The organism is Nostoc sp., assembly GCF_036916735.1.
Lineage (GTDB): Bacteria > Cyanobacteriota > Cyanobacteriia > Cyanobacteriales > Nostocaceae > Nostoc.
In genome coordinates, this window is the sequence record NZ_JBALFV010000114.1 from 1 (window position 1) to 57,671 (window position 57,671).

Annotated in this window: 46 protein-coding genes, 2 pseudogenes and 1 riboswitch (1 of these 49 running past the window's edge); of the genes and pseudogenes, 23 read left to right on the forward strand and 25 right to left on the reverse strand. The window is 40.1% G+C overall.

Annotation, left to right across the window (positions count from 1 at the left end; genetic code table 11):
• Positions 1-137: 137 nt before the first annotated feature.
• Positions 138-1,400 (reverse strand): hypothetical protein, encoded by a 1,263-nt coding sequence (locus V7L20_RS28295; RefSeq protein WP_334747263.1) that lies wholly within the window; start codon positions 1,398-1,400, stop codon positions 138-140.
• A 163-nt stretch (positions 1,401-1,563) separates the two neighbouring features.
• Positions 1,564-1,707: riboswitch (cyclic di-AMP (ydaO/yuaA leader) on the forward strand.
• 276 nt (positions 1,708-1,983) lie between these two features.
• Here V7L20_RS28295 and V7L20_RS28300 point away from each other — a divergent pair.
• Positions 1,984-3,129, forward strand: coding sequence for a hypothetical protein (locus tag V7L20_RS28300; RefSeq protein WP_334747264.1), 1,146 nt, complete (start codon positions 1,984-1,986; stop codon positions 3,127-3,129).
• 306 nt (positions 3,130-3,435) lie between these two features.
• Here V7L20_RS28300 and V7L20_RS28305 read toward each other — a convergent pair whose 3' ends face one another.
• On the reverse strand, positions 3,436-4,731 hold the full coding sequence (locus V7L20_RS28305) for a HEAT repeat domain-containing protein (protein WP_334747265.1): 1,296 nt from the start codon (positions 4,729-4,731) through the stop codon (positions 3,436-3,438).
• Positions 4,732-4,746: 15 nt separating this feature from the next.
• On the reverse strand, positions 4,747-5,160 hold the full coding sequence (locus tag V7L20_RS28310; protein ID WP_334747266.1) for a QcrA and Rieske domain-containing protein: 414 nt from the start codon (positions 5,158-5,160) through the stop codon (positions 4,747-4,749).
• A gap of 497 nt (positions 5,161-5,657) precedes the next feature.
• Here V7L20_RS28310 and V7L20_RS28315 point away from each other — a divergent pair, with 497 nt between their 5' ends.
• Positions 5,658-7,286, forward strand: a complete 1,629-nt coding sequence (locus V7L20_RS28315) for a ferredoxin--nitrite reductase (protein WP_334747267.1) — start codon at positions 5,658-5,660, stop codon at positions 7,284-7,286.
• Here V7L20_RS28315 and V7L20_RS28320 read toward each other — a convergent pair.
• Positions 7,276-7,695, reverse strand: a complete 420-nt coding sequence (locus V7L20_RS28320; RefSeq protein WP_334747268.1) for a coiled-coil domain-containing protein — start codon at positions 7,693-7,695, stop codon at positions 7,276-7,278. The two genes, V7L20_RS28315 and V7L20_RS28320, sit on opposite strands and share 11 nt — an antisense overlap.
• Positions 7,696-7,737: 42 nt before the next feature.
• On the opposite strand from V7L20_RS28320, the gene V7L20_RS28325 reads away from it, so the two are divergent.
• The 8 genes from V7L20_RS28325 to V7L20_RS28360 all read left to right on the forward strand — a co-directional run bounded on the left by V7L20_RS28325 (position 7,738) and on the right by V7L20_RS28360 (position 20,429).
• A complete protein-coding gene (locus tag V7L20_RS28325) occupies positions 7,738-9,240 on the forward strand; it encodes a NarK family nitrate/nitrite MFS transporter (RefSeq protein ID WP_334747269.1) in 1,503 nt (500 codons plus the stop codon).
• A 275-nt stretch (positions 9,241-9,515) separates the two neighbouring features.
• On the forward strand, positions 9,516-11,729 hold the full coding sequence (locus V7L20_RS28330) for a molybdopterin oxidoreductase family protein (protein WP_334747270.1): 2,214 nt from the start codon (positions 9,516-9,518) through the stop codon (positions 11,727-11,729).
• 284 nt (positions 11,730-12,013) lie between these two features.
• Positions 12,014-12,472, forward strand: coding sequence for a phosphate-starvation-inducible PsiE family protein (locus V7L20_RS28335; protein ID WP_334747271.1), 459 nt, complete (start codon positions 12,014-12,016; stop codon positions 12,470-12,472).
• 173 nt (positions 12,473-12,645) lie between these two features.
• Entirely contained in the window at positions 12,646-13,098 is a 453-nt protein-coding gene (locus tag V7L20_RS28340; RefSeq protein WP_334747272.1) for a nitrate reductase associated protein, read from the forward strand.
• Between the two features lie 410 nt (positions 13,099-13,508).
• A complete protein-coding gene (locus tag V7L20_RS28345; protein ID WP_334747273.1) occupies positions 13,509-16,097 on the forward strand; it encodes a TonB-dependent siderophore receptor in 2,589 nt (862 codons plus the stop codon).
• Between the two features lie 45 nt (positions 16,098-16,142).
• The gene (locus V7L20_RS28350; protein WP_334747274.1) at positions 16,143-17,282 is read left to right on the forward strand and encodes a PepSY-associated TM helix domain-containing protein; all 1,140 of its coding nucleotides are present in this window, start codon (positions 16,143-16,145) and stop codon (positions 17,280-17,282) included.
• Positions 17,283-17,950: 668 nt separating this feature from the next.
• Positions 17,951-18,553: a DJ-1/PfpI family protein gene (locus tag V7L20_RS28355; RefSeq protein WP_334747275.1), complete on the forward strand. Its 603-nt coding sequence runs from the start codon at positions 17,951-17,953 to the stop codon at positions 18,551-18,553.
• Positions 18,554-19,046: 493 nt separating this feature from the next.
• Positions 19,047-20,429, forward strand: coding sequence for a PrsW family glutamic-type intramembrane protease (locus V7L20_RS28360; RefSeq protein ID WP_334747276.1), 1,383 nt, complete (start codon positions 19,047-19,049; stop codon positions 20,427-20,429).
• 444 nt (positions 20,430-20,873) lie between these two features.
• On the opposite strand, the gene V7L20_RS28365 is transcribed toward V7L20_RS28360, so the two are convergent.
• The 4 genes from V7L20_RS28365 to V7L20_RS28380 all read right to left on the reverse strand — a co-directional run bounded on the left by V7L20_RS28365 (position 20,874) and on the right by V7L20_RS28380 (position 26,791).
• Positions 20,874-21,521, reverse strand: a complete 648-nt coding sequence (locus tag V7L20_RS28365) for a hypothetical protein (protein WP_334747277.1) — start codon at positions 21,519-21,521, stop codon at positions 20,874-20,876.
• Between the two features lie 145 nt (positions 21,522-21,666).
• Positions 21,667-23,247 carry a CHAT domain-containing protein gene (locus tag V7L20_RS28370; protein ID WP_334747278.1) on the reverse strand — a complete coding sequence of 527 codons (1,581 nt, stop codon included), beginning with the start codon at positions 23,245-23,247 and terminating at the stop codon, positions 21,667-21,669.
• Between the two features lie 145 nt (positions 23,248-23,392).
• A complete protein-coding gene (locus tag V7L20_RS28375) occupies positions 23,393-25,663 on the reverse strand; it encodes a PP2C family protein-serine/threonine phosphatase (RefSeq protein ID WP_334747279.1) in 2,271 nt (756 codons plus the stop codon).
• Between the two features lie 768 nt (positions 25,664-26,431).
• On the reverse strand, positions 26,432-26,791 hold the full coding sequence (locus V7L20_RS28380; protein WP_100900765.1) for an NAD(P)H-quinone oxidoreductase subunit M: 360 nt from the start codon (positions 26,789-26,791) through the stop codon (positions 26,432-26,434).
• Between the two features lie 873 nt (positions 26,792-27,664).
• On the opposite strand from V7L20_RS28380, the gene V7L20_RS28385 reads away from it, so the two are divergent.
• On the forward strand, positions 27,665-27,949 hold the full coding sequence (locus tag V7L20_RS28385; RefSeq protein ID WP_334747280.1) for an Npun_R1517 family heterocyst differentiation transcriptional regulator: 285 nt from the start codon (positions 27,665-27,667) through the stop codon (positions 27,947-27,949).
• Positions 27,950-28,518: 569 nt separating this feature from the next.
• Here V7L20_RS28385 and V7L20_RS28390 read toward each other — a convergent pair.
• Both V7L20_RS28390 and V7L20_RS28395 read right to left on the reverse strand, forming a co-directional pair.
• A complete protein-coding gene (locus V7L20_RS28390; protein ID WP_334747281.1) occupies positions 28,519-29,214 on the reverse strand; it encodes a response regulator transcription factor in 696 nt (231 codons plus the stop codon).
• 741 nt (positions 29,215-29,955) lie between these two features.
• Positions 29,956-31,941 carry a putative bifunctional diguanylate cyclase/phosphodiesterase gene (locus tag V7L20_RS28395; protein WP_334747282.1) on the reverse strand — a complete coding sequence of 662 codons (1,986 nt, stop codon included), beginning with the start codon at positions 31,939-31,941 and terminating at the stop codon, positions 29,956-29,958.
• A 506-nt stretch (positions 31,942-32,447) separates the two neighbouring features.
• Here V7L20_RS28395 and V7L20_RS28400 point away from each other — a divergent pair.
• The 3 genes from V7L20_RS28400 (at position 32,448) to V7L20_RS28410 (ending at position 34,598) form a co-directional block, all read left to right on the forward strand.
• The gene (locus V7L20_RS28400) at positions 32,448-33,368 is read left to right on the forward strand and encodes a histone deacetylase family protein (protein ID WP_334747283.1); all 921 of its coding nucleotides are present in this window, start codon (positions 32,448-32,450) and stop codon (positions 33,366-33,368) included.
• Between the two features lie 468 nt (positions 33,369-33,836).
• Positions 33,837-33,974, forward strand: a complete 138-nt coding sequence (locus tag V7L20_RS28405) for a hypothetical protein (protein ID WP_181374005.1) — start codon at positions 33,837-33,839, stop codon at positions 33,972-33,974.
• Positions 33,975-34,151: 177 nt separating this feature from the next.
• Positions 34,152-34,598 (forward strand): tellurite resistance TerB family protein, encoded by a 447-nt coding sequence (locus V7L20_RS28410; RefSeq protein ID WP_334747284.1) that lies wholly within the window; start codon positions 34,152-34,154, stop codon positions 34,596-34,598.
• Positions 34,599-34,662: 64 nt separating this feature from the next.
• Here V7L20_RS28410 and V7L20_RS32900 read toward each other — a convergent pair.
• The 3 genes and pseudogenes from V7L20_RS32900 to era form a co-directional block, all read right to left on the reverse strand.
• Positions 34,663-34,831, reverse strand: a pseudogene (locus tag V7L20_RS32900) (YdeI/OmpD-associated family protein); the annotation flags it as partial.
• A 26-nt stretch (positions 34,832-34,857) separates the two neighbouring features.
• Entirely contained in the window at positions 34,858-35,535 is a 678-nt protein-coding gene (locus tag V7L20_RS28415) for a response regulator transcription factor (RefSeq protein ID WP_334747285.1), read from the reverse strand.
• A 129-nt stretch (positions 35,536-35,664) separates the two neighbouring features.
• Positions 35,665-36,639 (reverse strand): GTPase Era, encoded by a 975-nt coding sequence (era, locus tag V7L20_RS28420; protein ID WP_334747286.1) that lies wholly within the window; start codon positions 36,637-36,639, stop codon positions 35,665-35,667.
• 282 nt (positions 36,640-36,921) lie between these two features.
• On the opposite strand from era, the gene V7L20_RS28425 reads away from it, so the two are divergent.
• Entirely contained in the window at positions 36,922-38,004 is a 1,083-nt protein-coding gene (locus tag V7L20_RS28425; protein WP_334747307.1) for an ATP-dependent 6-phosphofructokinase, read from the forward strand.
• Positions 38,005-38,098: 94 nt separating this feature from the next.
• Here the strand turns inward: V7L20_RS28425 and V7L20_RS28430 are convergent, their stop codons facing one another.
• The gene (locus V7L20_RS28430; RefSeq protein ID WP_334747287.1) at positions 38,099-39,226 is read right to left on the reverse strand and encodes a succinylglutamate desuccinylase/aspartoacylase family protein; all 1,128 of its coding nucleotides are present in this window, start codon (positions 39,224-39,226) and stop codon (positions 38,099-38,101) included.
• A gap of 1,027 nt (positions 39,227-40,253) precedes the next feature.
• Here V7L20_RS28430 and V7L20_RS28435 point away from each other — a divergent pair.
• Positions 40,254-41,111, forward strand: a complete 858-nt coding sequence (locus V7L20_RS28435) for a glycosyltransferase family 2 protein (RefSeq protein WP_334747288.1) — start codon at positions 40,254-40,256, stop codon at positions 41,109-41,111.
• 66 nt (positions 41,112-41,177) lie between these two features.
• On the opposite strand, the gene V7L20_RS28440 is transcribed toward V7L20_RS28435, so the two are convergent.
• The 5 genes from V7L20_RS28440 to V7L20_RS28460 all read right to left on the reverse strand — a co-directional run bounded on the left by V7L20_RS28440 (position 41,178) and on the right by V7L20_RS28460 (position 47,343).
• Positions 41,178-42,485: a CO2 hydration protein gene (locus V7L20_RS28440; protein WP_334747289.1), complete on the reverse strand. Its 1,308-nt coding sequence runs from the start codon at positions 42,483-42,485 to the stop codon at positions 41,178-41,180.
• 65 nt (positions 42,486-42,550) lie between these two features.
• A complete protein-coding gene (locus V7L20_RS28445) occupies positions 42,551-44,047 on the reverse strand; it encodes an NADH-quinone oxidoreductase subunit M (protein WP_334747290.1) in 1,497 nt (498 codons plus the stop codon).
• Between the two features lie 94 nt (positions 44,048-44,141).
• A complete protein-coding gene (locus V7L20_RS28450; protein ID WP_334747291.1) occupies positions 44,142-44,858 on the reverse strand; it encodes a carbonic anhydrase in 717 nt (238 codons plus the stop codon).
• A 51-nt stretch (positions 44,859-44,909) separates the two neighbouring features.
• Entirely contained in the window at positions 44,910-46,787 is a 1,878-nt protein-coding gene (locus V7L20_RS28455; protein WP_334747292.1) for an NAD(P)H-quinone oxidoreductase subunit F, read from the reverse strand.
• Between the two features lie 370 nt (positions 46,788-47,157).
• A complete protein-coding gene (locus V7L20_RS28460; protein ID WP_334747293.1) occupies positions 47,158-47,343 on the reverse strand; it encodes a hypothetical protein in 186 nt (61 codons plus the stop codon).
• Positions 47,344-47,781: 438 nt separating this feature from the next.
• Here V7L20_RS28460 and V7L20_RS28465 point away from each other — a divergent pair, with 438 nt between their 5' ends.
• The 3 genes from V7L20_RS28465 (at position 47,782) to V7L20_RS28475 (ending at position 50,856) form a co-directional block, all read left to right on the forward strand.
• Positions 47,782-49,293, forward strand: coding sequence for a hypothetical protein (locus tag V7L20_RS28465; RefSeq protein WP_334747294.1), 1,512 nt, complete (start codon positions 47,782-47,784; stop codon positions 49,291-49,293).
• Between the two features lie 337 nt (positions 49,294-49,630).
• Positions 49,631-49,915, forward strand: coding sequence for a hypothetical protein (locus V7L20_RS28470; protein ID WP_334747295.1), 285 nt, complete (start codon positions 49,631-49,633; stop codon positions 49,913-49,915).
• Between the two features lie 464 nt (positions 49,916-50,379).
• The gene (locus V7L20_RS28475; protein ID WP_334747296.1) at positions 50,380-50,856 is read left to right on the forward strand and encodes a hypothetical protein; all 477 of its coding nucleotides are present in this window, start codon (positions 50,380-50,382) and stop codon (positions 50,854-50,856) included.
• A gap of 394 nt (positions 50,857-51,250) precedes the next feature.
• Here the strand turns inward: V7L20_RS28475 and V7L20_RS28480 are convergent, their stop codons facing one another.
• The 4 genes from V7L20_RS28480 to V7L20_RS28495 all read right to left on the reverse strand — a co-directional run bounded on the left by V7L20_RS28480 (position 51,251) and on the right by V7L20_RS28495 (position 52,621).
• The gene (locus V7L20_RS28480) at positions 51,251-51,373 is read right to left on the reverse strand and encodes a hypothetical protein (protein ID WP_334747297.1); all 123 of its coding nucleotides are present in this window, start codon (positions 51,371-51,373) and stop codon (positions 51,251-51,253) included.
• 24 nt (positions 51,374-51,397) lie between these two features.
• Positions 51,398-51,820, reverse strand: a complete 423-nt coding sequence (locus tag V7L20_RS28485) for a Uma2 family endonuclease (protein ID WP_334747298.1) — start codon at positions 51,818-51,820, stop codon at positions 51,398-51,400.
• A gap of 24 nt (positions 51,821-51,844) precedes the next feature.
• Entirely contained in the window at positions 51,845-52,069 is a 225-nt protein-coding gene (locus V7L20_RS28490) for a hypothetical protein (protein ID WP_334747299.1), read from the reverse strand.
• A gap of 237 nt (positions 52,070-52,306) precedes the next feature.
• Positions 52,307-52,621 (reverse strand): hypothetical protein, encoded by a 315-nt coding sequence (locus V7L20_RS28495; RefSeq protein WP_334747300.1) that lies wholly within the window; start codon positions 52,619-52,621, stop codon positions 52,307-52,309.
• A gap of 83 nt (positions 52,622-52,704) precedes the next feature.
• Between V7L20_RS28495 and V7L20_RS28500 the strand changes: the two genes are divergently transcribed.
• The 3 genes and pseudogenes from V7L20_RS28500 to V7L20_RS28510 all read left to right on the forward strand — a co-directional run.
• The gene (locus V7L20_RS28500; RefSeq protein WP_334747301.1) at positions 52,705-54,252 is read left to right on the forward strand and encodes an FAD-binding oxidoreductase; all 1,548 of its coding nucleotides are present in this window, start codon (positions 52,705-52,707) and stop codon (positions 54,250-54,252) included.
• 23 nt (positions 54,253-54,275) lie between these two features.
• A complete protein-coding gene (locus tag V7L20_RS28505; RefSeq protein ID WP_334747302.1) occupies positions 54,276-54,980 on the forward strand; it encodes an actin-binding WH2 domain-containing protein in 705 nt (234 codons plus the stop codon).
• 120 nt (positions 54,981-55,100) lie between these two features.
• Positions 55,101-55,757: pseudogene (locus V7L20_RS28510) on the forward strand (actin-binding WH2 domain-containing protein); the annotation flags it as partial.
• A gap of 257 nt (positions 55,758-56,014) precedes the next feature.
• Here the strand turns inward: V7L20_RS28510 and V7L20_RS28515 are convergent.
• Positions 56,015-56,494: a YbjN domain-containing protein gene (locus V7L20_RS28515; protein WP_334747303.1), complete on the reverse strand. Its 480-nt coding sequence runs from the start codon at positions 56,492-56,494 to the stop codon at positions 56,015-56,017.
• Positions 56,495-56,813: 319 nt separating this feature from the next.
• Here V7L20_RS28515 and V7L20_RS28520 point away from each other — a divergent pair, with 319 nt between their 5' ends.
• Complete coding sequence (locus tag V7L20_RS28520) at positions 56,814-57,608, forward strand: S1 family peptidase (RefSeq protein ID WP_442943652.1); 795 nt, start codon at positions 56,814-56,816, stop codon at positions 57,606-57,608.
• Here the strand turns inward: V7L20_RS28520 and V7L20_RS28525 are convergent.
• Positions 57,591-57,671, reverse strand: partial view of a protein kinase domain-containing protein gene (locus V7L20_RS28525; protein ID WP_334747304.1) — the final stretch only. It continues 1,320 nt past the right edge of the window; only the last 81 of its 1,401 coding nucleotides appear in the window; the start codon falls outside the window, past its right edge; it ends in the stop codon at positions 57,591-57,593. The genes V7L20_RS28520 and V7L20_RS28525 overlap by 18 nt on opposite strands.

Sequence of the window (57,671 nt, forward strand, 5' to 3'; positions counted from 1 at the left end):
ATGAATAATTTTCGGGCGAGTCCAATCAGTTTTCCTATTGCTAGTTGAATAACATTACCGTTTTTTCTTTCCCCAAAGTAACAAAAGAGGGATTAAAGAATTCAAATAAGAATCGTTATGGTTTTAAGGATGAGTTTCTATTCTTTTCGCTCTAGAAAATTTTTAGGAAAAGGGATAGTATCAATTTGCAAGCTTCCTTGTGATATATCATAAACAAACTGTCCCACCGTTTCCCGTATATCCTTGAATGACTTACAAAACATCAATTTTTTATCCATTTGAATCAGTAAACTACGAAGATTATCTTTCTCGTCTATATTCTCATATTTTAGTTTTTTTTCTAGTTCTTCTCTCAAAATATAATGAAGGTCTTTATGCTTAGAATCAAGATGGATAGACTCAAATCCAGTTAAGTGATGTCCTGCCAAATGGTCAATCTCCTTAATCCAAAACTCCAGTTCCGGATCTTCCAATGCAGGACGAATAAATTTTTCTTCCAGGTTTTTTCTCTCTTTATCTTTTAAAAAAGATAATGAACATAGTTGATAATATTCCTTCTTTTTTGCCTCCAAGTTTTTATCAGATTTAAAGGAATTTTTTATATACTGCTTTTTTACATTCTCCGTCACTTGGTTATGCAGATATGCTCGAAGTTGATAAACTGCTTCTTTTGCTTCTCGCCGTACTTCTGCTTCTGTAACATTTTTTTGGGTATTAAGGCGTTTGTATTTGGCGATTTGGGCGTAACTCATCCTGCCGTTCATCACCATATCCAGAACTTCGTAATAGGATGGTGAAAATTGTTGCAATAGGTCTAGTGCAGCTTGAATTTCAACTAAGTCGTTTTCGATTTGTTTTTCTGTAATAGTGAACGTAGGCTCATCAGTTTTTTGTAAAGAAAGACTTTCTCCTTGTTCTGCCTTGTGTTGTAGCATTTTGAAGCTCATCCAACGTAGAAGAGGTGTCATGCTATTAATGCCAAGTTCGGGAATGCCATAGTTAATTACGGCAATTGTAAGCATGGCACGCCAAAGACAATCTCCAACTATTTCTTTTTGCTGCTTCAGCCGTTCATCGGCTATGTAATCTTTGAGTCCTTCTTCGCTTTCTTGCCTATGGCTTTCCACCAGCCCCAATTGTAATGCGTAACGCCTTGTAGCTTCAGACCAGCACCACCACATAGAAATAGGCGCTTCTAAGAATGCTTTGAGACGGGAATTAATTGGGGTTTCCAGCACGGATGCATCACGTCCAATCCGTTCAAGGAACTCAGAAGCAGATATACCTTCCCTTGCTGCTTTGTCTTTGATGGCATCCCAAGCATTTTGGGTAATAGATAAGCTTCTGACCAATTTTTTCTGTTGATTACTTGTCTCCTCTCCCTTGGTATTTTTTCTCATGATCTATAAGTATTAACTTTTAATTTTATATATAACTTATATAATTATATAAACTCATAAAAAAATATTTATTTTATAAAATTGTAAAAAAAAATGTTTTCTGCTACATTAATGTCATATAACGACTATAAATACTTCAGAGAAACATATCTGCCTAATACTGTTTTGTCTTATGCCTTTAAGTGTATAAGGTAAAACAGAACGGAGGAACCAAATTATCGTGGGGCTAATGCTGTGATTTTTCCAGGATGGACACCTTTCAGTCCTAGCCCGTCAGCTAACTTCGTCGGCATTGAAAGAAAACTGAACAAACATCATTTTTCTTAAATGGTGTTATATTCAGTGTTTTTTAGTTTGTTGCTTGTTCAAAGTTTTCGATAGTACTGATTTAGTAACTTAATAATCAAAAAAGCTCGAGTTCCAAATAATTACTATTGGAATCCGAGCCGAATATTTTATTGCAATAACTTAACTTATTCCGATATCTTGAATTTCACTGTATTCAAGGTAATTAAGTTATTTTAGCTAAACAATGAGAATAATTTTGATATGGGGATTCACTTGTTAATAAAGGAGAATCAAAATGGAACTTAATCTATTTAAACATACATCACAAAATCAACAAATAAAATCAAGAAAACAAAGATTTTATTTGAATATACCAAAGCTTAAAAACTTACTTCGTACTCCATCGGTCAAAGTTGGTTCTGCTATTTCTGGAATATCTGTTATATTAATTATCTCACCATTATTAACTAATCATGAATTTGATTGGTTCAATGTTTGGCAAAACATGGGTTTTAATTTGTTAGGTGCTGTATGTACATTTGTAGCTTTTGATATTGTTTTTTGTCGTCTTAAAGAATTCGATGAGCAGCAAGGTGTAAAGTTAGATTGCTTTGATAAGCTTGAATTTATTAATATAATAATGGGAGCTAAAAATTTCAATAAATTGTCTCGCAATTCTGTAGCTCCTATTAGAATTATGGAAGTTTGGACAGAATTTTTGAGGGATAATGTTTACAAAGAAAGATTCGCTCAAGCTATCTTAAAATACATTGAGACTAATAATACTGAGATTGAGATTTTATTGCTCAATCCTGAAAATAAAGATTTAGTAGATGCTCGTTGTCTAGAATTACAAGCTGTATCCAGTGAATTTAATAATATTTCAGAAAGAATTTATATAAATTTACGAGAGATACAGAAGATAATTAAAAAACTGGAAGACAGAGGAAAACAAGATAAATTAAAAGTGAAATTATATAATACTAGTCCATCACTAGCTATTTATATGTGTGACCCAAATATGTTTGTCACCTTCTTCCGTTCTGGAATGACCACAATGAGCAAGCAGTTAAAACTACCAGTAGATTCTCCTGTAGGTGCATTTATTAATGAAAGGTTTGAGGAGATATGGCAAGACACCAAAACTATATCTTTAGAAAATTGTTTGTATGTAAGAGTAGATGTTATTAAATCGGGCATGGTTCACAGTACCTATGATAGAGTTAAGTATATTTTATGTGACCAAGGTTATTATCTGCAAAATGCCAGATTATTTCAAGACATTGCTAATATTGCAGATATAAACATCCAAATCAATAGCAAAGTATATAAACCAAATGATATAGCTATGGATGATTTACCTGATGTTGTGAAAAAACTTTTCCGTAGCAAGTACATGAATAACGGTGAGTTATTTATTTCTTTAGAATTAATCAAATAAAATGCGGAACGTCGAATAATAAGTGATTGCTGAATTTCCTTTATTAGGTCACACCTCACTCTGAAATGTGGAAATTTTCATATTTTTAGAAGTGAAATCATACCATTTTCAAAAATATTTGCAACACACGAATCAACTGTAGAGGTGTCAGGCGTGTGTTGCATTATTTTTTTGGTGATGGATATTAGGGATTTTAGGTTTTGCCATAATTGACTACAATCCCGCATGATTACTTCTTATTATGATTGTGGCTTATCTACGACGAATTAAACAATTAACCACTAATTGGATACAAATACGCGCAAGTTACCATTCCGCTAAAGCGATCGCTATTCCTTGTTGTAAATCTGGTGTGAGTGCGGTATTTTTTGCTAACTGCTGCAATTGTTGATATGTGGCTTCCCCATCCAAATTTTTTAGTGCAGCGATCGCATGTAGTCTGACAGATGCATTAGAATCAGCTAGCAGCCAAATCAATGGTTCAATGGCTTGCATTTCGCCTAACTGTCCTAAAGATAAAGCGATTGCACTTTTAACGTTGGCAATCTCGGTGGCTGGATGTTGCGATTGCAGTATTTGCAATAATATTTCTGTGGCTGGTGGAGTTTGCGGCTTTTGCACTCGCCCCAAAACAGTAACAATTTCTTGCCAAAGTGTCTCCGAAGTACTTTGATTAAATGCTGTTTGCAAATATTCCAAACTAGATGGTATTCCCACCCAAACCAATGCGCGGATGGTTTCTAATTGCAGTGGTAGCGGTGTATGAGGTGATATTAGCAGTTTAAATAATTGCTGCGCTGCTTGATCGCAACCCATCCGAGAAAGGGAAACTGCGGCTGCACAACAAACATCAAGATTAAAGTCGTAAAGCTTGGGTTGTAGTCTTGTCACCAAATCTAAAGTTTCGCATAAGTCAGGGCGAAAACCTAAACCAAGGACTGATGCACGCCTAACTGTAGCGGCTATATCATCCAAAGCATTTAACAAGATTGGTGGCACACGTTTGTCATGAAAGCTACTAAGGGCTTCAATTGCAGCTGTGCGGATTGCCGCTTGTGGATCTTGCACTACACTCAATAGCGGTATGATGGTTTCTGGATGCCGAATATAGGAAAGCGATCGCACTGCTAAAAGCCGTGTATCTTCATCTGCTAGAAGTTCAGTTAGTGAACTAATCGCAACAGTACCCATTTGCCCCAGTGCTGTAGCTGCGATCGCTTTGAGTTCTTCATCCTCATCGGTTTTCAACAATTCCACCAAAGGCAAAATTACATCTCGGTGTTGAAATTCGCCTAAAGTCCGTGCTGCATACCAGCGCAATTCTTCTTCTGCATCTTCATCTTTTAATATATCAATGAGTGGAGGAATTGCAATATTTCTCAAATGAGTCAACACCTTGGTAATTTCCCAGCGTTGCTGAAAATCCCCCATTTCTAAAATTGAAAGGGCAAATTTTAGGATATATTCTCGATTTTTAACTATCTTTGGATGTTCCGAATCTGTCCCTAAAATTAATTGTTGTAAATATTGAATTAGTGATGACCAATCAGCTGCATCATGTGCTGTTTGGGCTTGCACTAAAAGCTGGTTGATGTTACTCACGACACCCTAAATTGTTTAACTTGGCTTGACTTCAACTGAACTATTCTCTATTTTGACGGCATAAGTTTTCAGCGCTTCTGTTGCTGGGCCTTTTTGCACTTTCCCATCAATACTATATTCCGAACCATGACAGGGACAGACAAATTTTTTGGCGTCAGCTTTCCATCCCACCGTACAACCTGCGTGAGTACAAGTAGGGTTAACAGCCGTCAGATTTGCAGATTTAGATGTGCCGACTACCAGCACAGGCCCAGCAGGTGAGTTTTTCGCCAGCAATTGACCTGTTTTATCTAAATCTGCTGATGTACCTATTGTTTGCCAATCGGTTGATGCTGACTTGGTGCCAGAAGAACAAGCTGCGATCGCTACAGGTAGAGAACTCGCTATCCAACCCAAACCTACCCAATTAATAAAATCACGACGTTTCATAGCTGCTGAAATAATATCTAAGTTTTAGCTAACATCTACCACTCAATTTTGAATTCAGGATTGATTTATAGCAATCCAAAATTTCTTCGAGCGTTTCAAATACTCATTATTAACGAGTTTGTGTAGGATATTGGCTGGTTTTGATGCAAAAAATGCATATTATTTATCCGTTTTAAGCAATATTACCAAAAAACCGTAGCTATTTATACTATTTTAACAGAAATTTGCCTTTAACTTATAAATATCGAAATTGTTACATGAACATTATCTAAACCTGCTTGACAAATTTCCAAAATGTAAATGGCGACAAGTTTTACTTAACTAATCACGGGTTTGAAGTTTTGCTTTGAATGCTCTGAAGTAAAAATAATCAACCCTAAGCAAATATTAAGTTTTTATTTCCTAATCCTCGTAGATACAACACCTGACGGAACTACAGGTTGATTGATATTGGGCAATTATCACCATATTCAGTAATTTAGACAAGAGTCAGCCTGATGACAGACACAACAATTAACACTAGCAATCTCAATAAATTCGAGAAATTCAAGGCGCAAAAAGATGGACTCGCAATCAGGGATGAGATAGATAAATTTGCTGCCTTGGGCTGGGAAGCAATGGACGAAATCGATCGCGATCATCGACTCAAATGGGTAGGTGTGTTTTTTCGCCCAGTTACCCCAGGTAAGTTTATGATGCGGTTACGGATGCCTAACGGTATTCTCAGCAGCAGTCAGATGCGTGTTTTAGCCCAAGTAGTGCAGCGTTACGGTGATGATGGTTGCGCTGATATTACTACAAGACAGAATATTCAATTACGGGGGATCAGAATTGAAGATTTACCAGATATCTTTAATAGATTTCACACAGTTGGTTTAACCAGCGTTCAGTCAGGGATGGATAACGTTCGCAATATCACAGGCGATCCTGTGGCGGGGTTAGATGCAGATGAGTTGTACGACACACGAGAGTTAGTACAGCAAATTCAAGATATGCTCACCAACAAAGGGCAAGGAAACCCAGAGTTTAGCAACTTACCACGGAAGTTTAATATTGCGATCGCTGGCGGAAGAGATAATTCAGTTCATGCTGAAATTAACGATTTAGCTTTTGTTCCAGCATTTAAAGAAGCAGGGGAGCATACTTCGACTGCGCTCAGTAACCGCGAGAGCAGGGGAGCAGAGGAGCAAAATTTCCACTCTAAAATTTTCGGGTTTAACGTTTTAGTAGGTGGTTTTTTCTCAGCTAAACGTTGTGAAGCTGCGATTCCTTTGAATGCTTGGGTACCTCCCGAAGATGTGGTAGCTGTATGTAGAGCGGTTTTGGAAGTCTTTCGTGATCATGGGCCGCGTGCTAATCGGCAAAAATCGCGCTTGATGTGGCTAATTGATGAATGGGGTTTAGAAAAGTTTCGAGCAGAAGTAGAAAGCCGTTTGGGTAAATCATTATTACCCGCAGCAGCGAAAGACGAAATCGACTGGGAAAAACGCGACCACATTGGGGTATATAAACAAAAACAGGCAGGATTAAATTACGTAGGCTTGAACATTCCCGTAGGTCGGTTGTCTGCCGAAGATATGTTTGAAATTGCTCGTCTAGCAGAAGTTTACGGCAGTGGCGAAATCCGTTTTACAGTTGAGCAAAACATCGTCATCCCCAACGTTTCAGAATCGTGTTTAGAAACATTTTTAACAGAGCCTATGCTGGAAAGGTTTTCTATTGATCCAGGTTTGCTGACGCGATCGCTAGTATCCTGCACAGGCGCACAATTTTGCAATTTTGCCCTCATCGAAACCAAAAACCGCGCCCTGGCAATGATTAAAGCCTTAGAAGAAGATTTAACCTTCACTAAAACAGTACGAATTCACTGGACAGGTTGCCCCAACTCTTGCGGACAGCCCCAAGTTGCAGACATCGGCTTGATGGGAACTAAAACTCGCAAAAATGGCAAAACCCTAGAAGGCGTTGACATATATATGGGTGGCAAAGTTGGCAAAGATGCTCATTTAGGAACTTGTGTTATGAAAGGCATACCATGCGAAGACTTGCAGCCAGTATTGCAAGATTTACTAATCAAAAACTTTGGGGCAAAACTCAAGCAAGAAGCCATATTAGTTAGTAACTGATTAGGCATTGGGCAAAAGAGACGCGATTAATCGCGTCTGTACAGTTAGGAGTTATTCTCCTCTCTGCCCCACTCAGCACTCTTGAGGGGCATGGAGAATTGGGAATTGAGTTAAAAGGCTCAACTTCCGAGATAAAAGGTGCAATTTCCGAGCTAAAAGGTGCAACTTCCAAGTTCAAAGGTGCAACTTCCGAGTTCAAAGGTGCAATTTCCGAGTTCAAAGGTGCAACCTCCGAGTTCAAAGGTGCAATTTCCGAGTTCAAAGGTGCAACCTCCGAGTTCAAAGGCTCAACTTCCGAGTTCAAAGGTGCAACTTCCGAGTTCAAAGGCTCAACTTCCGAGTTCAAAGGTGCAACTTCCGAGTTCAAAGGCTCAACCTCCGAGTTCAAAGGTGCAACTTCCAAGTTCAAAGACTCATCTTCTCCGTATTTTATTCAATTAGAAAGATTAGAATGCTTAAAAACTTATTTTCGTTCAGCGATCGCTACCGCATCTTACATCAGACTTGGTTTGCCTTCTTTCTCACCTTTGTTTGTTGGTTTAATTTTGCACCCTTCGCTACAACCATTGGCAGAGAACTACATCTAGCACCTGAGCAAATCAAAACTTTAGGCATCTGTAACCTTGCTCTCACAATTCCCGCCCGATTAATCATTGGGATGCTTCTAGATCGTTTTGGCCCCAGAATCACCTACTCAATCCTGCTGATGTTTGCGGCTGTTCCTTGTTTAGCGACGGCGCTAGCGCAAGATTTTAATCAACTAGTTATCAGTCGTTTGCTGATGGGAATTGCCGGATCTGGGTTTGTTGTCGGTATCCGCATGGTGGCAGAATGGTTTCAGCCGAAGGAGATGGGAATTGCTCAAGGCATTTATGGTGGTTGGGGTAACTTTGGGGCTTTTGGTGCAGAGTTTACCTTACCGATGATTGCAGTTTGTACGAGCTTTTTCGCTGGTGGTGCTTCTAACTGGCGGTTTGCGATCGCACTTACAGGGATTATTGCAGCTATTTACGGCGTAATTTATTACAACAGTGTCCAAGATACGCCCACAGGCAAAGTTTACAAGAAACCGAAAAAGAATGGAGCTTTAGAAGTGACTAGTGTCAAAAGCTTCTGGGCAATGATTATCTCGAATTTTGGTTTGATTTTCGCCTTGGGTTTATTAGCTTGGCGTTTAGAACAAAAGAACATTCACTTCCTGACTCTCAGCCAAATGTATTTGACTTGGTTGCTATTAGCAGGATTATTTGCATACCAAAGTTATAAAGCTTGGGAAGTAAACCGAGAACTTTTAATTGGTAAGAAAACTTACGCTGCATCTGAACGCTTTCAATTCAATCAAGTAGCGTTACTCGAATTCACTTACATGACTAGCTTTGGCAGCGAACTAGCAGTTGTTTCCATGCTCCCGGCATTTTTTGAAAAAACCTTTAATTTAGAGCATGTTATAGCTGGGATGATTGCTGCTACCTATCCTTTTTTAAATTTGGTTTCTCGTCCCAGTGGTGGCTTAATGTCTGATAAATTCGGTTCCCGTAAGTGGACAATGACAATTATTAGTGCAGGTATTGGTGTTGCCTATTTGATGGCACATTTTATTAATAGTAACTGGCCGATTCCGCTAGCGATCGCAGTTACAATGTTTGCCGCCTACTTTGCCCAAGCTGGCTGCGGTGCAACTTACAGCATCGTCCCCCTAATAAAGAAAGAAGCTACTGGACAAATTGCTGGTAATGTCGGAGCTTACGGTAATTTTGGCGGCGTGGTTTACCTAACAATTTTTAGTTTAACTGACGCATCTACACTATTCAGCACAATGGGTTTAGCTGCTTTAGTCTGCGCTTTTATGTGTGCCTTCTTCCTCAAAGAACCAAAAGGTTCCTTTGCGGCCACCTATGAAGGTGAATTACCAGAATCCGCAACTACAAACTCTATTTTCTTAACTGAAGAATAATCAACTTAAGGATGAAGTAGAAAATTCACTATTAAATCTGAATAGGGAACTTTAGACTTCATCCTTTTATAACAGTCTTAATTCATGAAAATCTCTTTTTCTTTTCTCTGCGCTCTCTGCGTCTTGGCGGTTCGTTAAAAAAAATTATGAAAAACGAACCGCCAAGACGCCAAGGACGCAAAGAAATAAGAGTTTTTTTGTATTACGCACAAATTTATCAAACTGCCACTAAATCTGAGGTTGCAAAATCCAAATAACAAAATGGTACAACCGCCATGAGTGAATTTACCAAAACCCTCTGCCCCTACTGTGGTGTTGGCTGTGGATTAGAAGTTTCACCCCCAGCCCAACTTGGCAAAGCAACTAATCGAGATAGCCAAGGAACTCCAACTTGGCGAGTGCGCGGTGATAAAGCCCATCCATCCAGTCAAGGAATGGTTTGCGTCAAAGGTGCAACGATCGCAGAATCTTTAGATAAAAATAGATTACATTACCCAATGGTGCGAAACTCATTAGATGAAGAGTTTCGCCGAGTTAGTTGGGATGAAGCTTTTAATATCATCACGCAGCGCATTCAAACTATCTGCTTCAACCAAGGGCCAGAAGCCTTATGTATGTATGGTTCTGGCCAGTTTCAAACTGAGGATTATTACATAGCCCAGAAATTAATCAAAGGCTGTCTGGGTAGTAATAATTTTGATGCCAACTCTCGCTTATGTATGTCTAGTGCGGTGGCTGGTTACATTCAAAGCTTTGGCTCAGATGGCCCGCCATGCTGTTACGATGACTTGGAGTTAACCGACTGTGCATTTTTAATTGGTACTAATACAGCCGAATGTCACCCCATCGTTTTCAATCGACTGGAAAAATATCACAAGAAGAACCGCAAAGTCAAAATGATTGTGGTTGATCCCCGTCGCACACCAACCGCAGAAGCCGCAGACTTGCATTTAGCTATTCGTCCCGGTACAGATATCGACTTGTTAAACGGCATCGCTCACTTGTTGATGCGCTGGAATTACATTGATACGATGTTTATGGACGACTGCACCAGCAACTTTCCGGCTTATGCTGAGGTGATTCGGCATTATCCCCCAGAAATAGTAGCTCGTCAATGTGGAATCAGCATTGAAGATTTAGAAATAGCAGCACATTACTGGGGTGAATCTGAGCGGGTATTGTCTTTGTGGTCAATGGGTGTGAATCAATCCTCAGAAGGGACGGCTAAGGTAAGAACTATCATTAACCTGCACCTGATGACTGGACAGATTGGCAAACCTGGGGCTGGCCCTTTTTCTCTCACCGGTCAGCCGAACGCGATGGGAGGACGGGAAGCCGGAGGTTTGGCGCATTTATTACCGGGTTATCGGGCGGTGAAAAATCCCCAGCATCGTGCAGAAGTTGAGGAGTTTTGGGGACTTCAGCCAGGACAAATTTCGCCCAATCCCGGTTTGACTACTTGGGATATGATTACTGGCTTAGAAGATGGCATTGTAGAGTTACTGTGGATTGCAGCTACTAATCCTGCTGTGAGTATGCCAGATTTAGAGCGAACTAAAAAGGCGTTGTTGCGATCGCCTTTCACTATTTACCAAGACGCATATTATCCTACAGAAACCTCTACTTACGCTCATGTTCTGCTACCAGCAGCCCAGTGGGGTGAAAAAACTGGTGTAATGACAAACTCCGAACGGGTGGTAACTTTATGTCAAGCATTTCGCCAACCGCCAACAGAAGCGAAAGCAGATTGGGAAATTTTTGCTGAAGTTGGACGTAGATTAGGTTTTGAGAAAGAATTTGCCTTTGCAAATTCTGCGGAAGTTTACGCTGAGTTTGTCAAATTAACTAAAAATCGCCCCTGCGATATGACAGGTATCAGTCACGCGCAATTACAAGCAGAAGGCCCGACTCAATGGCCTCACCCAGAAGAGAGCAAGGGGAGCAGAGGAGCAGGGGAAGCAGAGGGAGAAACTTATCGAAAGCGTTTATATACTGATTTATGTTTTCATACCCCTGATGGACGCGCTAGATTTGGGGCATATTACTCAAAGGGATTGGCAGAACCACCAGACCCGGATTATCCGTTTGTGCTGACTAATGGGCGACTTTACGGACACTGGCATACGCAGACACGTACTGGTCGAATTGAAAAAATTTGCAAAATGCATCCCGAACCGTTTATCGAAATTCATCCCCGTGATGCTGCTCGGTTAGGTATTACAGATACTATGTATGTGGAAGTGCGATCGCGTCGGGGTAAAGGGAAGTTTCCTGCTAAAGTCACAAAAGCGATCGCGCCTGGTACAGTTTTTGTTCCCATGCACTGGGGTTCACTGTGGGCAGATAATGCTGAAGCCAACGCCCTCACCCATCCAGAATCTTGCCCCGATTCGCTGCAACCAGAATTAAAAGCTTGTGCAGTGCAGTTAATCCCAATTTTTCTGGAAATTACAACCAAAAATCATCAATTCCAGTCCTTACAATCGTAAGCTGCAAAATAGTAATTTATAACCAGCAACAGGTAATTTCGTCAATAATCAATAGTCAATAGTTATTATCATTTTTTCTGACTCTCTAATTTTGACTGTTACCAATTACCATATCTAAAGAGGCTAAGTTTATAGTTAATAGAGGTTTTACTAACGTCTATTTTAGCGATGGTTAAAGAATAAAAAATAGACAGAAAACTTACCAAGTATTGGCAAGTCATCTTTTTTTAATCCTCTAGATTTATCTATAGGATTTTGTTTTGTTTTAAAATTGGGTGCAGCAGATGAAAAAGCTAATGAGGCGATTTGTAACAGCGACCAAAGATGAGAACTTCATGCACTTTATTGAAAATATAGAAGTGCTAGTTTCTAAAGCTCTATCTATTTTTATGGTGGTTGTAATTTTGGTAGCGATCGGAGATTTAGGAATTTTTATTTTTAAAGAGTTATTTACAGCCCCTTATGGTAAATTTAACTCAATACTATATAAAATTTTTGGTTTATTTTTAAATATTTTAATTGCTTTAGAAATATTAGAAAATATTACCGCCTATCTCCGACGACACGTTTTTCAGGTTGAATTAGTTATTGTCACTTCTTTAATAGCTGTTGCTAGAAAAATTATTATTCTTGACTTAGAAAAAGTTCCAGGTATTGATATAATTGGTTTAGGTATAGCTATTCTTGCTTTATCAATTAGTTATTTAATAATTCGTCTCAGTAATTCCAAAGATGCAAGTTAAAGAAAATGCCTAACCAACTATAGCGGTTCTCAATTGCATGGAATACAAATCACTCTTAGTGGCACAGCAATTTTGTGTTTGTCGAGCAATAGTATAAATTATTAATGCGTGAATTTTGAATACTTCGATAAGCTCAATACAAGTTTTAAATTTTGAATTCGGAGCGAAGCGACGTGACAGATTTCTTTGAATTTGAAGCAGACTTTGTTGATTCCCTGCGCTGTATCCCTATGCAGGTGCGTTGCAAATTAGATACCTGTGGCATTAAGCTAAAATTGTCTGATTGGAATCAAATGACTACAGCCGAGCGTCAAGCTTTAGTCGAATTACCTTGCACTACAAAAACGGAAATTCAGTCTTACCGCGAGTATATCGAGCAATTAATCATACAACGCACAGGTACACCAGCGAAAAAATTGCCCATCGAGCCTCATCCAGCATGGCTAGACTCTGCCACTGTACCATCTAGCCTCCAAGAAAAAGCTCAAGAAATAGGTGTAACCCTAACACAGCAAAATTGGGCAGGTTTAACGCCCTTACAGCGTTTTGCGTTGATTAAACTCAGCCGTCCAGGACATGAAAATCAAAATTTTAACAGAGCGATCGCAGAATTTCATCTGTTTTAATTAGACAGTAGTCTTTAAAAGAAAAATCTATAGAGCGATGGCTACGCCTACCGCAGGCATCCCAAAGCTTTTTGGTCTACTGTATCTATACCACAAGCCTTGGTGATTAGGACATCAAAAGATAATAAAACTTAGACACAAAAAAACTTTTCACCCAGTCCCCAGCGATCACTGAGTGCAGTCGTTGTGTCCCCAGTTCCCAGTCCTTTACTATACCAACTTCCTTGATAAAAAATTTTTGATAATTATTTGCAATTGTTGAGTCATTTCCTGTAATGTTTATTCTCAAGTAGCTGACTAGCAATCTCAGTAACTAACAGCTATTTACTGCTTTGTTGAGAGTAGTGGTAAGTGGAGAGTAGGTATAGGGGTACTACATGGTGTTAAAACAGATATTGAAGATTGTTTTGGTGACAAGCTCTATTTGGTTCTGCATTGCAATAAGTGCAACTGCTGCTGAGATGAACAAACAAGCACAGGATAAATCTGTTGCATCGGGATTACGCAATTCTAGAACGATTAGAGAGATTCCAAGACTCAATAAAATAGAACCGACTAACACTAGCGCTCAAGAACTAGTACAGTCGCCAGCACCGCAAACAGTACCTACCTCAGAAATTGTGCCAGTGACGGCAGTTAAAGCGAATCTCACTCAGCAGGGTTTAGAAGTGATTTTACAGACTTCCCTTGGTGAAAAATTGCAAGTGGTGAATCGCAGTTTTGGCAATAACTTTATTGCTGATATTCCCAACGCCCAACTGCGCTTACCTTCAGGTGAAGCATTTACATTTCGTTCAGAGCAGCCAGTTGCAGGTATTACCGAGATAACGGTAGCAAACTTCGATGTTAATACTATTCGAGTGACGGTGATTGGTGAGGCGAATGTACCGACTGTAGAGTTGTTTGACAGTCCTGACGAGGGTTTGATTCTTAGTGTTGCTAGTGCAGCACCTTCCACACAAGCACAACAGCCTGCAACTCCCACTAAGCCAAATCAACCTGACTCTCTTAGTGATGAACCGATTGAACTTGTAGTGACAGGTGAGCAAGATGGATATACCGTGCCGGATGCATCAACTGCAACCAGGACTGATACACCTTTACGTGATATTCCCCAGTCAATTCAGGTGATTCCTCAGCAAATAATCAAGGATCAGGGAATCACACGCATAAGTGATGCTGTTCGTAATGTGTCCGGTACTACGGGCGTATCAGGTTATGGCAATAGTTTAGGTGGTGTCAATATTCGCGGTTTTGGAAATGCTGATTTGATAGATGGGTTTACTGGTTTACTTCCTGCTAATGGTGCCAATATTGAACAAGTGGAAGTACTCAAAGGTCCCGCTTCAGTACTGTATGGTCAGTTAGAGCCGGGTGGAGTGGTGAATTATGTAACAAAAAAACCTTTAAGCAATCCCTATTACTCAGCTAGTTTCACGGCTGGAAGCTTCGATTTCTACAATCCCACCATCGACCTGTCTGGGCCGCTCACTACTAATAAAAAGTTGTTGTATCGTTTGAATGTTTCTTATGAAAATTCTGGTAGCTATCGAGATTATATTGAAAATGAGATTTTCTATATTTCTCCGGTTTTTACCTACAAAATTAGTGATGCGACAACCCTAGACTTCATTTATGAATATCTTGATTCTAAGCAAGGTTTTGACCGAGGCTTTCGACCAGAACCAATCTTTTTAACCTTGCCTAGAAATCGCAATTTGTTTCAACCTGATGATTATCAAAATTCTCAAAATAATCGTTTAGAGCTAACACTGAATCACCAGTTTAGTGAAAATTGGCGGCTCAGGAACAGATTTTCGTGGAGATTTGGTGTGGGAAGTAGCAAAGTTACTAATAACGATATTGGACTTTTAGAGGATGGTCGAACACTGACGCGAACGCAGTATGGTGATGATCCGACTTATTCACAAACTTTAGCGCTACAAACCAACTTGATTGGTAAATTCAACACAGGTTCTATCGCTCATCAACTGCTGTTAGGTCTAGACTGGAACCGGAATACTCAAGATAGCAAAGGCTTTACTAGTGGTTTCCCTTCGATCAATATTTTTGAGCCAAACTATGATGTTCCACTGCCTGAGCGCATCTATAGCCAGGACAATAGCACAACTGATACTAAAGGAATTTATTTACAAGACCAAGTGACATTGTTGCCTAATCTGAAGTTGCTTGTAGGTGGTAGATATGATTTTATTGACTCAGACAGTGAAAATATATCTGACATCAGTATCAGTAGTGAACCAAACGAGTCTAGATATTACTTTGATGCCTTTTCACCGCGTGTGGGCATTGTTTATCAACCAATTGAACCCATTTCGCTATACGCTAGCTACAGTCGCTCTTTTACAGTAGACCCATATAGCAGAACAGTAGATGAGGATCTGCTAAAGCCTTCTCGCGGTACACAGTACGAAGTTGGCATCAAAGCTGAACTTTTTGATAAACGACTTTCCGCAACCCTCGCAGCCTATGGCATTGCCAAAACAAACATTGCCACTACAGACCTAGATAATCCTAAATACGTAATTGCGCTAGGAGAAGTAAAAAGTCGAGGAATTGAATTGGATGTAGCAGGTGAAATTTTACCGGGTTGGAAGTTGATTGCTTCTGGTTTTCTCAATGATGCTTACGTTAGCAAAGATAACGACCCTACAGTCCAAGGCAAGCATTTAGAAAATGCACCCTATCATGGCGCGAGTTTCTGGACAACTTATGAAATTCAAACAGGTAACTTGCAAGGATTGCAGTTTGGTGGGGGGTTCTTTTTTGTAGGCGATCGCGTTGCTAACCAAAGCGAGCAATTTATCCTTCCTTCCTATGTCAGAACCGATGCTTCTATCTCATACAAACAAAGTAACTGGCAAGTTGGACTCAACTTTAAGAACATTTTTGATGTCAAATATTACGAATCAAACGGCTACCTCACCTTTCCCCAAGCACCATTTACTCTGCAAGGGACAATTTCAGTCACCTTCTGACCTACCGATTCATCGAGCCTGAGCTTGTGCAAAGGAGCGTTTAACTTGAGTTATAAAAAACTACGTAACATTGTATTTACTGTGCATCGCATCCTGGGTTTTGCGATCGCATCAATTGCCATCTTGACTGGCTTAACTGGAAGCCTGATCGTCTTCCAGCGCGAAATCAATGACTTTCAACGACATCAACAGTTTGGCGCTATCCTACCCCAAGGTGATCGTTTATCGTTGGAAGTTATCCTGGATGTTGTCAAAACCGCCTATGCCAACCAGCCAGAAATGGCATTGCAAAGGGTTTATTTGCCAACTAAACCAGACGATCTTTTTAATGTCGTCATTTCAATTCCGAGCAACGATTGGGTAGAAGTCTACGTTAACCCCTACACAGGGGCAATTCTGGGCAACAGTCTGCATCCCAATGCCATACAGCGCTTTCTCCAGATTGTTTATGAACTCCACACCTCTTTGAAATTAGGCGATCTGGGTTTAAAGATTGTCGGTGTTGTGGGCTTAGTGATGTGCATTGTGGCGATCGCCGGAATTATCTTGTGGCCTGGTTGGCACAAGCTGACAACAGGCTTCAAAATTAAATGGAATGCCCACCCCAAGCGCCTTAATTTCGATTTACATAAGGTGTTCGGTATTACTACCGCCATATTTTTACTGTTCACCTTTTTCACTGGATTTGCCTGGAATTTAGGCTATGTTGACCCATTAATTCGTGCCATTACCTTTAGTCCACCTCTGCCTGAACTTGTTTCCCAGGCGATCGCAAATCAATCTCCTCTACCACTCAGCCAACAGATGAAAACGGCTCAACTTGCCCTACCTGACGGAGCATTGCAAAGCATTGACTTAACCACAGATCCCAAAGCTCCCCTGCGATTGCGGATGAAGCTCCCTCAAGAGCGAGAGGAATACGGCATGAGCAATGTCTATCTGGATCGATACAGCAGTCAGGTTTTACGAGTTGAGAATTCATTAAAGGCATCGTTAGGCGACAAGATTCTCAATTCCTTTGAGCCACTGCACTACGGTACTTTCGGCGGCTTACCTACCCGTATTCTTTACATCTTTGTTGGTCTGGCTCCCTTAATTCTATCTATCACTGGCTTTGTGATGTGGTGGTATCGCAAACGCAAGCAGAAAGATAATTATTCTCCTAAACAGAATTATATAAACTAATTCTCAAGCTATCGGCTTTGTTTTGAAAAATACGATTAGGTGTGTGGAGTTATGACAGTTTTGCGTAGACGTTCTTAGCGGCTTGTCGTAGACATCGCTCTATTCGTCCACTCACAACAAAAGTTTTTGAAAGGTAGATTAAAACTTAATTTTAGCTCCTTGTACTCCTAAGCGCAAATGAAAGACTGATACCAAGTTATGATAAATAATATTATTTGCTTGAAACTAGTCCAGCAGAGCTTAGATACTAAACCAGGACTTACGCAATAATTGCTAACTTCGCTTAATTTATCGAATCGCCAAGACGCCAAGAGCACCGAGAATTCGTAGAGTGTGCGTAAGTCCTATAAACAATATTAGCTTTGGCAACTTGGTATATAAGGTTTATGGAAAACTTTTCGGTCTAATGACATTACAAAACTAAATGTGTTGTAATGTATCAAAAATCTATGGGGATGCTAACGCCTAAAATAGCTGACTCTAAACTAATATTTATTTTATATAGCGTTTTCCAATAAAAGTAGAGGTTAAGCTGTATTTCACCTGCATAAAGCACAGCTTTATCTCTGCTCTCCATGAATTGCTAGAGTGATTTCAATACTTACTTCACGTCACGCACCTGGCAACCACTATAAACAACTATTGACAAAAGATGAGGGTAACAAAATATGGCTGCAAAGAAACTTTTGATGCTTGTTGGCGACTATGTAGAAGACTATGAAGTGATGGTTCCTTTTCAGGCGTTGCAAATGGTTGGACACACCGTCCATGCAGTTTGCCCTCACAAAAAAGTTGGTGATCAGGTGCGGACAGCAGTTCACGACTTTGAAGGAGACCAGACTTACAGTGAAAAACCCGGACACAATTTCACTTTAAATGCTACATTTGCAGAAGTAGAAGCTGCAACCTACGATGCCTTAGTTATTCCCGGAGGACGAGCACCAGAATATATCCGCTTGAATCAGCAGGTGCTAGAAATTACCCGTCACTTTGCCCAAACGAATAAACCGATTGCTGCCATTTGCCACGGCTTGCAGATATTGGCAGCTGCTAATGTACTGCAAGGTAAACGATGTACTGGTTACCCTGCTTGTAGCCCAGATATCAAGAGTGCTGGAGGCATTTATATCGATATCCCTGTTGATCGGGCAATAGTTGATGGTAACTTAGTGACAGCACCAGCTTGGCCTGCCCACCCCCATTGGTTGGCAGAATTCCTCACAGTACTTGGAACTAAGATTGAACACCCAGAACTGACTACAGTTGTTTGAGGCAAGATACCAGAAATCTTTTGGTTCGATCTTCGGGGCAAGTGGCGTGGAAACCCCCTTCTCTACGAGACGCTTTGTGTTGGTAAAAGCTTTTAGTACAGAAGCCCCTAGCCTTTCCCTTTGTCAGAAGACTGTACTGGCTCACAACAGACTACTAAAAAATTATATATTTTTGGACTAGAACGAAATGCAGTAAAAAATACTATTTTTTGATAAATTGCCGTGAGTTTAATTTGCAGTTAGGATCTCAAGAGTACACTACCGAAAAAATCTGATTTATCCGCCTGAAAAGCCAGTTTGAGGATAAACTCTTAGCAAATGGAATACTTCTTTACGTTAGGTAAAACAATTTGAAATTTTGCGTCTATAAATTTAAATTTCTTAGCAAGAAGTGAAGCTATAGTGGATTTAGCAATGCTGCTGTTAATGTGGCTAAGGTTAGTCCTGCTGCCAAATTATGTGAAGAATTAGTTTAAAAACGCACTCTAACTCGATGACAGGCAAACACGCAAGACATAATGCATTTCTGCGGCTAGTGTCTGGTAATGGGGCAGCTTTTGGATCAGAATCTCGCTATTCCCTGCCCCCCAGTAAAGAGATGGTAATTGGACGCGATCCCAGCTGCCAAGTTGTCTTGGATGCCATGATGTACCGAATGGTATCTCGTCGTCATGCAGTGATTCGTCCCCTCTCTCTATCGCCAGATAGCAAATTCAGCTGGGTGCTTTGTGATTTAAATAGTGCTAATGGCACTTATTTGAATGGACAACGCTTGTATGAATGTCAGGAATTGCACCCAGGCGATCGCATTTCTTTAGGTGCTGATGGCCCGCAATACGTTTTTGAGTACGAGTATACCTTACTCACCCCGGCCACGACAGTTAACCAAGTTACACCACTACCTTCTGCGACAAATTACCACAGCCACACTCAATTAAAGCAGCCTGATTCTGTTAGCTTCACCCAGCTTTTTCCGATTATTTCCACTGGTAAAGATTTAACCCGTAAAGCTTACCTTGTACCGGGAATACTGACTGTAATCTTTGTAGTGTTAATGTTTGCTACAGTCGGTCAACCCCAAGCTAATCAAGTGATTGTAGCTACTTACATTGCCTTTGCTGCCTACTATTTTGTTTATCAACTTTGCGGTAAACAGAAGCCTTGGTGGGTGCTAATGGCTGCGGCACTAGGTACAATGCTGATTTTGCTTAGTCCGTTGTTGGATTTATTTATCTTTGTGTTTCGCATTGTCCTGCCTGGAAACTTGCCCTCATCCCAAGAATCTATCACTTTTACAGAGTTGCTGGTGCGGATGTTTTTTGGTGCTGGCTTGATGGAGGAATTACTTAAAGCATTGCCTGTATTAGGGGCTTTTGCCATCGGGAGAATACTGTCTTCACCTTGGCGGGAACGCATAGGTATCTGGGAACCTCTAGATGGTATTCTCCTGGGAACAGCTTCTGCTGTAGGCTTCACTCTTTTGGAAACTCTCGGACAATATGTGCCAGATATTACTCAGAATGTCACGCAACAGGTGGGTATAGGCGCTGCTGGTCAACTGGCGGGTTTGCAACTGCTAATTCCGCGAATTTTAGGTTCTGTAGCCGGACACATGGCTTATAGTGGCTATCTGGGTTACTTTATTGGGTTGGCTGTTCTCAAACCCAGTAGAAGTTGGCAAATTCTCTCTATTGGTTATCTTAGTGCTGCTGCGCTCCATGCTTTGTGGAATGCTACGGGATCAATCAATGCCTTGCTGTTGGTAGTTGTTGGGGTGTTATCTTACGCCTTTTTGATGGCAGCAATTCTCAAGGCACGGGCGCTATCACCAACGCGATCGCAAAATTTTGCTACCCGATTTCTTGGTCCAAAATAAGAGATGGAGTAGGGGAGTAGGGCAAGCAGGGAGAAATAAGGGAGTGAGGACAAGAATAAATAATTAATGTTCAATACTTCGACTTCGCTCAACTCTTGGAGAGGCTGCGCCTTAAACGTAGCTATGCCGTAGGCTTTACGGCTACGCCCTTCTCTTCTTAGGCTGCGCCTTAAGCGTAGCTATGCCGCAGGCTTTACGACTACCAAGAGGACAAGCTCAGGAGAAGCTCAGGACAAGTGCCCAATGCCCATTACTTTTGAATATTTATGTCTTGTGATAGATGGCCTAATATTATAATCAGCTTATCATAGGTTTACTTTAAGGTTCACTACACACAAAATACTAAGAATTAGTGAATGGTTAAAATCGCAGGACAAGCATTATCAGCAAATAAATCTGCCTGCACTATAAATTTATATAGCAAAAAGAGAAATTTCATTCAAGTTATGCTTCATACTCAGACTTGTTGAGTTCATTAAAAGCATAAGAGGCGATCACTAAAGTAACCTTTGCTTTGTCTACTTCTGATAAAGCTGTCCACCCGTTATTTTGAAGATTATTGAGTGCAGATGCTGCATTTTGCGATTCGCTGCTTCGCATAGCGTAAGCAAAAGGGCGAGCCAAAACTAAAAGATCCTCTGTTCCCCAATTTGGTAGTATTGTCTGAACACACTCAACCAGTTGTTCACCGATTGATTGTCGAGCAGCAAGAATTTCAGCAGCTTTGGTGGCGATGGTGTTGAGCAATGCTTGGGGGACACAGGCGGCAAAAGTATTAGATAATGTCTTTTGAAGATTAAGCACTTGTGCTTGTTGGGGATTGTGATTATTGTCTGACTCCGGAGAGATCCCAGACCAAAGTGTGTCTAGATGACTATAAAAATCTTGTGATCGCGTTGTCAGTTCTTCTTCAAGCAAATCTTGCATTCCAAACTGTTCTTCTAATTCGTCAAAATAAGCTTGTGATTCTTCATCGCCTGGATTCCAGGGGTAGGTAGCATCGTCTGGTTCCAGTAATACTTCTAATAATTCTAAATCTACTTGAGATGGCAAAGAAGAGAAAGTCTCTGAGCCGTTAATTTTATTAGCCATTTCTGATTGCCTCACATATTATTTGGTGGTATTTACAGCTACAATTCCTCAGAATAGATTTCCGCAAAAACAGTTTAATTTTTCTACAAAAAAACAGATTTTAAAGGTTGATGCTAAAGATTCAAATTTATTTTTACAATATATGCTAAGAGTCTTCAATAATAAACTCCCAAGTTTCACTTCTAGCACTTCCAAACTTTAACTGCATTCCCGATTTCAACGGGACTTCCTCTCGGAGGATTTGTTGCCAACCATTAGGTCCTAAAAACCAAGTTGTCCCGTAGGTAGAAAAATCTTGCAAGTAATAACTTCGCACCAATGTAGCATCAGTAAGAGTATTGCGGCAGAAAATTTCAGCATGGCGTTTGGATACCGATGGTTCGGGGATAACAATATCATTGTCTTGCGTACGACCGATGCGGGTAACTCCATAACGCAGTATCCAGGTTTTACCTTTTGGGGCGAGCGATCGCAACGAAGCAAGCAAAAGTGGGGAACCGATATCAGGAATGGCTGTATCTGGTAGTTCAGTAATACCTTCATCTAGATTCTTAATGAGTTCGCCATTGAAATCTGGATGCAGGTAGAGAACAGGCAAAGTCCAAGCAGGTTGATTAAATTTATACAGTGTTAACAACTCTTGCCTAGCCTGGGCTACGGCTTCATCAATTGGCTTGTGCGATCGCAAAGCTTCAGTAAAAGCTTGAATAAAGCTGTGGCTCTCTTGGTCTGCGATTTCATCGCGCATTCCCAAAACCGCAGGTACACCATGACGAATCAGCACTTCTGCTAAACTGCTGGCAGGTATAGCTTGATGATTGATAGCAGCTGGTTGTGCGCCCCAACAGGCGTTGAAAACTGCTAATTTCACACCTGTATGGGTCAATACTTGGGCTAATTCTATCCCATTTAGGGGCATGTCTGGTCGCAAAAACAGTAACCCCCCATCTGGGTCTGGCAAACCATGTCCAGCATAAAAGAAAACATTGTATGCTCTGGTTTCTAATTCTTGAATCAACTCCTGTGGAGTTGGTTGTAGCAGTTGATTCACTATACAAGGTGCACATTTTTGGGAATTACCACCTACAGACGTATCTACAAGAGTTTGCTGTAAGATAGCAGCTTCTTGTTCAAGTTGTAGCTTGTTATCATAACCTAAAACTAACAGAATACTTAAAGTCTGGTCAGTTCGCAAATATGGTAAGGGGTCAACTTCGCTGCTAGTGCGACTAAATAGCAAATCTTGGGAGAGAGACATAGCTGATTGACCTGGTTCACGCTGCATAATTTCCCAAGGCAGAGCGATCAAATCTGGGTCGCGGATTTCTAGGCGGAAGCGCAAACGTGTATGCTGACCCATAGCAATACCGCGACTGCGTTCTAGACTACCAAGAATTTGCCCGTCAAACATCCAGCGCCATAAATTCATTCCCAAGCTTTGCATCAGACGACTGCTGTAGGGACCAGTTGATTGGCCTGAAGGGGGTGAAATCCAATCTATGGGGAATCGGTTGGACTTTTGAGATGTTGAGTTTGGGGAAATATCTAAGTGACTATGACCAGCAAACAGTTGCTGCCATTCTTGCCAGACGTAATTAAGTTGATCAGGCCATACACAGTCACGTAAAACGTAGCCACTAGGATAGGGAGCTTTAACCACCCAAATGGCGAAGTTGTCAGTGCCAGTGTTAAGGAGACGGGCGATCGCCAAATTCAGGGATGGCATGGATTCATTAAAATAAAAACTAAAATAAATAATTTTAAATCAGAATTCTCCAAGGTGAAAACTTTCTACTTTTTTACCTTGTAAGTTTTTACTCTGATGTTACCTGTTATTATTCCAGGTTTCCACCAATTTATCGATTATTTAACTAAGTTGGACTGCTGTCGTCGGGTGGTTGAGTAACTGGCGGTTGTGTAGCGGGTGTACATGGACTTGGTGCATCTTGTGGTAAAACAGAGACACCAAAGCGTTTGAGTTGAGAGAAGTCCAACAATACCGTTGCTGGCAAAGGTTTTGAATTTGATGGCACTGAGGAAGTTGCTGCTGGATTATTAGTATTATCTGGAGTTTGTGTGCTTTTATTGGCACAGACTCGCATAGACACTGAAAAATTTCCCGAACTAGGTTTAGGATTTGGTTTTGTGTTGATAACTTCTAAAAAAGCTCCAGAGGGAAGTGATTGGTTGTTTCCCAAAGTGATTTGATTGTTAGTTTTTATTACCCAGCCAGAAGAAAGGTTGGCTAGCGATCGCTGTATGGGTGTCGCTTCGATAGTAGGATTTGAAGTTGGTATCGGAGTGGATGAAATAAAGGGGAATGATGGTGATCGCAGTTGCTTGACGAACAATCCCAAAGCACCTGCTGCTACTACAAATATTAACGGAACAATCCATTGTAGGGGTAATTGGCGCTTTTTGGCAGGCTCAGTGTCTGGAATCACTTGAGTTTTCTGATTTGGGCTACTTAAAAGTGTCGGATTTGTTGCCCTAGATGTAAAATCAATAGTTTTGGCAGAATAACTTTCTGGAATGAAGGCTTGAATCGTAATTTCGGGTTCCCAGTATTGAACTTGATAATGGACTAAAGCGATGGTGACATTATCGTGTCCATTCTTAGTGTTAGCGATTTCAACTAATCTATCTGCAACATTTGTTATGGGGACTTCCCCAACTAGAATCGGCAAGATTTCTGTTTCCCAGTACTCCTCCACTCGCTCAAAATCACTTAAACCATCGGAAGTAAGCAGAAAAACAGCATCTTCGTCGAGGATAAACCGTGCCGATGTGGGATGCAATGAACTGCTTGGCCCCATGCCCAAAGCCTGAACGAGAGAACCAGCAGAACTTTGTTGTACAGCCTCGCGGTAAATGGCATAGCCTAGCCGCACCTCGCGGGAGGCAACATCATCGTCCAGGGTAACTTGATAACAACCGTGGCGGGTAATCCAGTAAGCACGACTATCACCGACATGGGTAATGTACATTTCATGAGCAACAGGCAATGCCATGACTAAAGTCGTACCCATCCTTTGACGACCCTGGCGATTTTCACTATCATTACGTTGACTAATTTTGTCATTAGCAATTGCCACTGCCTTTTCTAGGTCATTCAGTAGCAGTGAGGGGTCTATATGGTCGTAGGGAACTTTTGTTAGTTGCTGTACCTGCTGCTGGAGAGTTTCAATGGCTAAATTTGATGCCACATTGCCCCCCTCATGCCCACCGATGCCATCACAAACAATTGCCAAAGCTGTTGACTGGGGTGGTTTACTCACCAGAGTTCCACTGGGTGGGCTACAGGCATCTTCATTACGTTGGCGACTTGGCCCAGTGTCGGTTTTGGTGATCATTTTAATTGTGGGTGTTTGCGATCGCCCTAACCCAGCCAGTCCGCGATCTAAAACTCCGATTAATTGATCGGTTGAATTAATTTTTCCCTGAATTAAGCAAAGGCTAACCTCATTAACAAATTCATTTATGGCTGGTTTAGCACCACTAACTAACTGCTGCCAAAATTGACCTAATTGGGGCAATTCTGGTAATGTTGCTCCATCAAAACGCAATTCTAACAAACGGACTAATGATCCTTCTACCCGTAATACATTTGAGTCAAGCAAGCTAGAGACGACACCTTCACTTGCAAGAGGTTGCCACAGATGAGCTATTTGCCATAACCAATTGAGTTGGCGCATCGATGTTGCATCACGCCAAGCGGTGGTTAACTCGCTAGCCAACTGCACTTGTTGGATTTTGTCATCTATTAATAATGGAGGTTTTTCTAAAAGTAATATTTCTTGATGGGAAGCCCCGTCACCGAGAAAAAGCACTCCATATACCTGCGGTACGTGTAAACGGTAGGGAATCAGTCTCAGGTAAGCTTTTAGAGGCTGCAAATTATCTAACTCAGGCGTTAACGCTAATAAAGCAGGTTTTGTATCTAAAAGAAGAAATTTATCAAGGACTAAATAGCGATCAGCTAATATTTCTCCAGGGCTACCCACACTCGGGCCATCTACCACAGCCCAGAGGTAATTTTTGGTTAAGGGCGTGGAACATCGCAGGCAAAACTTGTGGGTCAGGGGGTTGGCAGCCTGACAACTTTCATTTGTACAGTAGAGCGTTGCCGCGTCATTTTCCATAGTTTTCGCACCGGGAAGCGATTGGCAATTTCTTTAACAGCATTATTAGGGACAATCTAGACCGCTCATCTTTGTTAAACTTGACATACCCAGACTTTAAATGATGATTTTAACTGGGGGATATCAGCAGGTGCTAATACTTACTTATCCAAAAAATCCGCTCCTAAGTCAACCCTACAGCCTCATCATAGCTTCTATTGCTCAGTGACTCTCCATCGCCAAAGCAGCTAACTTCAACCTTGTTACCAAAGCATAACCCAAGCATAACTGCGCTATTTGCTTTTGCTGAATTACCCCATCATCAAGAGGCAGATAATCTTGGTATTTATTTAGTTTATAAGTAGGATAGCAACAATTAACTTTAATTAAGAATTAAGATAAGTGAACTACTCAAAGTATCTGAGTAATAAAAAACTCCACACCACTTGCTTTCTAGAGTTTTTGGGCATGGGGCATGGGGAAGAAACTACTTGTTTGGCTAATGCCCTGCTTGGCCCAAGCGACGGGGGGAACAACCTCCTCCACTCACGGAGTACGTAGCAAGACGAAGTTTGGGGATGGAGTTTCCCGTCGCTGTCAATGAAGGGGCTTTAAAAATCTGGTAATCTCGTTTCCAGGTTCTTTTTGAGGAGACAGCAAAACTTCTCAGATTAATTTTCCCCCTTCCCGCGTCGGGAAGGGGGTTAGGGGGTTAGGTTTTTCGTAGACTTTTTCAGATGGATCTGAATTGTCACAAAGGTTCAGCCAGACCGCTACCAACTCATTAGCTTATTGTTTGTCGTCAATTGCGACTTGGGGAACTCCCATGCTGTAGTTGGTAACGCGGGCAGATAGATTGTAGCTGATTTCGCCGAGTTGCAGGAGCGATCGCAGATAATGCTCTAAGTCTGACCCAACACGGCGCAAGTTATAGTCTGTGAGGTCTGCGCCACTAGATGCTTCTACTAGTTCATCAAATTTTCGATAAACTTTTTGCAGCGCATCTTCATTCCAGTTAAATTCATTATCTGGGTCAATATCTAATGTTAAGACCTGTTCACTGGGAATCAGTTCGCCATCCCGGTCAATTTCGCCTGCAAAAATGCGGACATGCCGGGTTGTGGACTTGAGCAGCATCGGGTTATCCATAAAAGGGTGTAAGATTTGGGTTGATTACACTGAAATTATTGTAAACGCTATATTCAAGCTTGAATGCTCTCAATTTACAAGCTTTGAGAGCAGTTTCAAAAGGGTATATTGAATGGGCATAAGTAAAAATATCACCTGTACTGATTAACTTACTACTTCTGTTAAGAGTTGAAGACACAATTAGCAGCTAGTACTGAGAGTAGTAAAATTATTTTTCTGTAAAAATTATCAAAAAAGCGTTTTTATTTGGTGTATACAAACAGGTCAAAGTGGTGTGCTAATCCTACCTACTGCTAGAACTTTCGTACTCATGAAGCCTAAAAGCTAGTAGGGTGAGGCACTCACCAGGAATAATTTGATCTGTGTACATTTTTTTCTAGAGAACAAAAGTTTTTACCTTAATAATTCCGCTCATCAATTTATTCGGAATTTTCTATTGCAAAAAACGTACATCAAGTAATTTTACTGAATAGCGCTACATTCACCTCTGGCTTTAATAAGTTCTAAAAAATTAAGCGATTTTACTTACGTGTAAATACTAAAAGTAAAGTAACAAGTTAAACTATTATTGACGTTAACATAAAGTTGATGTAAAAAGCTTTAAAAAGACTGCACAACTTCTTACAAAAACTTTATTGTATAGAATCTTAAAAACTGAATAATAGTTATGGCTTACCATAAGCTATATCTGGCACAAGAACATCAAAATCTAGCTTGAAAATAAAACACAGGAGACTGAAATGGAATACAAAGGTAATTGATGAAGAAAAATTCTTAATTCAAACACTTTGGATTCAAAGAAGATATAAAGAATTTTGCTAGGCATCTACCTCCTTACCCTCATGACCACCAAGTAAAGGAATCTCAATAGCTATGAACTCCAAAGCATTACCACGCCAGATAAATAACCTCGAAGTAGGTGTTTATGAATGCGAAATCCATCTCAAATTCCGGTTGATTGAGGAAAAGAGTCTATTGGGCGATCGCGAACAACTGTTACAGGTATTACTGGATGCCTTAACCGAGGGTTCTGACGACTTTCTAGAGACGCTGCAAGCGTCCGTTAAAGCGCAGGAAGTGTCCGAGTTGAAAGCCTCACCTCAAATGCGACGCCAGCTGATGCGCTTGCGTAATGCTGCTGAAAATCCTCAGCCTTAAAGGTGTAATTTAAGTAGCGAAAAAACATGAATTAGGCATCAAATCAAATGTTGATCATATAGCCCCGTTGCAATAAAAACTAAGCAGCAAGTAGAATTCATAAAATATTGTGATTTCTCCTTTGCGAAAGTCTTATTTAGCAACACAGAGTCCCAGGAACAGTTTCTCTATTAAAAACTTTGTAGCAAAGGGTACTGGCAGAATCTAAGAGCAAATTCAGTCGGGTGCATTTTACCGAGTTTTTATAAAAACATTACAGGAACAATAAAATTCTGTGTCTTTACAGATGGGGAATTAGACAACAGGCGCAAATTCAATGAAAACCTAAAAGGCCAAAGTGAAAATAAATAACTTTCCTTTTAGATTTTTACTTTAACTGAGTGCCTGATTTGCTGAAATACTTATGTTTTATCTATTACTGGTAATAGGTTATGGTTTAGCAGCCAGTTACCTATTGCCAATTACCCACAAGAAGAGGACAAGGGGCAGGGGGACATTCCTGTCCTGTAGACCCTTCCCCCTACCCGTGGAGCCTCTTCATCATGCCCAATGACCAATTCAAAAACTATCTATTTAGCAAGACCATGTTCTAGGGCGAAACGAACTAACTCTGTACGGCTATTGGTGCCAGTTTTACTAAACAAACGGCTGACGTATTTTTCTACATTGCGGACGCTGGTTTCTAAGCGACGGGCAATTTCTTTGTTCATTAACCCTTCAGCGACTAAGTTCAAAACACTTTGTTCTCTAGGAGTCAGATCAATTTTAAAAGGGGCTGGTGATTGGGAAATGGCATTTCTTTGAGTTAACAATGCCTTAATTTGGGCAATCTGAGTAGCTAGTTCAGCAAGATCGGGGGTTTCAACGTCATCTTTGGTAGTTGCGGCCTTAGCGTTACGGCGGGCTAGCAAATTTTCAACTATAGCCACTAACTCATCTGGATCGAAGGGTTTGGGTAGATAGGCATCGACACCAGCATGATACCCTTGGATGCGATCGCCTGTCATGCCTTTAGCAGTTAAAAATACTATCGGTAGCGCTTGGAAGCGGGGGTCTTCTCGCAGTTGCTTTAGGAACTGATAGCCATCCACCTGAGGCATCATGACATCAGAAATCACTAAGTCAGGCGTATTCATCTGCATCCATTCCCAACCTTCAAGGGCGTTACTGGCGACTTGAACGCTGAAACCGCTCTCTTGCAAATAGTCTTTGACGGCTTCCCGTATCCCTGGTTCATCATCCACCAGTAACAATTGTGCTGACATTTAAAATTCCCTTAAGTTTACCTTTTTCCAATTTAGCGAAAGTTGAGAGTCATTGAACAAAAGGATAAAGGGAAAAACCCATTGCTTGTTAATGTTAAGCGATCGCTGGTAACCAGGATAACGAAGTCAATGACTAATTTTACAGGGTAATACCAATTTGCAATACTTCGGCTACGCTCAGTACAAGTTTGCAATACTTCGGCTTTGCCCCTCGGCTTTGCTCGGGCTGAACTCAGGACAAGCTCAGTACAAGTTCGCAATGGGCTTCGCCCCGCTACGCTAACGCAATTGAGAAATTTAGATGTAGCAAGGCAATCCCTGCTTACATCTGTTGCCTTATTTTAGAGAATTGGTATAATTAACTTCCCCTTCTCCTGCAAAGACGCACTCACATTAGTTTATAAATCAATATGTTTGGATTAAGGTTAAAACTCTTTGTCAAAGTCAATTTTTTTAACGTAGACGCTGCATCGGTTTGCCGCAGGCTACCGCCAAGACGCATAGACATGAAGTGGCTTCCCGTACCCCTACGGTGAAGCAAGCTACGCGTAGCGTCTTTGAAGGAGAAGGGTAGGATGCAAAGAGAAGAAAGAAATGCTTAACTGAACTGTATTGGTCTATAAGTGGCTTTGTTTCAGCCAGAGTCTCTTTTACAAAATCTAAATTGCAGGCAACCTCCGCTTTAGTTTTGCGCTATATACGCGTTTGAAATACGAATAACGAATTATTTTTAAATAACCCTTACCACCGAGGATTTGTCATAATTAATCCTTCTGCTGCTGAACTATTTAATGGAACAGAGAAAAAATTTCCCTGGGCATATTCACAGTTCAACTTTCTTAGAAGTGCTAATTGCTCTTTTGTCTCTACTCCTTCAGCTAGTACATCCACACCCAATTTTTGTGCCAATGTGATAATTATCTCAATAATTTCTAAACTTTTACTATTAGCGCTCATCAAGCTGATAAAAGAACGGTCAATCTTCAACACACTAATCGGAAAGTTATAAAGATGACCTAATGAGGAGTAGCCCGTACCAAAGTCATCAATTGATAACTCAATCCCCATCTCTCGAAGTTGTAAAAGTGCGGCAGTTGCTTTATCGCCATTTTCCACAATTACGCCTTCAGTAATCTCTAGCACTAGATTAGCAGCATCAAGACCAGTTGAGCGCAAAACTTGCCCAATCTGGTCAATCAAATTTGGCTGGGAAAATTCCTTGTGGGAGAGATTGACACTGATTTTATCTAGCAAGTTGGAATGATGGCAAATCCGCCAAGCTTGCATTTGGCGACAGGCTTCATTCAACACCCAGTTGCCAATAGAGAAAATTAGTCCAGTTTCTTCTGCCAGGGAAATAAAATCTGCTGGATTAAGCAAACCACGCTCAGGATGCTGCCAGCGCAACAGAGCCTCAAAACCTAAAATAGAGCCTTTGGTGAGCGAAACAATCGGTTGGTAATAAACTTGAAATTCAAGGCGTTCAATTGCTTGCCGTAACTCTGCCTCTAACTGCAATTTCGCCAGAACATTAGTATACATATCTGAGTTAAATAGCTCATAACGCGCTCTGCCCAGCACTTTGGCTCGGTACATTGCCGTATCAGCATCCCTCAACAGTTCTTCTGGATGTTCATAGTTTACTGTCGAACTCAACGCAATACCAATACTTGCTGTTGTGAACATTTCTTGTCCGTCAAGCTCAAAGGGTAACGCTAGTTCCTGTTGAATCCGCTCAACTGCTTTGATGGCGTCTGATACATCCTGAATTCCCTCAAGCAGGATGGTAAATTCGTCTCCTCCAAGCCGTGCAGCTGTATCTATGGAGCGTACACATATTTCTAACTTATCTGCAATAGCAAGCAGAAATTGATCTGCTTTTATGTGTCCCAGACTGTCATTGATCAGCTTAAATCGATCTAGGTCGATAAATAGTACAGCAAATAGATAATCTGAATGCCGTTTTGAATAATCGATTGCACGTCTTAAGCGGTTCATAAATGCAGCGCGGTTCGGCAAACCCGTTAGTGCATCGTGAAATGCAAGGTACAACAGTTGTGATTCGACTCGTTTACGCTCTGTAATTTCAGTTAGCAATTTCTGATTTGCTTTTACCAGTTCTGCTGTCCGTTCTGCTACTCGTATTTCTAACTTTTCATAAGCTTGGTGCAACATTTCTTCAGCTTGTTTGCGCTCACTGATGTTGCACAGCAGCCAACGCCAGCCAACCTGCTTTCTCTGTAAGTCGTATACCGCAGACGCCTTAATCATAGCAGGGAAAGGCTCTCCTATCCGTGGTTGTAAGTTAATTTCCCACTTCAGTAGCTGCTGAAAATTGTTCATCTGAAGCATAAAGGACTTGCGGTCTTGTTGGGCAATAAAGACAACTAATGGTTTACCTACTAGATACTTCTGGTGAACACCGAGCAAGGTTGCTGCTGCATCGTTAGCCTCTTGGATTGTCCCTACGGTATTAGTTACCAAATAACCCTCTGGAGCGAACTCAAATAAATCTTGGTAACGCTGGCGTTCTTTCTCTGCTGCGGCTCGTGTTACCTCTAACTCCTCGGAAGCTGTCAATAGTTCTTCCATTGCGATATGGAGTTGCTCGAAAGCCTCTGTTATGATCTCTTCTTGTGAGTTTGGCTTAGTTGCATGGCATTGCAATAGCCTCTGTATCTCTGAGTACAATTTCTCTATCTGCTGGCTAAATCCATCCACGTTCATGTTGCTCAACTTACATAACTATGAAGCGTAGCTGTGAAGAAAAAAACTAGGGGAAGCAAATCCTATGTCCTGTTGAAATCTTCAGGCCCGATTGAGCAGGGAAGCACCGGGTTACTTGCAAAAGTAGACATGTTATAAATAAATATTGCAAAACTTGTTTTCTTGATTTACTAATTTATCTATCAATGATGAGAGAGCAATCAAATTTATCCGTTAATCAACAAAGTACAAAGTTAGAGCAAGCCTTACCTGTTAAGATTTTTACTTTATTAAATACAACTTATTAAATTTTAACTTATCTCATAACAGTATATTTGCTGTGTGTATTTATTTAAATACTTCTTAGGATATATTCACTTTTGTAATATTAAAGAAAGAATAAGGGTTTCAGGCGATTCTTTTGGGCTGACAAGAGCGTTTTTTCTTCCTTAGTAGTAGTCCACGAAAGAAACTCTTCGGGGTTATACAATAGCATTGATTGTCTTGCTGCCAAGCTTTTTCGTCCTATGCTGCCAGTCATCTATTCCGACGAATTTTTAGATCACAAGACTGGAAAATACCATCCTGAAAGACCAGAACGTTTAAGTGCAATCGCTACTGCCCTAAAAACAGCTAGATTCGCAGATAAAATTGACTGGCGATCGCCTACACCAGTATCAGAACAGCCATCACTGATGTCTGTGTTAATTAAAGCCCATAGCCCAGCCTACATCAAAAAACTTTGGCAAATCGCTTCTAGTGGCGGCGGCCCTTTGGATGGAGATACCCCAGTTTCCCCTCGCAGTTATGATGTGGCATTATTGGCAGTCAGTGCATGGTTGGATGGAGTTGAGGTTGTGTTAAAGTCGGCTAATCCAGCTTTTGTACTAGCACGTCCCCCAGGACATCATGCAGAAAGTGATGCTGGGATGGGCTTTTGCCTATTTTCTAATGCTGCGATCGCAGCATTATTTGCCCTTGAACAACCTGGAATTAACCGCGTCGCCATCCTCGATTGGGATGTACATCACGGTAATGGTACTCAGGCGATCATCGAAAGTGAAGCACGCATCGCCTACTGTTCCCTACATCAGTATCCCTGCTATCCCGGTACTGGAAGAGCGACAGAACACGGCTTTCATAATAATGTCTTAAATTTACCTGTACGCCCTGGTAGTGATATTGCAGTATATCAGCCACTCTTTGAAAGACAGGTTATACCTTTTTTAGCTAACTTTCAAGCGGATTTGCTGATTGTGAGTGCTGGTTATGATGGCAATGCCGCAGATCCTTTGGCAAGTATCAATTTGCAGCCAGAAGACTACGCTTTATTTACTGATTATTGTTTAGGGATAACTCGTAAAATTATGTTTGGTTTAGAAGGTGGTTACGACTTTGACTCTCTTTCTCAATCAGTTGTAGCGACAATTGAACATTGTTTACTTTAGATACTTTCTTTTTTTAGTAAAACTTCGGAATTCATAATTAAGTGACTTTCGTATATGCACTGAGATCATAATAATTCTATTGATTGGTGGCTCAGATTTCCAATTTCTCTAATAAACCGGGAATCTTTTTGTATATTTTCTTTAGATTTCACAATATAGTCTGCAAAAACAGGCAATTTGTGGATACTTATTATCATAAATTTTTGTGAGTTAGTTGACTAATTTAACAGCTATCTTTACGTAAAATTAGGGGGACACAACTTTTGCTCTAAACTCAACCTCAGTAATTTCTTTTACCAAGACTTTCTATAATTCATCAAATCTTCAGAAATAAAAAGTTTGGATGTTGTTCTGAAACAGCTAAAGTTTTGTTAAGATGCAATTGCTAGCAGTTTCTCGGCGAAATTCACCTATCGGTGTGTGGAGAAATAAAAAGTACTAGCAACACAAATTTCAAAAGGTGAAGCAATGACCACCTACATTTTTTTTGATGAAGCCCTACGGATGCTGACCAACGCCTATTTAATATCAGTAGTACTGTTACTAGCAGCTTCTGGTATAGGTTTGGCGGTAATTGAAACAATAGAAAAGGCAGGAGAACGCTAAGTTTACAAATGGCAGTATAGTTCTTACCAAAAACCATTGGGTGCAAGTGTTCGCCATGAACCAATCTTGGGAATACTAAAGCATGAAAGTCTCATAGCGTCGCAGTCTTGCATGTAAATCTACCAAATACACAGGTAACTGTAGCGCTATTGAGGCTCTAAGCAAGGAGTTACTACAATGGGTCTATTCGACGCTGTTTTGGGTACAGAAAGCCAAACCCAAACAGCACTTAATCCAGAGGAAGCTTTTGCTGTCATTGTTTTGGCAGCAATAGCCTCAGACGGTTATCTTTCTATCGAGCAAGCGAATTCTATCACTTTTGTCCTGTCTCGGACGAAACTTTTTAAAAGTTATCCCCATGAGATGATGAACAAGCTGTTTGAGAAAATCTTGGGCATTCTCGAAGGGGATGGCTTTAATACTTTATTTAATGCAGCCAAAGATTCTCTATCTCAAGACTTGCGGGAAGCAGCCTTTGCAGTAGCCACCGATCTAGTTCTAGCTGAAGGTATCGTAGCTGAAGAAGAAAAAAACTTCTTAAATGATTTATATCAAGCTTTAGGTGTTTCTAGCGAGATAGCCATACAAATTGTGCAAGTAATCTTAATTAAAAACCGCGCATAAGGCAATAAAACCTATGGTTAAAAAGAAAGCGTGCCAAAGAAGCTTAACTCCTTTGGCACTATTTTTTGATTGCATTTAACGTCTTCCATGAGCCATCTTGTTTTGCAACTTTAATTTTTTTTAGACCAACTGTAGTCATCAAACCTTGTTCTATAAGTTCTTCAATATAGAATATATTGTTCATTTAATTTTGAGTACATGCTTTTTGGTTTTCGAGGTGTAAATATTTGCATATTCTGTATTTTGCTGCATTTGTTTTCTAAACCAACCCAGAACGCAATGCCACAACTGCTGCTTGCACGCGATCGTCTACTGCTAATTTATTCATAATCCCTCGGACGTGAGTTTTAATGGTGTTGGGACTGAGATAGAGTTTTTCGGCAATCTCCGGGTTACTCAAGCCGTCTACCATGAGTTTCAACACTTCTAACTCGCGCCCAGACAAGTTGGCGTTGTTACTGGTGGGTGAGGGTGGTTTGAGATTGTCAATTACTCGTCGCGCAATTTGGGGATCGAGATAGGCTGCACCATCAACTGCGGCTGCGATCGCACTTAATAATCGTTCCACACTTGCACCTTTGATGCAATATGCATCTGCACCGCTAGAGAGTGCCGCAATAATTTCTGTTTCCGTTTGATGAGATGTCAACATCACTACATGAGTTGCTGGCAGCGCCGCCTTAATTTGCTGTGTTGCTGCAATGCCATCCAATCGCGGCAACCCAATATCCATAACTACCAAATCAGGTTTCAGTTGCAGTGCTGCTTGAACTCCCAAATAACCATCTTCTGCTTGTCCAACAATCTCCAACTGAGGATGAGCCATTAATGATTGCTCTAATCCGAGTTGCATCATCGGATCATCTTCAACAATTAACACGCGCAACGGCAAAGCATTGGCGGGTAAATTTAAGGGATAACGAGTATCTAAAGACATTTTTATTTATTAAGAGTCATTTATTAAGAGTCATTTGTCATTTGTCATATATCATTTGTTATTTGCTTTTTTGCCTGCCAATTACCAATTATTAATGACCAATGACTAATGACTAATGACAAATTTGTTTTATTCTTCCACGCGATAGCCTAACTCTGCTAAACTGATGCGCGACTGTCGCCATTTTGGCTGGACTTTAACAAACAATTCTAGGTAAACTTTACCAGAGATTAACTTTTGGATTTGTTCGCGGGCTTCACTACCAATTGCTTTGAGCATTGCTCCACCTTTGCCAATGAGTATACCTTTTTGGGAATCGCGCTCGACGTTGATGGTAGCAAGTATACGGGTAATGCTGGGAGTTTCTTCTATTAAATCAATAGCGATCGCTACTGAATGGGGTACTTCTTCACGAGTCAATAATAAAATTTGTTCTCGGATTAATTCACCGATGATAAAGCGTTCTGGCTGGTCAGTTACCAAATCTGGTGGGTAGTATAACGGCCCAATTTCTAAATGTTCTATTAATAATTCTTGAAGTTGCGGTAATCCTACACTCGTCTTGGCAGAAAATTTGACGATTTCCCATTCATGTGACTGGGCCATCTGAGCATAACTATCATCTAGAAACTGAAAATCGGACGGTTGTTGGTCGATTTTGTTCACGCCCAAAATCACTGGTGTTTTGCTGCGACACAGCAACTCGGCAATATAGCGATCGCCTGTTCCACAAGTTACTGCTCCATCTACCACAAATAGCACTACATCTACCGATTCAATGGCAATTTTAGCATTTTGCACCAACACTTCCCCCAATTGATGATGGGGCTTATGAATTCCGGGCGTATCTACAAAAATTAACTGGGCTTCTGGTGTAGTTAAAATGCCGCGCAAACGGTTACGTGTTGTTTGTGCTACTGGTGATGTAATGGCAATTTTTTGTCCTACTAATTGATTCATCAAAGTAGATTTACCGACATTAGGACGACCAACAATGCCGATAAAACCTGATTTGAATTCAGGAGGAGCCTGAAGGATTGTTACTTCTCCTGGAAAAGAGAAGTTGTAATTATCAATACTAGTCACCTTTGGCTCCACCCTCATATTTCACAACTGGGATAACTTGGTTTTTTCTTAGACACCAAACAAGCATAAAATTCCCCTGGTATTTTTAGGGATTGCTTTCGCCGAGGTTTAATCTACTACTGGCTCTACACTTATATTTTACAGCTAAGATAACTTTCTTTTGTTTTTAGATACAAAACAAACATAAAATTACTTTGGCATTTACAAAGAGCAGATTTGCTTAGGTTTAATCTGCTGCTAACTTTGGCTTAAGTTTCATCGACTAATTAATATATTTGGATCAAAATGTCAAAAAAAAATATGGGAGAACCCAAGCGCATTGGAATTCTTACCAGTGGAGGTGACTGTTCTGGCTTAAATGCTGTAATTAGGGCTGTAGTGAATTGTGCTGTGGATACTTACGGCTGGGAGGTTTTGGGAATTCGTCAAGCGACTTTCGGATTAATGGCGCGTCCCCCACAATTCACCAAGCTGGAAGTCGATCAAGTTGACTCCCTGTTAACTGCGGGTGGCACAATGTTGGGGACAACCAATAAAGGTGACCCTTTTGCTTTTCCAATGGCGGATGGAAGTGTAAGCGATCGCTCCGAAGAAATCATTGCAGGTTATCATGAGCTAGGTTTAGATGCTTTGATTGGTATTGGCGGTGATGGTAGTTTGGCTATTCTGCGTCGCCTTGCTCAACAAGGCGGAATTAACCTAGTTGGTATTCCCAAAACAATTGATAATGATATTGGCGTTACTGAACACGCTATTGGTTTTGATACAGCAGTTAATATTGCCACAGAAGCACTAGATAGGTTACATTTTACTGCTGCAAGTCATAGCCGAGTCATGATTTTGGAAGTAATGGGGCGTGATGCCGGACACATAGCAATAGCGGCAGGAATTGCGGGGGGAGCAAATGTAATTTTAATTCCCGAAATCCCTTACACTGTTGAGCATATTTGCCACAAAATCAAAGAACGACAAGAGAAAGGGAAAAACTATTGTTTGATTATTGTTTCCGAAGCGGTTCGTACCCACGATGGGGAAAATGTGACGATTACAAATCGCTTAGGCCAATCTCGATACGGTGGAATTGGTGAATATTTGGCAGATAAAATTATTGAACACATTGGTGTAGAAACGCGAGTTACAGTTTTAGGTCACATTCAACGGGGTGGAACTGCTTCACCACTAGATAGATTAGTTGCAACTGCTTTTGGTGTTGCGGCAGTTAATCTTATTGCAGAGCATAAATACGATCACATGGTGACATGGCAAAATCGCCAAGTATTAAGTGTACCAATTACAGAAGCGATCGCTCAATATAGCGCCGTCGATCCCAATGGTACTTTAGTTAAAACGGCTCGTGGTATGGGTATTTACTTAGGAGACTAAACTGACTGGGGAGTGGGGAATAGGGAAAAAATTTTTCATATTTATTAGTATGTGATGACAATTACATACATATCTATGCCCAATGCCCCATGCCCTAACTAATAACTCCCAAGACAAATTCACCTTCATTTACAGCTTGATTGGTTGCAACATCATAAACCAATCCATCTTGTTGAGCGTAGACATCAATTACACTAGGTAACTTACCTTCTTTGTTAAAACTGAGAATTTCATACAGTTTTTCTCCAGCTTTTACGTAACTACCTAATTCAATTCTGGATTGAATCATACCACCTGCGATCGCATAATATTTTTTCCGATTCCTACTAGATGCAAAACTCATTTCATCTGTTTTTGTGTTATCCAATAAATTAAGATTTTGCAGTACACCTTTTTGGACTAAATAATTTTTTACACCTTGTACACCTTTAGCGACTGAATCAGGGTTCATTTGCATTCCTGTTCCTAATTCTAGTGTCCAAGCTTCCACATCAAACTTGATTTCTCTACCTAAATTTTGAAAACAAGCTTCTAGTGCTAACCAAGGTTTGATAAAAGCTTCATCAAAAGCATCACCATCGTATTTATCAAGTAAGATTCCGAAATCAAGTAGGAAGTATTTTGCACTGTCTTCTCGATTTCTGAAGTAATAAACGTAGTCTAAAGCTTGATTTGTAGAACTATGTAAATCAATTAAATAATCTGCATCTAAACTCAGGTTTTGTAGTTTGTAGCTAAAAAGCTCAGTGTATGGCACTGTACTAGGAGAATTAATTTTGTCTAAAATTTTCGCAAATTGTTGCTTAATTATAGTTAGATAATTTTGTCGGACGACCTCTAGCTCGATATGAAGTTGAGATTTAGTAAAAGCTACTAAATCATCAGCTTCTTTCTCGTAATCCCAAAATATGCGATTCCAGTCTTTAGCTTCGTAAATGCAATATCGTCCAGGAGAAAAATGATGAGCGCGTTCATTCGTCCCCATTGGATTACAAACGGGAACTAGCCAAATTTCTCCAGTTAAATCTGTATTATTTATTGTTGATAAAAACTCAATTAGCTGGTGAAGAACGGCATTACCAGCAATTTCTGCACCGTGCAGATTAGATTGAATGTAAACCTTTTTACCAGGTTGAGCGCCGATGAATTTGTATAGTTGTAAGGATAGGCGATCGCCTGAAGCCATTTGACGTAACACAATAGTCTCAATAACTGGCAGCATAAAATAATTCGTTGATAATTTAATTACATTATCGCTGTATCTGTACTGAATTAAAACATACAAAAGCTGAATCTGCGTCTCTGCGCTTCTGGGTGAATTTCCCAAATTAAGCTAGTATTTTGCAGCACAGAGAAAGGACAAGAGTTTTTTCAAAAAGCGACACGGGAAGGGCTAGATAACTGTGAACTGGGCATCATTTCGGATAACGCCAACGTGCTAAATTTACCTTGGGAGTTGCTGTATTCCCTCGATGATCAATTTCTTGCACCTTTACTTGCGTACCATTCCTACGTGATACTTTGTTGTAGTAGCAAGTCTCCATAATACTCCAACTGACAAATCACATAATATGCGCTTAGTCCCAAGGTTGGTCAAAAATGGTAACTATTACTTTCTTATTTACAGATAAAACCGAATTATAAAAGGCTCAAGTCGGGACTATTCATACAAAATTATTGAAGTTAAAAGTGCTGATTACTGTAAGTACACGATAAATTTTAATTGCGATTACAAGCTCTTGTCTATACAAACATATTTTTGCTGCTGCTTACAGACGCTTAAAAATACTAGCTAATACTGCTTAATCTAAAGTTAAGCTGCATTTCACTCTCTCTAGTAACTAATTTAATAAAAGCAAAATTTAAAAAAAGTTGGGTAAACCCTATAGACATAAGTTGGATTTACCGCATCAAACAAAAAAGGATAGAAAGCTCGAGAATAGTTGATGTCAAAGTCTCTTCTCACTATAGCAATTGACTTATGCACAAGAATGAACAGCAAATTATCCATTCATGAGCAGTGAATACCAAACAGTAGATAGCAGACTCGCTAATGCTGTGCTATGCTATGCGCTAAAGCGTCTCCCCTGCTTACCCGAACCATATTAAGCTACCTTTACTAATGATTTTTATGTATTTATACTGAATTAAATTGTGTTATAAATTTGTGAAAATGGGGAACTCTATGGTTAGAGGTCAATCATTTAAATTATTCTTTTGTTTGGAATACCCATAATAGGCGCTTGTTAATGATTAGTATAATTACACCAGTTTATAACGGTGAGAAATTTATAGAATCTTGCCTTCAAGTTGTTATTGACCAAAACTGTTTAGAAGTGGAGCATATCATTGTCGATGGAGGTTCAAGCGACAAGACAGTAGACATTATTAAGGATAAAGCCAATCAATATCCCCACATCCGATGGATTAGTGAAAAGGATCGAGGACAATCTGATGCTATCAATAAAGGAATTTCTCTGGCAAAACGAGAAATTATTGGTGTTTTAAATGTTGATGATTTTTATGAAATAAACGTTCTTAACCGCATTTGTCAAATTTTCAAAGTTTTACCAGAGCCTAGCTTGATTGTTGGCAACTGTAATGTTTGCACTCAAAAAGAGCAACTAATTTATATTAATAAACCTAGCCGATTACGGACGATTGATTTACTTTTAGAAAGACGAGTTAATCAAGATAGAATTATCGATGCTTCTTTTCCAGTAAATCCATCTGCTTACTTCTATCACAAATCATTGCATCAGCAAATCGGACTATATAAAGTAGAAGCTCATTATGTAATGGATATAGATTTTCTTTTGAAAGCGGTTAGGTCATCTCATGTTAAATATTTTAATGAGACTTGGGGTAACTATAGATATTATCCAGGAACAAAAACATTTGATGATTCTGCAACAGGAATGAACTTAGTCCGAATTAAAGAATTATTTAATGATTATATTAAAACACTACCGTTAATGGAGCGAGCACAGATTTGGTTAGCTCGGAACATAAATTTTACTTTTTTAAAAATCTTTTATTTTTCTAAGCATCCAGAACGATTACCTGAATTGATTAAGCAGCGATTAACTAAATATAGTCGAACCTGAGAAAATTACTTTAGGCGGAAAAAGTTCTCAAAGCCCCCCTTTTTTGAGGGGGGTTAGGGGGATCTCTTATCTATAATCTTGCTTTTGAATACTCCCCAAACGAGCAGCATCACGAATATTGTAATCGGGTCGAGTAAAGCGATTTAGCTGCATTTCAAAAAAATCTCGATTTGCTTGCAAATGTTTGGGATTTGGGTCATCTAATGGATATAAAAGTGCAGTTCTCAAGGCTTGAATTACTGCAGAAGTTACACAGTACATTGACCGTTGAAAACTAACTCCCAACTGAATTAACATATCTTCTTCACCCCGGCAATGTTGGCTGTAGTAATCAATAAGATATGGAGGCAAAAAATGCAACATATCTTGCATTAATAATGTGGGGGGAATGCCAGCAGTACCCACTGGAAACACATCAGCGTAAAGAATACCATAGTGAAAATCTTTCTGGTCTTCTGGCACTTGACGTGCTTGAGCATTATAAGATTTTGTCCCCCGGAAAGGTGCGGTGCGGTAGAAGACAGCTTCTACATAAGGTAATGCTGCTTCATATAGCCACATGAAACCCTTGGATTTGGGCACAATTTCGTAGCATTCGCCACGAATATAAACATGATGGTAAATGGGACGACCTGCGATCGCAAATATACCATTAACTAAAAAGCTCATTGCCTCTGGGACGCTGCTAATGCTACCTTCGTCATAGCGATCGGACATTTCAAAGAACACTGGGGCCATAACTTCCCAGAATAAGCCCAGATTAGCGTAGTATGACATCTGGCGGCACTGTTCTAAAAACATATCGGGGAACAACTTGTAAAGTCCCAGCATTACCGGGTTCCCTTGGAAGTAAGCTTTAATTGCCCTGTCAGCGTTGGCTTTGTATTCTTCGGAATCTAGGTAAGGGTCAAATTGTCCACCCATCCCTCTGTGCCACAACATCGCCCGCATACAAGCTTCAGCAAATTCCATGTTAATGCGATCGTGGAACAAGTGATGTAATAACTTCGGCATTTTAAAGGTTTCGCCTTTTTCAATAAATGCCAAAAGTTCTGGATGTGCAGTAGCTTCGCCGCGCCAAATTCGCAAATCGGCATCATCGCCAGCGTAATGATTATGCAGTTCTAAATACTTTTTGGGTAAGAAGTATTTGAACAAGGGAAGCGGGTTTAAAAATTCACGTTCGGCAATATAAAGTAGGTCACGCCAGTAAAAATCCATCGGCACAGCATAAGCTTTGTATAAACCGATGATTTGCATCAAATTTTCTGGAGTATCAGGTAACATTGCACCGCCTGCTTCTAAGCGGTGAATTACATCAGCAAATTCGTGTTTGGAAGGAGGTAATTTAATTGCTGTTTTAATTGCTGTCATGGGAATGGGGATTGGGGAATAGGGATAGAGGAAGAAACTATAACCTGTAACCTATAATCTGTAAGCTATTTCAGGGAGACTTCAGAGATTACGGTTTTTTCTAATGAGGGAATTGCAGCTACCATTGTTGTAGTTGTGGATTCACTCCAACGCACTAACCAAGTAGGTTGTACTCCCAAAAAAATGATGAAAGCTGCCAAAATTAAAGCTGGAATTTTCTCAGACCAAAGGACTTTAGGATAGTAGGCAAAGTTATCGAGTCTGCCAAAACAAGTGCGGTTGAGGAGGATGACAAAATAAACTGCGGTTAAGCCACTAGCTACTACACACAAAATTGTCGGAATGGGAAAGATAGAGAAACTACCTTGAAAGACGATAAATTCGGCGATAAATCCTGTTAAACCCGGAATACCTGCACTAGCCATCCCACTTAAAACTAGTAAAGCGCTAATTAGAGGTAAGCCGCGTATGGGACTCATCAAACCATTGAGTTTATCTAATTCGCGGGTACCAACTTTGGCTTCTACGACTCCCACCAAGTGGAAGAGAATCGCCAGGATGATACCGTGGCTAAACATTTGGGCGACTGCACCCACAAGTGCTAAAGGAGTACTAGCAGCACCAGCTAGCAAGATATAGCCCATGTGACCGACCGAACTGTATGCTACCATGCGCTTGATATCTTTTTGAGCGATCGCAATTACTGCTCCATAGATAGCGCTGACTGCTCCCCAAATTGCTAAAGTCGGTGCAATAATACTCCAAGCATGGGGAAACATACCTAACCCAAATCGCAACAATCCATAAGTTCCCAGCTTTGCTAATACGCCACCGAGAAGAATGGCAATTGGTGCTGAAGCCTCAACGTAAGCATCCGGTAGCCAAGTATGGAAGGGAACTAAAGGAATTTTAATCCCAAAACCTAACACTATTCCTGCTAGTAAAAGGATTTGTTTTGCTGTTGACAGGTTTTCTGTAGAGACTGCATCAAAAGCAAAATTCGTAGAACCACTCAGCCACACCATACCCAAGAATGTTGCTAGAATTAATGCTCCTGAAACGGCAGTATAAATCAGGAATTTAATCCCAGCATAACCTCGTTTTTGCCCTCCCCAAATGGAAATTAGTAAGTAGAAAGGGATTAATTCTAGTTCGTAGAATAGGAAGAATAGCAGTAAATTCTCTGCTAGAAAAGCACCTGCGACTCCTCCACTGACTAATAAAATCATTGAGTAGAACAACCGGGGACGTTCAGTTTCTTTACTACTGGTGTAAATAGAAATCCAGGTGAGCAGACTATTTAACACCAACATCAAGATAGAAAGTCCATCAACACCTATTTGATAGCTCAATCCAAGGGTTTCATTCCAGGGTAAATACTCTTTAAATTGCATCCCTGGATTGCTGATATCAAATTTTAGTAAGATAAAAAGGTTCCAAAAGAGAACTATTCCCGAAAAAATTAATGCTATTAAACGAATGCGATGTTTATGGATACTTACAGGTAATATTGCTATAAAAATAGCAGCGAAGATTGGAAGCCAAATCAAAACACTTAACATGCTAATTTTGTCCTTTGTCCTTTGTCCTTTATTTTTGTCCTTTGTCTTGTATGACTTACTCTTAGCCAATTACTAATGACAAAGGACAAAAACTCTAACCTACTATACTTATTTTGCCAGTATCTAAATCGTAATAAGCACCTGCTATTTTCAGCTTCTCTTCCTCTATTAATTTAGATAAAACTGGTGATGATTTTAATTTTTTAAGTTGTGCCAAAATGTTTGCTTTACAAGCATTTTCTAACTTATCTCCTGATTGCCCTTTTGAACTTTCTACACTCGGTCTAATTGCTTCAAGCAAACTTCCAATTTGTCCTGGTACTTCAGCACCTTTGATTGTAGCATCTACTGCACCACATCTTTCATGTCCTACTACCATGATGACTTTAGAACCTAATACTAAGCTGCCAAATTCTAGGCTCCCAATTTCTTCTTTTGTGGCTATATTACCAGCTACACGGCAGACAAATAAATCTCCAAGTCCTTGGTCAAAAACAATCTCTGAAGGCACTCGTGAATCTGCACAGCCTAGAACAGAAGCAAATGGCTTTTGACCTTTAGCAACTTCCACTAAACGCGAATGAGTTTGGTGGGGATTGCGACGTTTTGCTTTGACAAATCTTTCATTACCTTCTAATAATTCTTGAAATGCCTTGTCGGGGGTAATATCATCTTCTGCTGGGGCTTTGTTTTCGGCTGCAAGTAAGTTTGAGCTAAGTCCAGCTGTCAACACACTTGTACCAATCGCACCTGCACCAAACTTGAATAAACTTCTTCTGGAAAGATTTATCTGAGGATGTTGTCTGCTCATGGAATTATCCTGAAAATATTAAACTATTAACTTTGAGTAGGATAGTTACTGCTACCCAAGTGTCGAAATTTGAAAAATCAAATTTAAAAACTGCACTCCCCAAAATTGCCAAGTTACCCATATTCCTAAAACACCTACTCCTAAAAGAACGGTTAAGGCATAAAACTGGGTTTGACCAGAGGTGCTGTATTTAAGACCTTCGCCACCTAATAGCGAAAATAAACCAACGAAATTAACGATGCCATCGACTACAAAGCGGTCAATCATATCGGCAAGTTGAGAAATCTTGGCAACGCTGAAAATAATCGTCATTCGATAGATATTAGGAGTGTAAAAATCGTATGCGATTAAATCTTGTAAACCTTTCCAAGGTAAACGAATCGGTTTAGGAATATTGCTCAAATAAATCACACCAGTGATACTGCACCCGAAAATACTCGACCACATTAAAAGTAGTGCGACATCTTTATTGAGGTTTGTCCAATCTGGTAAAAGTGATAAGCTTTGCAACACTAAAGAAAGATGTAGACTGACACCAAGTAAAATCATTGTTGGCAGAATCATCGGCCAGTGGGCTTCAGGCGATCGCTGCGCCATTTGTCTAGGTTTACCACCAAAAATTAAAGCGAATTCTCTCGTTAAACTGACGGCTGTCAAAGCATTTACCGCTATCAATACTCCCACTAACCAAGGTTGGGTTTTCCATAACCCATCTGCTAATTCCAGCATCGCCGAAAAGCTACCCAGGGGTGGAAAACCAATTAACCCCAAACTTCCAACGATAAAGGCGATTCCGGAAATTGGGCGGCGTTTCCACAGTCCACCAAGTTGGGTTACGTCTTGGGTGATGCTATTCCAGATAATTCCGCCGGTACTCATTACCAATAGTGCTGCGGATATGGCATGGGTAAGGACTAACAATAGTGCTGCTTCGTCTTGTTGGACTCCCACAGCGATGAATACTAAACCCATGTATGCGCTGACAGAATAGGATTGGCAGCGTTTAAGATCAATTTGAGCGATCGCAATTAAAGAAGCACCTACGGCTGTCACTGCACCAATCGCAACCATCGCCGAGGAAGCTATGGGCGAGATGGTTAACACAGGTTGCAATTTAATCAGCACCCATGCACCACTAGCTACTACTACCGAGTTCCGCAAAATCGTACTGGGAACAGGGCCTTCCATCGCTTCATCTAGCCATAGATGCAAGGGAAATTGGGCGCATTTACCCATCGGCCCAGCAATTAAAGCTAAACTTACCAGTGCCATAGTTGTCGGGTTGACGTTCGCAGTAGCCGCCCACTGGGCTAGTTCTGTGTAATTCCAAGTTCCGGCTAAAGGCCATAATGCCAATACGCCCATCAACAAGAATAAGTCTCCCACCCGCTTGGTTAAGAAAGCATCTCTTGCACCTGAAACTACCAAAGGCTGGCTAAACCATAAGCCGACTAGTAAGTAGGTTCCCAGCGTCAGGACTTCCAAAATTACATAGCTGAAGAACAAGTTATTACATAGAGCAAGGGCACATAGTCCCGCTTCAAATAATCCTAATAAGGAATAGAAGCGTCCCCAACCCCAATCCATTTCCATATAGCCGATCGCATAAATCTGCGCCAGCAAATTCAAGCCAGTAATCACAACTAAAGCACTGACACTCACTGATGATATATCTAAAGCAATGGTGAGGTTTAAACCAGCTGTAGATAACCAAGGAATAAATACTTCTTGGGCTGGCTGATTCCAAGTTGCTTGTAAGGCGATCGCACTATGTACAAACGCCAAAAATGTCATTACCAAATTTACATAACCCGCCGGTCTTGGCCCCGTTTTCCGAATGATCCCCGGCGACCAAGGTACGGCTAATAAGCCACCTATTAAGGCATAGCACGGAACTAGCCAAACAGTCTCAAGTAGAAACTGAGCCATCAACTTACCTCTATATTGTCATTAAAAATCTGGAATTTTGAGTTAACTGGCGTTGATCCCCGTTAACCCAGTGATGTCTACGATGGGCTACGCCTACGCAGACAAGACAAATTTATCTTTATTTAATTTTCTTAAAAACAGCTTACCGTTATATCTGTCCAAATGGAATTACTTTATCTAAATAAATTTGAGATAATTACTCTAAATAAATCTTATATAAAAAACTATCTGAGTAATGAATAATAGGTATTGTTTTTTATCTATGAATTAACTGTTGGCTTAATCAATATTCATTATTAGTTTTTACTTATTGACATAAATGACAAAAGACGCAAGTCCTTTGCGTCTCTACAATTCAACTAAATGCAATTCACAGTTTATAAATTTTGTCAACCTGCCAAAAAACAGAAATAATCGCAGGTGCTTGGCCAAATTGGCTGATGGGTGCGGGTTTCATGTCTCGGTAGTCGAGGAGTTGGACTAAGATGAGGTAGGCGATCGCTAAAATGACCGAGATCGCACCTGTAATAATGGCAATTAATTTTGAACGCTTCATCAGTAGTTCCTTTAATGCAAGTTATTGTGCTGTGTCTATATCTACATTAATACTTGAGACACACACCACCCATTGATCAATATAGTTGCAGTTGATCAGAGTAACGGTTTAGACGTTCCGTTAGTAATGCATTCGACTTATTTATCTTTACATAGTTTAGTTTTTCCGTGCCTACCTGCTTATTAAAACAAGATATGAGTATAGAGTTTTGCTTACACTGCAAACATTTGCAAACTATAAAAGGTGTGATATAACATAGCACTGTTAAGATTAAAGTTAATTAAAAAACATTTATAGTCATTCATAATTACAGTTTCTTTACAGTTTATAAACATTATCTAAATATGATTATTGACAAAAAAGCTACATACTTACTGTTATCTTCGCTAAGATATTAGCTGATGCAGAATAGTCACTTTTATTCAAATTAAAAAAATCATGATTAGTATTAATAAACTAAATAAAGTTGATTTTTTAATTGTAATTATTATTATCATAATTGGTCTTATACATTTACCTTTTCCATTTGATGGAGATCAAGCATTTTTTAGGCTAGGTGCTTTAGAGATGCAACAAGGAAAGGTACTCTATCGTGATTTTTGGGATATAAAACAACCAGGGATTTTCTGCTTTTATTTTTTGGCGGGAACTTTATTTGGTTTTAATGAGATTGGCATCCATGCCTTTGAACTTATTTACATGGTATTTTTTTCGATAATATTACTGCTGACTCTAAAAAGCTATTTTCGGCATCAGATAATCGCAAGCCTAGTACCTTTGTTAACAGTTGGTGTTTACTATGTTGTTTCAGGTGCTTGGCACCTTACTCAAGTGGAAGCATTGGTTGGTTTTCCTTTATTCCTTTGTCTTTGGCTAACTTTTCAATCTTTTAAGAGCGAAGGAAAGCAAAGATTTATCCTGCTTTTACTATCAGGCTTTATTGGCGGAATTGTCCTTTTATTTAAATTAATATTTTTGCTGATATTATTTTCGTTTTGGCTAACTATATTGATGTATTCTGTATTAATAAAACGGCAGAAAATTAAAGAAATATTTATTGAGATTTGTTTGCCAATTTTTATAGGGATTATCTTGCCTCTTTTAGTAGTTGCCAGCTACTTTGCTTGGTATGATAGTTTTTCAATAGTGTATCAGACATTTTTTGTATATCCACCTCTTATTATTGCTAATTCTGCATTCCATCAAAAGGACTTGGTTTCGGGCATAAAATGGTTTGTATATAATTTTTACCCTTTAGTTTTAATAGCTATTATTGCAATAGATACTTCATTGCGTCAGTCTAAAAATGTATTAACTTTGTTACTTTTTGTTTGGTGCATTTTTGGTTTTAGTGTTATTGCTCTACAATATCAAGCACTGTGGGAATACCATTTTTTACTATTGTTTGTACCCATAGGTATTTTAGCAACTAAAGGATTAGATGTGTTATGGGAATCTTTAAAAGAATTAAAGTCCCAAGTGCCAACAGTTCTGCTCATAATATTATTGTTATTACCTTTTTCATCTCCTCTTGCTAAAAAGAGTGTGACTCTGGTTAATAATAACTTTGCTTTAACTGAAGATACACGATTGAAATATGAGACTGTCTTTAGAAAAAAATATCCATCCCTTTACTCAGAGGCTAAGTTTATTTCTCAAACAGGAAGTCTTGCTGGTGAGATTTATGTAGCTGGTGATCCATCTATTTACTACTTTTCTGGTCGGACTCAAGCAACAATCTTACGTGGTTGGGCACTTGAATATTTTCTGCCCGAGCAATGGTCAACACTTATAGATCAGTTAAATTCTTCAAAGCCTCCTTATATCTTTATTGATTATGAACCCCAGGCTATAATCAAAGAAAGTTTTCCTAAACTGCTAGAATTTGTTGAGCAAAGATACCAAATTTTACGTCAAAGTAATAATGGTATTTGGTATATCATCAAATGATACAGGTATATTTCATGTCGTGGTAGTCTAGCAGTTGAACTAGGATGAGGTGAGCGATCGCAATTGCAAGAGTAATAGCCTTGCCAAATATCGTCCTGCAAAATTCGCCCTCATCCCCCAACCCCTTCTCCCAAAATTGGGAGAGGGATTTAGAGTGAGGGCTTTTGATTCAAGCAAGAAGTCTAATATAGCGATCCTAAATCATTCGTGAGAATTTGATATTGTTGTTACCCCCCTGTAGTCCCCCCGATGCTTTGGGGGGACGGCGTTAGCCGGGGGGTAAATTTTCTTACAAATCATTTAGGATTGCTATATAAAAGTCAAAAATGAGCCTTTGATGCTCGATATTGACCTTCTGAGCCTCGAAGTTGCACCTTTAACCCTCAAAGTTGCGCCTTTGAGCCTCGACGTTGAGCCTCAGAAGGTCAACGATGACCTTCTGAACCTCGAAGTTGCGCCTTTTATCCTCGATGTTGACCTTCTGAGCCTCGAAGTTGCGCCTTTTATCCTCGATGTTGCGCCTTTAACCCTCGAAGTTGCGCCTTTTATCCTCAATGTTGACCTTCTGAGCCTCGAAGTTGCACCTTTGATCCTCAAAGTTGCACCTTTGAAGCTCAACTAACAAATATATCTAACCATTCCTGAATTTACAGGGGTCAGCGTGTAGTAAAATTTGCCCACCTCCGTAAAGTGGAACATAACTTTAGACTTCTTTACTCAAAATCTCCGAGGACGCAACTATAAAGGTAGGAAATACCTTGCGAATGGAAACGTTAGCTATGCCCACATCCGAGGGGGAAACTTCACCAACGCTAACCTCAAAGGTGTAAAAAATTTTATTTTTACTTTCTCGTAGTATTTACAAGTTAAGTCATTTAATAGTAATCTTCTAGTGTCACAGGACTTACGCATTGATAGAAATACCAAATATAGATGGTTTTAAAAACCATATCTGTTGTAGGGTTTAGCATTGATAAACCCCTACTACGCACGTTTATTTACTATCCAAGAATAATTAATCAAAGCTTGAAACGACCTGTTTTGGTAAATTCATACCATGATTAATTTGTATAGTGCGTAAGTCCTATGTCAATATTTTTCCAAAGGTGTCTTGATTTGATGAATATGATGAACTTTAAAATCCAAGGCTTTTTTACGACGTTAATAATTAGTACTGTGTCAGCATTGACCATTTCAGACGCTATCTCTCAAAAGGTGAACGCCCAAGCTACGCCTTCTTGTAATAATGCAACCATAAAAGGTAGCTATGGAAGTAAATCGACTGGAACGGTACTAGGATTGCCTGTAGCTGAAGTTGATTTAATCAAGCTTGATGGAAGGGGAAAACTTCAATCAACAGGTGCTAGTAGCATTGACGGTACTATAGATACAAATGCAACAAGCTCAGGAACCTATAGTGTTAAACAAGATTGTACGGTGCAAGTATTCTTCTCAAATGGTAGTACTTATAGCGGTGTCATTGTTGATGGTGGCAAGGAAATATTTTTTATCGCAACCGTTCCAGGTTCAGTAGTTACTGCTACTTTGAAAAAAGTGAACTGATTTACTCCATCTGTCTCAACGCTTGAAAATTAATGGGCGCAAGCGTTGCCCTCCTGCTGTCCGAAAGATCGCACTTCCATTAGTCCTGAAGCAATCACCATGTTGAAAGGGATATTTACAGGCTTAAGCTGAAAAACATCTAATTTGCATAACTGAATTAAACATAAGTCTTGTGGGGTGGGCATCTTGCCCGCCATAATTATGCGGTTCCCTTTCCCTAGTTGAAGCAGCTAATAAATTATTGCTTGCGATTCTAAATTATCGTGAGTTCGACAAACCTCTCCCTGCCTTGAACTAAAGTTCAAGTCTGTCCCTCTCCGAGTCGGAGAGGGACGGTTTTGCGTAGTAAAACCAGGGAGAGGTCTTTTCATTAAGCTAATTTGATAAAAAATCCCTAAGCCGTTAATATCTGCTGCGCTGTCAGTTTTAACTCAGGGAAAGTCGGAGAATATATCTGCTGGTTTCCTGTAAATACTGTTTGGTTATAACGTCCTTCATCCAACAAACACACTGTCACCTTTGCTTCCAGAGGATCAACAATCTAGTATTCAGGGATAGACAAGGCTGCATACTCAAGTGGTTTCTTTTGATAATCTCGCTTCACAGACTCAGCGCTAACCACTTCTATTGTCAACACTGAAGGTAACTCAAGCACAGCCGATTTGCCCTGAATAGATTGTCGCTGTTCTTCAGTCATCACAATTAAGTCAGGAAGACGAGATTTTTTCATCGAGGTACGAACGCCAGTACCGCTAGGGCGAACCTGCCAATCTAACCCTAGTCGTTGGATTTCCAGATAAAAGCGGATCAACAAAAAAGTAATGATAGCTTCATGCAAATCTGAGGCTGGAGGCATTTCTAACAGTACCCCATCCTCAAGTTCATAGCGCTTGTCAGTTCCGTCATCGTAAGTGAGATATTCCTCAAAAGTATACAGACGCTCTACAGGTTTTGTAGTGGACATACTCTTGTAATTCGTAATTCGTAATTAGCTTTCAGAAGATAGTCGTGTAAAGCTAGTTGGGTTCACAGGGGTGACTTCAGAAGCGTAACGGTTAAAGTCCCTAACGTTGAAAGTTAAGATATGGGTTAGCCTGTTGACTAACATTGAGGCTACAAGCCTAGCATCGTGGACATTTACCCCCACTACCCGATACTGTAAAATTAATCGCTTCCACTCTGGATATATCTCAGGTACATCTGGCAGTACCAAGAACAAATCTTCTAAACGCTCCAGTTCCGTCCTAGCTTCAGCTATGGTTAAGCCTAAGCCGTTCCTTTGGGCAGATCGTGTTGCACTTCGCTAAAACTCTATGAGGTTTTGTGAGGTAATAAAAAGCTCTAACTCTGCTCCTCGTAAAGTTGAAATTGCGTTCAGTGTATCTACATACATTGGGTGGTGTGGCTGTACGCTTAGTAGCAATAAGTTGGTATCGACAAGATAAGTCACTTAAATATCTTTCGACTCCTCATCATCGTATATTCCTGCCCGACTTAAAGCATACTCTGATAGTAAGGGCGTATCTCGCCTATGGCTCTCTGCCCATTCCCGAAAAGCTGTTATCCACTCAAGAGCCGTTGCAGTTTTGTAAAATGGTTGCTCCTGTTTTGATTTTATCAACTGCTCAAGCAATGCATCTAAATGTGGCTTAACCACTTCAACAGGGAGCTTAGTTACGTTTGCTAACACCTGCACAACGCCTTCTAACTCTTCTCTGTCAGCGTCTGGGGGTAATGGTAGTATTTGATTATTATTGTTGACCACGCTCGTAGCTCTCCATAAATAATATCGTATCTACTTTCTTCATTCTCAGGTAGTTTTGGAATGTAGAGTTGAATTTTTCCAAAATGTCTTTAACTGAAGAAATTCTTTCCCAATTACCCGGCCATGTTTTAAGAGGATTGCGTCAAGGCGATCGCATCTTAACATCTGTGCGTGAAAACTCCGCACCAGTACCAACGTTAGTTAAAGAAAGTCAACAGCCTTTAGGCGTTGTAGATTTCGATGTGCTAATCTGCGGTGGCACTTTAGGCATTTTAATCGGTTGCGCCTTGGCGGTGAAGGGGTTACGGGTGGCGTTGCTGGAACGGGGTATTTTGCGGGGGAGAGAACAAGAGTGGAATATTTCTCGCAAAGAATTAGATGTGTTTGTGGAATTGAACTTGCTGAGTGAGGAAGAATTAGCAAGTGCGATCGCAACTCAATATAACCCAGCACGAGTTAGTTTTGCTGTCGGTACAGAAGTTTGGGTAGAGGATGTTTTGAATATCGGTGTAGATCCAGTTTATCTACTAGCTACTTTAAAAACCCGATTTCTCGCCGCAGGTGGAAAGTTGTTAGAAAACACACCCTTTACCGAAGCAGTGGTTCATTCCGACGGGGTGATGGTAAATAACCAATTTAAAACTCGGTTGTTAATCGACGCGATGGGACATCTTTCACCCATCACTCAACAAGCACGCCAAGGCAAAAAACCAGATGCACTGTGCTTAGTTGTCGGAAGTTGCGCCCAAGGTTTTGCGGAAAATAACTCAGGCGACTTGTTATTATCATTTACACCTTTGCAGAATCAATGTCAGTACTTCTGGGAAGCCTTTCCAGCCAGGGATGGCAGAACAACTTACTTGTTTACTTACATGGATGCACATCCCCAACGTTTAAGTTTAGAAGCTCTATTTGAAGAATATCTGCGTTTATTACCAGAATATCAGGGAGTGGAGTTGAGCAAACTGAAATTTCAACGAGCGCTATTTGGTTTCTTTCCCACCTATCGCCAAAGTCCGCTAAAAACCCCCTGGAGTTGCATTTTACCAGCCGGAGATAGCAGTGGTAGTCAATCTCCCTTGAGTTTTGGAGGTTTTGGGGCAATGGTGCGTCACCTGAAGCGTTTAACGTTTGGCATTTCCGAAGCACTAGAAACAGAACAATTATCTGCACAAGCCTTAGCACTATTGCAACCCTATCAACCAAGTTTGACTGTTACCTGGTTGTTTCAAAGGGCGATGAGTGTTGGCGTAAATCAGAAAATTGCCCCAGATCAAATTAACCAACTACTCTCGGCGGTATTTGAAGAAATGCAACAGTTGGGTACACCAGTGCTAAAACCATTTTTACAGGATATAGTGCAGTTTTCGGCACTAACACAAACACTGTTAAAAACTGGTTTAGATCATCCGGTATTAGTTGCCAAGATAATTCCGCAAGTAGGTTTGGCAAGTTTGTTAGATTGGATGTTACATTACAGTAATTTAGGTGTGTACACTGCCTTATTTTGGCTAAGTCCAATGTTAGAAATGTGGATTAAGAATCTACCAAAAGAACAACAATATTATTGGCATCGTTTGATTGATGCCTGGAAGTATGGTTCTGGCGGTGATTACTCAGATGAAACTTAGAATAATATCAGTGTGAGGATAACATGATTGAACGGAAATCTTTAGGAATTAAATATTTTGCGGTGCTGATTGGATTCCTGCGCGATCGCCAAGGATTTCTAGAGGAAATTCGCCAAGGTACGAGATTACCAAATAAAATAATTTCTTTGCTAGTTTGTAGTTCCTTATTTATCGCTGCTTATGGCGGAATCATTGGTGCATATCATAGCTGGATGCAAGCTATATCTTCCGCCATTAAACTCCCAGCCCTTTATCTAATCACACTTTTGATTTGTATACCGACGTTGTTCTTTGCTAATATTATTTTTGGTTCAAAGCGGACTTTTGCACAGCATTTAGCGTTAGTTTTAACTGCGGTTTCAGTCACAAGCGTACTTTTATTTAGCTTTGCACCAATCACATTGTTTTTCTTGATTACCACCAATAACTACCAGTTTTTAATTTTGTTAAATGTCTTTATCTTTGCCATAACTGGATTTATTGGTGTTTCGTCTTTATATCAAGCCACAAGTTTAGTTTTAGAACAAGATAATGAAGGTAGTAAGACACGCCAGAAAATTTTACAATTTTGGCTATTTCTTTACGCTTTTGTTGGTAGTCAGTTAGGATGGACTCTCAGACCGTTTTTTGGTACACCTGGTTCTGCCTTTGAACTATTCCGCGAAAGAGAAGGTAATTTCTATTTAAGCGTCATAAAATCTATTAGCTATCTCTTAGGAATTCGTTAATTAGCTATTAGTAATTTGACAAAATATCAAATATATAAAAATATGCGGAATAAGGAAAAAATCGGAATTAAACAACTTGGTGTTTTGGTTAATTTATTACGCGTAGACGCGTAGCGGCTTGTCGTCAGACATCGCCAAGCGTTTTTAGAAGAAATTCGTCAGGGAGTCCGATTACAAAATAAAATTAGTTCACTGTTCGTATCTAGTTCCATTTTTTTTGCCATCTATGGCGCAATTATCGGTGCATCTAACAGTTGGGCACAGGCATTATCTAGTGCTATCAAACTTCCAGCCTTTTATCTATTAACACTGATTATTTGTTTTCCAACCTTGTTCTTTTTTAATGTTTTGTTTGGTTCACGAAGCAGTATTCAACAGCATTTCGTTGTGTTGCTCACATCTGTATCAGTAATTAGTGTGCTTTTATTCAGCTTGGCACCAGTTACGCTATTTTTTCTGATTACTACACCCGATTCTTATCAATTTTTTAAACTATTGAATGTGTTAATTTTTGGCATTACAGGCATCTTTGGCGTTAAGTTCCTTTATGAAGGAATGCAATTACTTTCTCAACAAGATGAAGTTGGCAAAAAAACTCGCACCACTATTCTAAGATCCTGGTTATTGCTTTATGCTTTTGTTGGTATGCAGTTAGGATGGTTTCTCAGACCATTTTTTGGTGCCCCTGACTCTAAATTTGAGTTGTTTCGAGCAGTGAAAGGTAACTTCTATTTGGATATTGTAGCGGCGATTTCCGAAATTTTGGGTTTGCGGTAATCTAAAATTTCTACTTGTTTTATAAGCTGTTACACATTTGTAGTGAGGACTTTAGTGCTCAAATATTCAAGCACTAAAGTGCTTATACTATTTCTTTGTTACTACAAACCTATCAAAACTTTTGCGATAGACCACTAGTAACCAGCAATCAATCGCCATCTCCACATTGCCAAACACCTTTAGCAAAGGAATTAGTCGCCAAACCTAATTGCTATGCATCCGATGCAGCAGAAGCCCAATCTAAAATCCAAAATTCCTTAATTTGCACCAAATTCAGATTGTAAAGCTTCATCGTTATCATCAGCAATCGTTGCCACAATGGTAATGAGTCGAGACACTTCGCCAGGAGATAATTCCGCTAAGGTGCGTGTTGATATCACAACCACTCGGTTTTCAATAATACCGAAACGCGCTTCAAAAGTACTAGAGCAGTTTAACTCCAAAAGATACCGCATCAACTTAGGTTCATCTTTAGCAGGTAAATTTAGCACTGTAGACCAAACCGTAATGGTGTCTTCATCGGTTGTCCCGTTGAGTTGGACAAATACTTCTACACTTCCATACTTAAACTTCCAGAGATAACCACCCTCTGGAGTCTGGTGAACCATCGCACTATCATCTTGTTCCAAAGAGTCGATGACATTTTCAATTACCTCCAGATGGTTGATGCTTGTCGTCTCGGCAATTAGGTCATTGACGGATTCGTTACTAGTTAGCTTTTCTTGGTAGCTTGCCATACAGATTTTCTTCTCAACATATTTGCTGTTTTATCTACACATACTTTATAACTTGTGGACGCAGTTAGTTTTAGCTTCCTTTTTGTCTACTTTCCAAATGCCCAGAGTTTAGGGCAGCATAAGGGACTTCCAATTAAAAAATACCAAAATGGTAGGATTATAGGATTGCCCTGCCCTTATAGAGTGGTCTATTTACCTAAAAATAGGTGTATATTTCTGAGTATGATTGCAAAATACTGTAAATTTAGTTTGCAGATTTATTGATTCTGGCAATAAGATTTAGTGATGAGAGCAAAATGGATATTGGCTTGCAGGTGGGATGAGTAAGGGCAGATTGAAATTAGTTATCTATGTTGGTTGTTTATCATTGGCGATATATGCATTGGCATTATATTTTAGCGCTCGTGGTAGATGTGCGATCGCTAGTTGCAAACTGCCTTTATCACAGACTTTAAGATTGGGACTATCGCAACCGCAAACATCAACAGAAAAGTTACGCTTACTCGCTCAAGCTATGACTGTAAAAGTGATGTCAAAGGAATTCTTGGGTTCTGGGATTATTTTGCGAAAACAAGACTCAATCTATACAGTTTTAACTAATGCTCATGTACTCAGAGCAGATGATGCTCCCTATCGGATTCAAACCCCTGATGGTCAGATATATACAGCCAGTTTGCCTAAAAATACAAAATTTGGCAAGAATGATTTAGCAATATTGCAGTTTCGCAACCCTAAAAAAATTTACACAGTAGCATCTATTGCTTCTAAACTAATTGTAGGTGATGAAGTTTTTGCTAGTGGTTTTTATTCACAAAATGACGAAGAAAAACACCAGTTTTCCTTCACTGCTGGTAAAGTTTCACTGTTACTACCCAAAGCTTTAGAGGGTGGCTATAAAATTGGTTATAGCAATGATATCCAAAAGGGGATGAGTGGTGGCCCATTGCTAAATTGTCGGGGTGAGGTGGTGGGTGTAAATGGAATGCAAGCAAATCCTTTGTGGGATGCTCCCTCTATCTTTGTTGATGGTTCCGAAGCAGATAAGGGGTTACATGAGCAGATTAATCGCCTTAGTTGGGCTGTACCAATATATAAATTAATCAGTTTGAAATGATTGAATCATTTTTTCTGTAGTTGGGACAAATTTATCATAATCATCTATGGCAGCAGTGTAAAT

Bases quoted from the DNA above. Each gene is read 5' to 3' on its own strand.
- V7L20_RS28295 (WP_334747263.1), bottom strand. From the start codon at position 1,400: ATGAGAAAAAATACCAAGGGAGAGGAGACAAGTAATCAACAGAAAAAA.
- V7L20_RS28300 (WP_334747264.1), top strand. From the start codon at position 1,984: ATGGAACTTAATCTATTTAAACATACATCACAAAATCAACAAATAAAA.
- V7L20_RS28310 (WP_334747266.1), bottom strand. From the start codon at position 5,160: ATGAAACGTCGTGATTTTATTAATTGGGTAGGTTTGGGTTGGATAGCG.
- V7L20_RS28315 (WP_334747267.1), top strand. From the start codon at position 5,658: ATGACAGACACAACAATTAACACTAGCAATCTCAATAAATTCGAGAAA.
- V7L20_RS28325 (WP_334747269.1), top strand. From the start codon at position 7,738: ATGCTTAAAAACTTATTTTCGTTCAGCGATCGCTACCGCATCTTACAT.
- V7L20_RS28330 (WP_334747270.1), top strand. From the start codon at position 9,516: ATGAGTGAATTTACCAAAACCCTCTGCCCCTACTGTGGTGTTGGCTGT.
- V7L20_RS28335 (WP_334747271.1), top strand. From the start codon at position 12,014: ATGAAAAAGCTAATGAGGCGATTTGTAACAGCGACCAAAGATGAGAAC.
- V7L20_RS28355 (WP_334747275.1), top strand. From the start codon at position 17,951: ATGGCTGCAAAGAAACTTTTGATGCTTGTTGGCGACTATGTAGAAGAC.
- V7L20_RS28360 (WP_334747276.1), top strand. From the start codon at position 19,047: ATGACAGGCAAACACGCAAGACATAATGCATTTCTGCGGCTAGTGTCT.
- V7L20_RS28365 (WP_334747277.1), bottom strand. From the start codon at position 21,521: ATGGCTAATAAAATTAACGGCTCAGAGACTTTCTCTTCTTTGCCATCT.
- V7L20_RS28370 (WP_334747278.1), bottom strand. From the start codon at position 23,247: ATGCCATCCCTGAATTTGGCGATCGCCCGTCTCCTTAACACTGGCACT.
- V7L20_RS28375 (WP_334747279.1), bottom strand. From the start codon at position 25,663: ATGGAAAATGACGCGGCAACGCTCTACTGTACAAATGAAAGTTGTCAG.
- V7L20_RS28380 (WP_100900765.1), bottom strand. From the start codon at position 26,791: ATGGATAACCCGATGCTGCTCAAGTCCACAACCCGGCATGTCCGCATT.
- V7L20_RS28385 (WP_334747280.1), top strand. From the start codon at position 27,665: ATGAACTCCAAAGCATTACCACGCCAGATAAATAACCTCGAAGTAGGT.
- V7L20_RS28390 (WP_334747281.1), bottom strand. From the start codon at position 29,214: ATGTCAGCACAATTGTTACTGGTGGATGATGAACCAGGGATACGGGAA.
- V7L20_RS28395 (WP_334747282.1), bottom strand. From the start codon at position 31,941: ATGAACGTGGATGGATTTAGCCAGCAGATAGAGAAATTGTACTCAGAG.
- V7L20_RS28400 (WP_334747283.1), top strand. From the start codon at position 32,448: ATGCTGCCAGTCATCTATTCCGACGAATTTTTAGATCACAAGACTGGA.
- V7L20_RS28405 (WP_181374005.1), top strand. From the start codon at position 33,837: ATGACCACCTACATTTTTTTTGATGAAGCCCTACGGATGCTGACCAAC.
- V7L20_RS28410 (WP_334747284.1), top strand. From the start codon at position 34,152: ATGGGTCTATTCGACGCTGTTTTGGGTACAGAAAGCCAAACCCAAACA.
- V7L20_RS28415 (WP_334747285.1), bottom strand. From the start codon at position 35,535: ATGTCTTTAGATACTCGTTATCCCTTAAATTTACCCGCCAATGCTTTG.
- era (WP_334747286.1), bottom strand. From the start codon at position 36,639: ATGAGGGTGGAGCCAAAGGTGACTAGTATTGATAATTACAACTTCTCT.
- V7L20_RS28425 (WP_334747307.1), top strand. From the start codon at position 36,922: ATGGGAGAACCCAAGCGCATTGGAATTCTTACCAGTGGAGGTGACTGT.
- V7L20_RS28430 (WP_334747287.1), bottom strand. From the start codon at position 39,226: ATGCTGCCAGTTATTGAGACTATTGTGTTACGTCAAATGGCTTCAGGC.
- V7L20_RS28435 (WP_334747288.1), top strand. From the start codon at position 40,254: ATGATTAGTATAATTACACCAGTTTATAACGGTGAGAAATTTATAGAA.
- V7L20_RS28440 (WP_334747289.1), bottom strand. From the start codon at position 42,485: ATGACAGCAATTAAAACAGCAATTAAATTACCTCCTTCCAAACACGAA.
- V7L20_RS28445 (WP_334747290.1), bottom strand. From the start codon at position 44,047: ATGTTAAGTGTTTTGATTTGGCTTCCAATCTTCGCTGCTATTTTTATA.
- V7L20_RS28450 (WP_334747291.1), bottom strand. From the start codon at position 44,858: ATGAGCAGACAACATCCTCAGATAAATCTTTCCAGAAGAAGTTTATTC.
- V7L20_RS28455 (WP_334747292.1), bottom strand. From the start codon at position 46,787: ATGGCTCAGTTTCTACTTGAGACTGTTTGGCTAGTTCCGTGCTATGCC.
- V7L20_RS28460 (WP_334747293.1), bottom strand. From the start codon at position 47,343: ATGAAGCGTTCAAAATTAATTGCCATTATTACAGGTGCGATCTCGGTC.
- V7L20_RS28465 (WP_334747294.1), top strand. From the start codon at position 47,782: ATGATTAGTATTAATAAACTAAATAAAGTTGATTTTTTAATTGTAATT.
- V7L20_RS28470 (WP_334747295.1), top strand. From the start codon at position 49,631: ATGCTCGATATTGACCTTCTGAGCCTCGAAGTTGCACCTTTAACCCTC.
- V7L20_RS28475 (WP_334747296.1), top strand. From the start codon at position 50,380: ATGTCAATATTTTTCCAAAGGTGTCTTGATTTGATGAATATGATGAAC.
- V7L20_RS28485 (WP_334747298.1), bottom strand. From the start codon at position 51,820: ATGTCCACTACAAAACCTGTAGAGCGTCTGTATACTTTTGAGGAATAT.
- V7L20_RS28500 (WP_334747301.1), top strand. From the start codon at position 52,705: ATGTCTTTAACTGAAGAAATTCTTTCCCAATTACCCGGCCATGTTTTA.
- V7L20_RS28505 (WP_334747302.1), top strand. From the start codon at position 54,276: ATGATTGAACGGAAATCTTTAGGAATTAAATATTTTGCGGTGCTGATT.
- V7L20_RS28515 (WP_334747303.1), bottom strand. From the start codon at position 56,494: ATGGCAAGCTACCAAGAAAAGCTAACTAGTAACGAATCCGTCAATGAC.
- V7L20_RS28520 (WP_442943652.1), top strand. From the start codon at position 56,814: ATGAGTAAGGGCAGATTGAAATTAGTTATCTATGTTGGTTGTTTATCA.